The following is a 57,671-nucleotide window of genomic DNA, read 5'->3' as shown; positions in this document are numbered from 1 at the left end:
TCGACTTGGAGTGCACGGCTCGTCTACGGCGACGAGCTGGACTGTGCGGGTCGGCTCACGTCATGGTCACGCTCCCGGTGACGAAGAACGGCGCCATGTTGCCGAAGCAGAAGGACGGTCACGTTGGACCTCTTCGTGAGGCCGCCCAGTTTGCCGACGCCGGCGGTCACGGAGTGTCCGTGTGTGGCGTCCGAAGGGCGCCGAGATGTCGGATTGTCTTGTTCCTGAGCTGTCGGTTGTTCTTTGGTTCCCGTGCCGACTTCTGGTCTTCGATCTGCCGGATCAGCTCATGCTTCGCTGCGCCGAGAGCCTGAACCAGGTGGGGATCGGTGGCGGCCGCCACCAATGGCGGAAGGCCGGGGAGCGTCGTGCGTAACGTGACTCGCTGTTCTTTGCCGCCTCGGTCTTTCACCGAGATTTCCACGTCCACATCGCTCGGGTCCCAACGCCCGAGGTGCGGTGCGAGCGCCGACAACACCTCTCGCACGTGCGCGCGGTCCTTCTCTTTGAAGCCCGCGCCCATGTGGAGCGTGTGCTCGTCGAGGACGTCTCGTCGCTTGTCATCCGTTGTACTCACCGTGGCCTCATCTCTGGACTCTCACCTCGACGGTAGACCCTTTCCGTGGATAGTCGTGCGAGGTGTGAGTGCGACGTGCGACCGGAGCAACCGCAAATCGGTTTCGCCAGTGGCCGCTCCGAGCGATCCGGGCACATCCTCACCCACGCATTTCCCAAAAAGGTTAGCCACCGCATAGTTATGCATTGATCCGGCTCATCTCTCGTTCAGTCGATTCCGGGACACTGATCCGCGAGAGACCTCATGCAGGGGTTGACTTGCACTGCATCGCAATCCGGCGGCGGTGCGGATAGAGATCATTCATCCGACGGTTGGGCACTGTCCGGTAAACGTGTGTCGCCTACGGCTACGGGTACGGCGACCGTGCGGCGAGCCCCTGTGCGGCCGCCGCGGCGCGCACGGCGTCGATCACCAGTTGCAGCGGCGGTCGGTGCGCGGCCGTCCCCCGATGGGCGATGGAGATCGTTCGAGTGAGCGGTTCGGTCAGCGCGACGACGTCCATTCCTGGCGGGCGCAGCGTCAGTCCGAGATCGGAGACAAGGGTGACTCCCAGGCCTGCGGCAACCATCGCGAGTGCCGTCGCCTGCTCGCCGACCTCATGGTTGATCCTGGGTTCGAATCCGCAACGCTGACAGGCCAAGCGCACCGCGCGGCCGAAATGCGACTTGGGTCCCGCAAGGATCCAGGGATGCTCAGCGAGATCCGCCAGCGCTATGGTTCTGGCGGACACCGTTCCCGGAGGCAGTGCTGCGTGCAGTCGTTCCACCGCGATCACCACTCTGGTCAACTCCGGGTCCCACTGCATCGGGTAGTCGGAATAGTCGATCACGAACGAGAAGTCCAGCGAGCCGTCCTGCACTGCCACTGCGGTATCTTCCGGCGCGAGCTCCCTCGTTCGCACCTCGATGCCGGGATGCTCGGCGGCCAGCAACGTCAGCGCACTCGGCACCAGGCTCGACGCGACGGACGCCCACACTCCAACGGTCAATCGGGCGGTGACCCCTTCCTGCGTTTGCTCGAGAGCGGTCGTCGCGCGGTCCACCGATCGCATGATCTCCTCAGCGTGCTCGGCGAGGAGCAGGCCGATCTCGGTGAGCTGTACCCGCCGACCGCGCCGCTCGAATAGCTTTGCGCCGACGTCGCGTTCGAGCTGGGTGAGCTGTTGCGATACCGCGGATGTGGTGTAGTGCAAGGCCAGCGCCGCGGCTGTCACGGTGCCTCGGCGGTGCAACTCCCGAAGCATCCGCAACCGGCGCAATGACAGCTCCATGCCGCCAGCCTAGGCATCCATTCCCAACCGTCCAACCGGACCACGCGTTGCGCTGTGTAGAAAGCGTGAACGCAATCATCCAAGATTCGTAACTGGACGCCTGGTCACCAGCGCGCGCACTCTGGCGTCATCGGCTGAGTGGTCGTGGTGACGAAGATTTTCTGAGGACGATTGGGGTAAATCGAGGTGACTACGACGACGGAATGCGGGTTCGGGCGCACCACCGAGCACCTGGAGTATGACCACCGTGCGAACACTGCGACGCAGCGCCACATCGATGTGGCGACCGTGCACCGCGGTGAGCCCCTGTTACGTGTGACGTGGTCTGATCCGGTCACCGGAGCTCATGGTTACCTCGTCGTTCACACGTTGGTGTCCGACCTGGCGACCGGGGGCACCCGGATGCGGGCAGGCTGCACGATGTCGGAGGTCGAGGATCTGGCCAGAGGCATGGCTGCCAAGACCGCGGTTTTCGACTTGCCTGTCGGCGGCGCTAAGGGTGGCATCGACTTCGACCGGAAGGACCCCCGCGCCGTCGGTGTTCTGGAGCGGTTCTGTCAGGCGATGCGCCCGTGGCTGGCCGCGCACTGGGTGACCGCGGAGGATCTGGGGGTGCCGCAGCATCTGCTCGACGACGTCTTCGCGCGACTCGGCCTTCAACAGTCCTACCATGCGGCGATCAGCCGTGCGGAGGATCCGCAGGGGACTCTGCGCCGGGTACGGGCCGCGTTGAACGCCCCGGTGCCCAGCGGTTTTCTGCTGGGCGATGTGATCGGCGGTTACGGAGTCGCGCAGGCCTGCATCGGCACGGTGCAAGCATGTGGGTGGCCTCAGGCCGAAACGACGGTGGCCATCCAGGGCATCGGGACCATGGGGGGCGGCGCGGCCTGGTATCTGTACGAGGCCGGTATGCGCGTGATTGCTGTCGCCGACGCCCTCGGCACGCTGTACTGCCCTGACGGCCTGGACGTTCCCGCGCTGCTCGACCTGCGGGACGGCTACGGCGAGATCGACCGCTCCCGCGTCCCCTCGCATGTTCAGCGGTTGCCGAGCGCGGCTGTGATCGCCACTGAGGCAGACATCCTCGTCCCGGCCGCGATCTCATATGCGATCACGACGGACAACGTCGACCAGGTCGCCGCGAAAGTCGTGATCGAAGCTGCGAATGCGGCGACGACCCCGCGCGCCGAGGCGGTGCTCACCGGCCGGGGCATTCCGGTGGTCCCCGACTTCGTCGCCAACGCCGGAGCAGTCGCCTGGGCCTGGTGGGTGCTACTCAGTCAGGTCGGCACCGATCCGGAGGACTCGTTCCTGCGGTTGCGTACCGAGATGCTGGCCAAGGTCGCGTTGCTGCTCGGCAAATGGATCCTGGACGGCGTGGCGCCACGGCAGACCGCGTGGGACCTCGTCGCGGCCAACCGCAGTGCGCCGGCTCCCGCCGATCCTCCGGCAGTGCCGGCGCTCACTATCCCGTGAACGGTGGGCGGTGCGGTCCCGTTGGCTTCCCGGACCATCCCTCCCGGTGGGCTCGCCGCGCGTGACGGATCGGCTTCCTGCGGCGGTGGTGCAGTAGGCGGCGACGAGTCTTCGATTTCCTGAAAGTCATTGTCCAGGATCGGGTCGTGCCTGCAGCGCCGGCGCGGCGGCGGCCAGCAGCGCGTCGCGGTCTCGGTTCAACGGGGGATAGATGCGTTCGGTGTTGATGGTGACCTTGGTGGCTTTGGCCTGCGCGCCGCGCGACACCACCTGGCGGTCCCACCCCTCGGTGTACACCGCGCCCGCCGGTCCCAGGTCGAGAACGGTGGCGTACCAGGGGATCCGGAGCGGGAGCATCGGCTCCCCGAGCAGGTCGCCGATGACGTTGTAACCCGCGTAGCGGCCCATCGGGCGCCCGTGCTGGCACGACATCACCGACAGGTGGTCGTCGTCCACCCGCGCCGCGGCGACGTCACCGGCGGCGAATACTCCGGGCGAACCGATCACCCGCAGGTAGTCGTCGACCGGCAGGCGACCGAGCCGGTCGCGCTCGCCACCGAGCTGTGCGGTCAGCGGATTCGCCCGCATGCCCGCACACCAGACGACGGTGCCCGCGGCCAGCACCTCTCCGGAGGAGAGCGTCACGCCGTGCTCGTCGACAGATGCGACGCCGACACCGGTCAACGTCTCGACGCCGTTGTCGGACAGCGCCGCTTCGATCACCGGTCGCGCCGATGAGCCCATGTCGGAACCGACGTAGTGGTTGTGGTCGATCAGCACCACCCGCGGTTCGACGTTGCGTCCCGCGCACACCTTTGCCAGCCTTCCGGGCAGCTCGGACGCAGTTTCGATGCCCGTGAGGCCGGCGCCGACCACCACCGCGGTCGCCGCGTTCACGTCCGCTCGGCCGTCGGACAGCGCGGCCAGGTGGCGCTGTAGCTTCATCGCGCCGTCGTACGTGTCCACGTCGAAGCCGAATTCCCGCAAACCGGGGATATCGGGCGTCGCCACCCGACTGCCCAGAGCCATGACCAGACGGTCGTACCTCTGCGTGCGCTGTGCCCCGCGGCCCGAGACGGTGACGGTGCGCGCCGCGGTGTCGATCGCAGTCACCTCGGCGGCGATGTGCCCGACGTCGACCGGGTCCAGCACATCGCTCAGCGGGATACGGCACGCGCTCAGGTCTGCCTCGTAGTTGCGGACCCGGATGTCGTGGAACGGCTGCGCACTGATCACCGTGACATCGACGGTGCCCGTCGCCTGGAGTTCGTCGAGCCGCCGCGCCGCCCCCAGCGCGGCCCATAAGCCGGCGAATCCCGAGCCGAGGACGAGGACGCGGTTGGGTTCAGTCACCCTGCCATCGTGCCAGGTCTAGGGCGGGTGGCGGGCCGGCTCGAATCTGTCCGTGGCTGAAATCTATGCCGCACCACACCAGGAAGATCAGCATGGTCCACAGTGGGGGCTATGGCGGGGGTGGGGGTTTGTCAGGCGTGCGCAAAGTCCAGGATCTTCCTTGCCCGTTCCGCGACGGGGAGATCGACGAATTCGCCCGTGGCCAGTCGCACCGCGGCTCCGCCGGCGTTCTCGAATGCCTCGATGACTTGTCGAGCCCAGTCGATGTCGTTCTGTCGCGGACTGAAGGTGGTGTGGATGGCCGGAAGCTGAGCGGGGTGGATGGCGGACTTGCCGAACAGGCCGAGGTCACGGCTGTGGGTGGCCTGGCGGACGAGTCCGTCGGTGTCGTCGATGTGCGGGTAGACGCTGTCGATCGGTGGGGCGATGCCGGCGGCGCGGGCGGCGACGACGAGGTGGGAGCGCACGTACTGCATAGGTGCGTCCCCCTTCCCGGTGCCGAGGTCCTTCTGCAGGTCGATACCGCCGAGGGCGATATGGGTGACCGCGGGGTGCTCGGCGATCGCAAAGGCGTTGGCGACGCCTTTCGCGGTTTCGATAGCACAGATCAGGGGTCTTCCGGGGGCGCGGTCCGCGACCCAGTGGATGTCGTCGAGTGTTTCGACCTTGGGGATGCGGATGCCGTGAGCCGATGAAGCGACAGCATCGAGGTCGGCTCCGGCGAGTTCGGTGCCGGGCGCGTTGATCCGCACCCATGCGGTGTGGGTGGTGAGGACGAATGCGACATTGTCCCGCGCCGTCGACTTCTCGGCGGGCGGCACCGCGTCTTCGAGGTCGAGGATGACGGCGTCTGCGCCGGCGTCGAACACCTTGCCGAGGAGTTTTCGGTTGTGGCCCGGGGCGAACAGGTAGCTGCGGTCCATCAGAGGACCCCCTTCTCGGCGAGTTCGGACAGTCGGTACGGGTCGATGTCGAGGGCTTCCCTGTAGAACTGTTGGTTGTCCTGGCCGAGTCGGCGGCCGGCGAAGTTGATCGCACCGGGTGTTCCGAGCATGCGGATCATGAGGTTCTGCATCTTGATCGGGCCGAGGTCGTCGTCGTCGACGGTGGTGATGCAGTCGCGGTCGAGGACGTGCGGATCGTTCATCAGTTGCGCGACGTCGTAGATCGGTGCCAGCGCGGCGCCCACGCGTTCGAATTCGGCCGTGACTTCGTCCAGCGGCCTGTCTGCGATCCATTTCGCGACGGCCTCGTCGAGAAGGTCGCCGTTTCGGCTGCGTTCGCCGGCGGAGTCGAACCAGGGTTGTTCGACGACGTCAGGGCGGCCGACGAGGCGCATGACGCGCGCGGCGACGGAGGTGGCGCTCGCGGAGATGGCGACCCACCGCCCATCCTTGGTGAGATAGGTGTTGCGTGGGGCGTTGTTGGGGGAGCGGTTGCCGTTGCGACCGGCGATGGTGCCGAGCTGGTGGTACGCGGTGGGGCCGGGGCCAAGGATCCCCAGCAGCGGTTCGAGCAGAGACAGGTCGATGACCTGCCCCTTTCCGTCGCTGTCCGGGCCGTTGCGGTGCAGCAGCGCGGTCACCACACCGAATGCGCCGGCGAGTCCGGCGACACCGTCGGCGAGACCGAAGGGCGGCAACGTCGGCGGACCGTCCTCGCAACCCGTTTGGTGTGCGAATCCACTCATGGCCTCGGCGAGGGTCCCGAATGCTCGGCGCTCGGCGTAGGGACCGGATTGGCCGAAGCCGGTGACCCGCAGCATGATCAACCCGGGGTTGAGGTCGTGGAGCCGGTCCGGTCCCAATCCCCACTTCTCGAGGACACCGGGGCGGAAGTTTTCCACCAGAACGTCGGCATCGACGACGAGGTCGCGGAGCATCTGCTGACCCTCGGCGGTGCCGAGATTGAGGGTGATGCATCTCTTGTTGCGCGAGATCACCTTCCACCACAGACCGTGGCCGTCCTTGCGTGCTCCGTGTGAGCGGGCGGGATCGCCTGTGGGGTGCTCGATCTTGATGACGTCGGCGCCGTAGTCGCCGAGCATCATGGCAGTGATCGGTGCGGCGTAGACGGTACTGATGTCGAGGACGCGAATGCCGTGCAGGGGGGCACGCGTCGGAGAATGGCGGGTGCCTGTGCTGGCGTCGGCCTGGTCGTCAGGCGAATGGACGTCACTCGGGTGTGCAGTCATAGGCTGTCCTCACGCGTGGGGAGTGGATACGGTGGGCGGCACTCGACATCCGTCGCCGTGGGCGAGCAACGTCCGACGGTGCCTGTGCGAGCCGGTGTCACGGGGCGGCCGGAGAGTGTTGAGCTGCCACTGCCGCCATCTCAGACTGACACTCGCACGGTTCAACTACAATCACGGATGTATCGACAGGTGTTAACTTTCTCTAAAGCCACAGGAGGTGGGTGGGTGCTGGACACGACCAGGATGTTCACGCTGCGCGCGGTCGCCGAGCACGGATCGATCACCGCGGCAGCGTCGGCGCTCGGGTACACCACTTCGGCTGTCTCCCAACAAATCGCCAAGCTGGAGAAGGAGGCCGGGCAACCGCTCCTCGAGCGGCACGCGCGCGGCATCGTGTTGACCGAGGCGGGGCGGTCGGTGGTCAAGCACACCGAACGCATCCTGATCGAACTCGAGGCCGCCGATGCCGAACTCGCGGAGATCAAAGGGCTGCGTGCAGGTGTGCTGGCGCTCGGCACCTTCCCCACGGCTGGGTCGTCACTGCTGCCACTCGTGGTCAAGGAGTTCAAGACCCGGCACCCGGGGGTCGAGCTGAAGGTGCTCAGTGGCCGGTTCGCGTACTTGGTCGATGCGCTTCGCCGCCGGGAGACCGAACTGTCGTTGCTGTGGGACTACGAGTGGAACCGGGTCGATGACCCCACGCTGACGTACCACCACGTGATGAACGATCCGACCGTGCTGCTGGTGTCGGAACGGCACCGTCTGGCCGATCGCGACTCGATCCGGATCGCCGAATTGCGCGACGAATCGTGGGTGGTTCGCGCCGACGATCATCCGGTCGCGCAGACCCTCGAAAAACTCTGTCAGCAAGGTGGTTTCACGCCGCGCACGAGTGTCTTCGCGCACGACTACGGTGAGGTGCAGGCGATGGTGGCTGTCGAGCTCGGCGTGGCTATTGCTCCGCGACTGGCCGTACTCAACCTTCGGCCCGACGTCCGGTCGATTCCCCTCGCCACCCGTCCGCCGCAGCGCCGGATCCTGGTCGCGCATCTGACCGAGCGGCGGCTGAGCCCGGCCGCGCAGGAAGGGATCGCGGTGTGCACTGCCGCCGCCCACCAGTTGCAGGAGGGATTCGAAACCGGATAGGACCGGTCAGCTCCGGCAGATTCCGAACGCGTCGGCGAGGCGGGTGATCTTCTCGGCCCGACCGAGCCGGGGCGGGTCGCTGCCGTCGCGAACAACGCGGCCGCGGGCTTCGAAATCGGCGAGAAACTCCCGCGCCCAGGTCACGTCCGAGGGCGTGGGGCTGATCGACTCGTTGATTACCGGCAGTTGTTCGGTGTCCAGGCACAGCTTCCCGGTCAACCCGAGGGACACGGACACCGCCGACTGCTCACGCAGAACGGTGTGACTGTTGCTGACGGTGGGACCGTCGATCGGTCCGGGCAGGTTGCCGATTCGGCTGGCGACCACCAGTCTGGAGCGGGGATAGGCCATGGCGAGGTCGTCTGCGCTGGTGCCGGTGTCGCGGCGATAGTCGCCGCTGCCGAAGGCGAGTCGGAAGACGCCGCGGGCGCGGGCGATATCACCGGCCTGGTCGATTCCGAGGGCGGATTCGACCAACGCGAGTACCGGGGTGGCTGCGCCGAGTCGGTCGAAGGTTTCGGTGATATGTTCTGCGGCTTCGGTTTTCGCAAGCGTCACGCCCGCCAGTCCGGGAAGCCCGGCGAGGCGATCGACGTCATCGCTCCAGTACGACGAGGACCGGTCGTTGATCCGCACCCAGGCCGAGGTGTTCTCGAGCCAGGCGGCGACCTCCTCCCGCGCGGTGGATTTGAGTTGGGGGTCGACGGCGTCCTCGATGTCGAGGACGATCTGGTCTGTGCAGGAGCGGTCGGCCTGGTCGAACAGGTCGGTTCGGGTGCCGTTGACCAGAAGCCAGGATCGGGCGATCCGCGTGTCGATCGGTCTGGGCGCGATCGCGATCTTCTCGGGCATCAGGATTCCTGTCGCATCGCGGGGGCGGGGCTGTGCGGAGTCCTCACCGCGCGGAGCCGACCAGTGCCGGAGCCGGCGCCGGGGCGGTGACGAACAGTTCCGCCGATGCGATACGGCGGGCCGCCCGGTGCAGGGTGACCGATTCGAGTACCCCGTCGAGGGAAACGGAGAGGTCGACATCGAGTACCCCGGCGGGTGTTCCCACCCGAAGCGATCCCGGCCACCGGACCTGTGTGTTGTCGGTGACGACACCTCCGGTCACGGTGGAGGCCGCGGCGACGGCGACCGCGGAGGTGAGCCCGATCGCCGGGTGCGGGGCGAGCATCGACAGCATCCGGACCGAGATGTCGTAGTCGTCACCGCGGATGTCGACGCCGGCGCTGGTGCGGTAGTCCGCCGGCGGACCCACGACACCGACTTTCGGAATCGCATGGGAGACGGGATCTCCCGGCTTGCTCAGTCCCATCCGCAACGACGCTTCCTGTCGCAGCCGGAGAAGCAACGGCAGGTGTTCGGCGATCGTCTGGTTGTCCTCCGCACCGGTCAGCCCGAGGTCGGCAGCGTTGAACAACGCAGCCGGGGCGCCGGCGACGACCATCGTGGCGCGGTACGTGTGGTCGGCAATCGAGATCTGATCGGCGGCGGCGCCGGTGGGCAGCAGTGTGGCCGCACCGGCGGCGAGACCGGTGAAGGTGAGCCCCACCGGGACACCCAACGCGCTGGTACCGGGCACGGCCGCGTCGCCTTCGGTGGGGATCATCCCGCCCGGAGTGGCGATCTGGGCGTCCAGGATCGCGCCGGTGTTCTGGTTCCGCATCCGCACGGTCGTCGTCGCGGAGTCCACCGGAACGAACCCGGACTGCAGCGCGTACAGCCCGATCGCCGTGGCGCAGTTTCCGCAGTTGCTGCCCCATTCGACCTGGCGGTCACCAATCGCGACCTGAGCGAACAGGTAGTCGACGTCGATTCCGGGCTCGCTGGAGCGGCGCACGATCGCCGCCTTCGATGTGGTCGAGCTGCCGCCGCCGACACCGTCGAGCTGACGCGGATCACCCGAGCCGAATGCCGACGTCAAGATGGCATCCAGGCCGCCGGCCTGAGCAATGAGCGGATCGACGTCGAATGCGTTGAACAGCCAGCACTTGCTGGTTCCCCCCCGCATCCAGGTTCCATGAAGTGTGAACACGGTCCGGCCCACCTTTCGGGTTCGAAGAGTTTGTGAGGCACCGCTGGAGGCTCTGATCGGATGGGGAGCGTGCTTCCCAGCGGTGTCCCACTGCCCACCCTGACCTACATCAGGGTGGAGAACAATGGCGAATAAATCGATGAGGGTTAACTTCAGTTAAACCCTCGCGGGTGTTGTCTGCGCGTCAGACCAGAGTCGGGACGGCCACCAGCACCAGCCAGCACAGGGCCGGCGCGATCGCGACCACGATGCCCGCGTTGAGGAGCAGTTGCCGGTAGAACCGGGGACGCTCGATGTTCTGGGCGTTGGCGAGGACGAGTGCGCCGTTGGTCGAGAACGGGGAGACGTCGACGACGGTGGCGGAGATGGCGAGTGCTGCCACGACTCCGACGACCGGCAGCGCCCCGGTCTGCAGCAGAGGAAGCGCGAGCGGGATGACGGCGGTGAGAAGCGCCGTCGACGATGCGAACGCCGAGGTGACGCCGATGACGTAGCAGAGGACGACGGCGACCAGCAGCGGTGCGCCGATGGTGATCGCCATCTCGGCGAGATGGTCGATCGTGCCGATCTCTTCCATGAGCGAGATGTAGGTGACCATGCCGGCGACGAGCAGGACCGTGGACCAGCTGATACCGGCGATGGCCTCACTCTGCTTGGACAGGTCGGTGAAGGCGAGGATCGCACCGGCCGCGATGGCGACGAAGCTGATCGGCATATGCAGGACCAGGACCAGCACCAACACCCCGGCGATCAGGACGAGCGTGAGTTTCTGGACCCCGGTGACCGGCTGCACATCGTGGTCGGTGCCGACCTCGGTGCGCGGCGTCCGGATGAGTACCTGGGTGCCGCCCCGGCCGGACGATCCGCCGGCCGGGATTCCACCGGGTCCCGCAGTGGGGGTGCGTAGTGCGCTCCCGACGCCGTCGGAGTCGATGCCGGCGCTGGAGCCGGTAGCGGTGAACTCGAGGTTCCGTACCCGGGCGAGGACGGCGTAGCCGACCACTGTGAGGACCGAGAGCAGCAGATTGATGCCGTAGCTGGCGAAGAACAGGGTCCAGGGCGCGATCGTCAGGCCGCTCGACTCGACGATGTCACGGACCAGCACACCCGAGACCGAGATCGGCGAGAACGCTCCGGCGTGCGCACCGTTGATCGTCATGATGCCCATCACCAGCGGACTCATCCGAGTCCGCGCGGCGAAGGACATCGCCGCCGGCGAGATCAAGGCAACGGCAGCCGGGCTGAACGTGCCCAGGGCTGTGAGCACCGAGGCGCAGAAGAAGAACACCCACGGGACGATCGTCACCCGTCCACGAACACCACGTATACAGGCATTGACGAGGAGGTCGATCGTCCCGTTCTTCTTCGCCATACCGAAGAAGTAAGTGACGCCGATGATCGTCAGCACGATCGAACTGGGGAACTCGGCGAGGATTTCCTTGTCGTCGTAGCCGAGGATGAAGGCGCCCACGACGAATGCGCCGATGAACCCCAAGATGCCGATGTTGATGGGGAAGAAGGTGGCTATCACGAACATTGCCACCAACGCGATCAGTGGCAGTATCTCGATGGAAGTCATGGGCGTACTTTCGGTTCGCTGCGGGGCGGATCGAACGGCTCCTGGGTGGCAGCCGGTCGCGACGGACGGACGTGAATAGAATTGGGAGACAATAGGCGTGGGGCGGGGGTTGTCTCTTCCGCCACCTCGCCGATGCCGGCCGGCGCGACGAGCAGTGAGCGCACTGCGTGATCGGCGGCGTCGTCGGGGCGATTCCGTGCCGTGATCCCGTGCGGGGGAGTACTCATCGTCTGCATGTCACATCCTTCACTTGATCATTACGCAGATCACACTATGAGCGGGTTATGTTTATGACAATGTCGTATTTCTACGCCGGGGTTTAGCAGGATTAAAGGCTTGTTGGAGGTATCGATGCGCAACTCGTTCGACGTGGTGACCCTGTTCCTGCTCCTCGACATCGACGAGGCCGGATCGCTCACCGGCGGCGCCGAACGCGCCAACGTCACGCCCTCCGCCGCGTCGCAGCGCATCGCCAAACTGGAACAGGAGATCCGGCAGCCGGTACTGACCCGCCTGCCTCGTGGCGTCCGGTTGACGGAAGCCGGCGAAATTCTCGTCACGCGCGCGCGGCTGTTCCGTCAGGAAATGCGTGCCGCCCACGGCGACCTGGAAGCTCTGCTGGGACTCGAGCGCGGCACCGTCCGACTCGGCTCCTTCCCCACCGTCAGCGCCTCACTGCTCTCGGACGCGCTGAAGAACTATCACGCCCACTGGCCGGGCATCGACGTGCGCGTCCAATCCGCGGTCCGCCCGCGACTACTGGAGATGCTCCATTCGAGCGAGGTCGAGATGGCGTTGCTCTGGAGTTACGACTGGACCGAGGAGACCGAGAAATCCCTCGCCCTCGTGCCGCTGATGGAGGACGAAACAGTCCTGCTCGTCCCGTTCGACGCGCCGTACGCCGACGATGTCACGGTGGCATCGCTGCGATCGGCGAAGTGGATCATCCGCAACGCCGACCACCCGGCGGCCGAAGTGCTTTACCGCAGCTGCGACACGGCCGGATTCACCCCGAACGTCGTCTACGAGGCCCATGACTACCAAGAGATCGAAGCGATGGTCGCAGCGGGAGTCGGCATCGCCATGGTCCCGCGGCTGGCCGTCGCACATCATCGCCCCGACGTCTACGCAGTCCGATTTCGTCCCACCGACCGGGTCCCGACACGCTCGATCTACATCGCCTCGCTCGCCCGCCGGCAGTACACCCCCGGCATGCACGCCGTCTCCCGCGCGCTGCACGACGCCGCCGACGCCATCGCCACACAGGCGTAGAACCGGCCTACCGCTGATCGACCACCCCTTCGGAACAAGGGGTGCGAACGCGGCGCTGGTGACCCGATGCCGTATGTATCGCTCATTCGCGCGGGGACGGTGCGATCGCGCGGGCAGGGTTCGAGGAACGCCCTGTCGGGGGCGGCGTCACGCCGGTCAGCGGCCGGTCCCTCGCAACTGAGCGGCATACGGATAAGACGCGCGCAATCAGGATAGCCGCCGCCTCCTTGGGTCACTAATGTCGTCGCTCACACTCGAAAGGAGATGTGATGCACAACGAAGTCGATGCCGTCATCGTCGGGTCCGGAATCAACGGACTCGTCGCCGCAGCCACGCTGGCTCGATCAGGCTGGAAAGTGGTGCTGCTGGAGAGCAATCCGGAGATCGGCGGCTTTGTTGGGAGCGGTGAGCGTACGGTGCCCGGCTACGTGCACGACACGTTCTCATCGTGGTATCCGCTGTTCGTGTCGGGCCCGGCGCACACGGCGCTCGGCGACGACCTGGCCCGTCACGGGCTGCGGTTCTGCAACACCGACGAGGCCGTGACCGCGAGCATTGCCGACAGCGGCCGTGTCACCCTGGCGTACCGCGATCCGGAGCTGACGGCAGCGGGCTTCGGCGACGAAGAAGACGGGAATACGTATCTGGAGGCGTTGCAACGGTTCGGCCGCAACGCACCGGTGATCGGCGGGATGATGGGCAGCGAAATCCGCAGCGCCGGAGTCGTTCCACTGCTGGCGCGTTTCTTCAAAACCAACGGACGGCGCGGCTCCGAGCAGTGGCTCCGAGACCTCGCTGCGTCGGGCCGCGCCTACTGTTCTCGGGAGTACGTCGGTCCCGAAGTGGATCACCTGTGGGTGCCGTGGCTACTGCACGCAGGTCTGTCGCCGGACAATGCCTCCGGCGGCTTCATGATTCCGGTGCTGGCGGCAACCGTCCACGGTTTCGGTCTGCCTGTGGTCGAGGGAGGCTCGGCACGACTGCTGGAGGCCTTTCGAGGACTACTCGACGAATTGGGCGTGCAGGTGCATACCGGATCCCGCGTCGACCGCATCATTGTCGAGGGGGGCCGTGCGACCGGTGTGGAGGCGGCAGGGCGGCGTTACCGGGCCCGGCGTGCGGTGCTGGCGTCGGTAACACCGACTGCCTTGTACGGGTCGCTGCTGCCTCCGGACGCCAGTCCTGCTCCGCTGCGTGCCCAGGCACGGCGGTACCGGTACGGGCGCGGTGAGATGCAGATCCACATCGCCTTGTCCGAACGACCCCAGTGGCGCGATGCCCGCCTCAACGAGGTTCCGCTGGTGCATATCTCGGATGGATCGGCGAGCACCGGCATTGCCCGTGCGGAAGCGGAAGCCGGTCTTCTTCCCAGGAAACCGACAGTCGTGGTCGGGCAACAATCCCTCTTGGATCCCTCGCGTGTTCCGGCCGGTGCCGCTTCGCTCTGGTTGCAACTGCAGGAGGTTCCGTACGAACCGCTCGGCGACGCCGCCGGCGAGCTGAAGACCACGGACGGTTGGACCCCGGAACTGGCCAGGGCCTACGCCCAGCGGGTCATCGATCGCTTGGACGCGCACACCCATGGTCTGAAAATTCTCGGAACGGATGTGATCTCGCCGGCCGATCTCGCGGCATACAACGAGAATGCCGTCGGCGGGGACCCCTACGGCGGCAGTTCGGAGCTGGATCAGAGCTTTCTGTGGCGCCCACTGCCCGAAGCGGGGCGGCATCGCACCTGCGTGGACGGTCTCTGGCACATCGGTGCATCCACTCATCCCGGGGCCGGACTCGGCGCGGGTTCCGGCCACCTCGTTGCCACCAAACTTGCCGCGCAGCGGCACCGTAAATCCAATTAGGAGTTGACATGTCAGTAATCACCGACCTGCTCGCGTCCATCGCCGACGAACGCATCGAATTGATCGACCTCACCGCGCCACTGACCGACAAGACCCCGGTGCTGGCGTTGCCGGAACCGTTCAAGAACACCCTGCCCTTCCAGCTCGAGTTGATCAGCCGATTCGACGAGGACGGGCCGGGTTGGTACTGGAACAACATCCACACCGGCGAACACACCGGCACCCACCTCGATGCACCGAACCACTGGATCACCGGCAAGGACGGACTCGACGTGTCACAGGTGCCGTTGCGTTCACTGCTCGCCCCCGCGGTCGTCCTCGATGTCACTGACCGGGTGGCCGACAACCCGGACTTCCTCCTCGATGTCGCCGACATCGAAGAATGGCAACGCACGCACGGTGCACTCCCTGCCGGTGGGTGGCTCCTCTACCGCACCGGGTGGTCGAGCCGGTCGGAGAACAGCGACGATTTCCACAACGCCGACGAGACCGGACCGCACACGCCAGGATTCACCGCCGAGTGCGCACGCTGGCTCGCCGAAGAGACCGAGGTGGTCGGGGTGGGCGTGGAAACGGTCGGCACCGACGCCGGCCAGGCCACGGCACTGGACCCGGCGTTCCCCTGCCATCACCACCTGCTCGGCGCGGGCAAGTTGGGACTGACGCAGCTGCAGAAGTTGGATCAGTTGCCGGCGACCGGGTTCGCGATCACGGTCCTGCCGCTGCCCATTGTCGGGGGATCGGGTAGTCCGGCCCGCGTGGTCGCCCTGGTCGAGAAGTAAGGAAAGAGAAAATGGCTGAACGTTCGTTCGCCGCCGAGGTCAAACAACTCCGCAACGGCGCCGGCACCACGTTGCACGTCGAGGGCATCCTCGCCGTCACCAAGGCGTTGCTGCAATCCGGTGTCGCCTATGTCGGCGGCTACCAGGGCGCACCGATCTCGCATCTGATGGATGTCCTCGGTGACGCGCACGAGATCCTCGACGAACTCGGCGTCTATTTCGAAAACAGCGCGTCGGAAGCGACGGCGGCGGCGATGCTGGCAGCTTCGGTGCACTATCCGCTGCGCGGCGCGGTGACCTTCAAGTCCACCGTCGGCTTGAATGTTGCCTCGGACGCGCTTGCGAACCTGGCCAGTGGCGGCGTTACCGGCGGCGCGCTCGTCATCCTCGGCGAGGACTACGGCGAGGGCTCGAGCATCATGCAGGAGCGCTCCCACGCGTTCGCGATGAAGTCGCAGATGTGGCTGCTCGATCCCCGGCCCAATGTCTCGGCGATCGTCGACGCGGTCGAGGTCGGCTTCGAGCTGTCCGAGGCGAGCAACACCCCGGTGATGCTGGATCTGCGGCTCCGCTCGTGTCACCTGCACGGGGCCTTCGGGGCCAAGGACAACAAACGCCCGCCGATGACGGTCACCGATGCCCTCGAAAATCCGCTGCGCGACATCGACCGGATCGTGCTCCCGCCGGCCAGCTTCCTGCACGAGAAGGAGAAGATCCACGACCGGTGGCCGGCGGCGGTCAAGTTCATCAAGGACCGCGGCCTCAACGAGGTCTTCGGGAACGACAAAGCCGACATCGGCATCATCGTGCAGGGCGGTCTGTACAACACGCTGAACCGATCGATGGAGCTGCTCGGCTGTTCCGACGCATTCGGACGCACCCAGGTACCGACGTACGTCATGAACGTGACCTACCCGGTCGTCGACGACGAGATCATCGAGTTCTGCCAGGGCAAACGCGCCGTCCTCCTCCTGGAGGAGGGCCAGCCGGACTACATCGAGCAGAACCTGAACGCGATCCTGCGGCGGGCGGACATTGCCACCGCACTGCACGGCAAGGACATGCTGACACTCGCCGGCGAATACACCTCGACGGTCGTCACCCGCGGTGTCAACGAGTTCCTCCAGCGGTACCTCCCGGACGTCGTCGCACACCAGCCCGCCCTGCTGCGGGACCCCGACGACCCGACGAGCCCCACAGCCCCCCGCGTCTCGTCCGAGGTCATCTCGCCGCGCCCGCCGGGACTGTGCACCGGATGCCCCGAACGCCCGATCTTCAGCGGCCTCAAACTCGCCGAGCGGGAGACCGGCAAACACCACGTCAGCGCCGACATCGGCTGCCACCTCTTCGCCGTCAACGCACCGTTCGACCTCGGCGCCACGACGATGGGATACGGCCTCGGATCGGCAGGCGCCTCCGCACTGAACTCCAAGGACACCGACCGGCGCAGCATCGCGATCATGGGCGACGGCGGATTCTGGCACAACGGCCTCACCAGCGGCGTCGGCAACGCTGTCTTCAACAAGAGCGATCAGGTCCACCTCATCGTCGACAACGCCTACGCCGCCGCGACCGGCGGCCAGGACGTGCTGTCCTCCCAGGCAGACCTCCCCACCCGGTCGACCCAGCACCCGATCGAGAAGGCCGTCCGCGGTATCGGCGTCAAATGGGCGCGCACGATCAAGAACACCTACGACGTCGGCAAAGTCCGTGACACGTTTGTCGAGGCACTCACCACCGACGAGGCCGGGCCCAAGGTGCTCGTCATGCAAAGCGAGTGCCAGCTCAACGCCCAGCGCCGCGTCAAACGCGACCGAACCAAAGCGCTCGCGGCCGGCAAGCGGGTGGTGCGCGAGCGGTTCGGGGTGGATCCCGAGACCTGTACCGGCGACCACGCCTGCATCCGGATCTCCGGCTGCCCGTCGTTGACGATCGCACCCAACCCGGATCCCATGCGTACCGACCCGATCGCTGAGGTCCTCGACAGCTGCGTCGGCTGCGGAGTGTGCGGGGCGAATGCACACGCCGCGGTGCTGTGCCCGTCGTTCTACCGCACCGACGTAGTCGACAACCCCACCCGACGCGAACAGCTTCTTGCAAACGTCCGCTCGTGGTGGATCAAGATCGCATCCCGCGGCATCGAGCGCCGCGCCGCACAATTCGAGGCTGCATGATGTTCAACTGGTACAACGGTCAACGTCCGATCACTCTGGCGATCGTCGCCCTCGGCGGCGAAGGCGGCGGCGTGCTCGCCGACTGGATCGTCGCCGTCGCCGAGAACGCCGGCCACTACGCGCAGAACACCTCCGTCGCCGGCGTCGCCCAGCGCACCGGGGCGACGGTCTACTACGTCGAGATCTTCCCACCTGGCGATGAACCTCCGTCCTCGGCGACCGACGCCCGGATCGAGCCGGTCCTCAGCGTGTTCCCGAGCCCCGGCGAGGTCGATGTCCTCATCGCCTCCGAACTGATGGAATGTGGCCGAGCTGTCCAGCGCGGATTCGTCACCCCCGATCGAACGACACTGATCACCTCCACCAATCGGGTGTACTCCATCGACGAAAAGATGGCCCTCGGCGACGGTCGCGCCGACAGCTCCGAACTCGTCGCGGGAGCGCAACGCGCCTCGAAGCGGTTGGTCGCCGCAGACTTCATGGAAATGGCCGAACAGAGTCGCAGCGTCATCAGTGCCGCGTTGTTCGGTGCCCTTGCCGGATCCGGGACCCTTCCCTTCAGCAGGGAACAGTTCGAGGCCCCGATTCACGCGTTCGGAAAGGGTGTCGAATCCTCACTACGGGCCTTCTCCGCCGGGTTTGACGCCGCCGCACAGCAGAAACCACGCCCCGCGCGGAAGCCGAATCCGATACCGATCTCCATCGGACCGCGCCCGGTGACGCCGGAGGACCGAAAAGCCGAGGAAGAGACTCGACGCACGACGGTCGCAGCGACCGCCCCCTCCACCCTCGTCGGGCCGGCGCTGCAGCCGCTCGCCGACCGCGTCCTGAACCTCCCGCCGGCGGCGCGGTCGATGATCCTCCACGGTCTCGTGCGGACCGCGGTTTATCAGAACCTGGACTACGCCGAGCGGTACCTGTTCCGGGTGACCCGCTTCGCCGAGATAGATCCGGACGCCGCGGGAGCAGCCCGGTTGACCGTCGAGGCGGCCCGCCACATCGGGCTGTGGATGTGCTACCAGGACACGATCCAGGTGGCAATGCAGAAGACCCGACAGGGGCGGATGGACCGAATCCGCAAGGAAGCGCGGGCGGAACGGCACCAACTGATGCAGGTTCGTGAGTATCTCCACCCACAGATCGACGAGATCACCGACACGATGCCCTCCAGGCTGGGGGCCCGCATGCACCGTTCGAAGTGGTTCCAGCGTCTGGTCGGCGCGATCACCCACAAGGGGATGATCCTGAACACGAGTTCGGTGACCGGTTACACGATGCTGAGCACGATGGCGCGAACGCGTCCCCTCCGCCCGCGCTCACTGCGGTTCGTCCGGGAGCAGGCGGCGATCGAGGAGTGGATCGAACAGGCTCTCCGGGCTGCAGCAACCGATGCCGACCTCGGACGTGAGATCGTCGAGTGCCAGCGTGTCCTCAAGGGTTACGGTGCCACCTACGAGCACGGCGGCGACAGTTTCGGCAAGTTGATGTCCGCGGCCCACGCACTGGTCGGCTCACCCGGCGCGGTCACTTCGCTGGCAGGGCTTCGTGATGCCGCGCTCGCCGACGAAGACGGAGCCCGACTGGACGCCAAACTGGCCGCAATGGAGCTGGGGGACAGCCTTGTCAAGGCCCTGGAGACAACTTCGAAGTGATGTGCTCGACCCAGACTGATTCCTGTGCAATAACGTTCGCTCACTCTGTGGTGTAACGGCCACCCATGTGAAAAGTCTCTTACGACAGATGGTGTGGCGTTCCCGTGTGAAGGCGCGGTGCCCAGAAGAGCGATGCCGAGGTGGGGCGCACGAGGGCGTATCCCATGGATTTGCGTGGAGGCTCGCGACCCTCTCGGCCGCGGGTAGTGGTCAGGGCTGGTGAATGATCCGCATTGCGTGTTCTCGGGCGGGTCCGCTGAGGGCGGCGTTCAGTTCGTCGAAGAGCCGGCCGGCGGTGACACCGTTCCATCCAGGTGGAAGTAGGGGAAGGGGGAGGCCGGGGTCGAGGTACGGTAGCCGCCGCCACTCGGTGAGCATGGGCACGTATTCGGCGAAAGCGTCTTGGGGGGTGAGTGTTCCTGCCGTCGACCGTTCGAGTACCGGACGATACTTGTCGAGGAACGCGGCGTAGAGGGTGGTGAGTGCGTCGAGATCCCACCAGGTGCGGACCTTCGTGCGGAGGTCGCCGAAGCCGAGGTGTTCCGCGCTGTACATGTCGACGTATTCGCTGAGTCCCCGGCGTTCCAGCGTTTCCCTGGTCTCGCGAACGAGGCTTCCCGGCGCGATCCACACCCCTGGCGCGGTTGTGCCGAAGCCGAGACGGGTCAGGAATGTTCGGAGAACGTGCCGTTTGTCCCGTTCGGATTCGGGGATGGAGAAGACCACCATCAGCCAGCCGTCTTCGATCTCGGCGCGCTTGCGATCAAAGATCCTGACATCGCCCTCGGCGAGAGCATCCAGAGTCGGCTTGGACAGCGAATAGCCTGCGGAGCCGTCGTGACGATGGGCTTCCAGCGTTTCGCGCCGTTTGAGCCGGGAAATCGACGAGCGAACCGCGGATCCGTCCACACCGAGATGAGACATGAGTCGGACGACGGAAGCGACCGACAACCAGTTCGACTCGGCCCGCGCGTAGAGGCCGAAGATCGTCACGATCAACTCGCGCGGTTGCAGCTCGCTTGATCGTTCGATCGCCAAGTCATCGGCAAAAGTCCCCGTCGTCATGGATACACCATAACCGTTGCCACGGCCACGGTGCGTCAGATAGCCCGCGGGCAGGGAACTGTATTTCGTATCATTGACGGGCGTAACAAGAAGTGCATACGATTGGGCCCTTCATATCTATAGTGGAAGGTCAACTATGACGCTGTCTCCGTCGGCGCACTTGGACTCGTTCTGCCGCGACAACCTCCCGCCGGAGAACCTGTGGCCGAACTTCGATTTCACCCTCCCGGAGTTGCGGTATCCGGACCGCCTGAACTGCGCATCCCCGCTTCTCGACGACCAGGTCGCGGCGCTGGGCGGCGGTCGCCCGGCGCTGCTCTCGTCGTCCGAAAGCTGGACGTACGGGGAGCTTTTGCACCGCGCCAACCAGATCGCCCAGATACTCACCGAAGACTTCGGACTGGTGCCGGGCAACCGCGTTCTGCTCCGCGGGCCGAACAACCCCTGGATGGTGGCCTGCTGGTTCGGGGTGGTCAAGGCCGGCGGTGTCGCCGTGACGACCATGCCGCAGCTCCGCAGCGGTGAACTGAGCAAGATCATCGATCTCACCACACCATCACTCGCGCTGTGCGATCACCGGTTCGCTGCCGATCTGATCGAGACCGACCAGATCGCGGCGCTGCTCTACGGTGGCACCGAACCCACCGACCTCATCGCCCGCACATCCGCCAAGTCCGGGGAATTCACCAACGTCGCCACCGCGGCGGACGATGTCGTTCTACTGGCCACCACGTCCGGAACCACCGGTACTCCGAAAGCGACGATGCACTTTCACCGCGACATCCTTGCCGTTGCGGACACCTTCTCGGCACGGGTTCTCCGGCCGAATCAATCGGATGTCTTCACGGGTACGCCGCCATTGGCATTCACCTTCGGGCTGTGCGGTCTGGTGGTCTTCCCCCTGCGGGTGGGGGCCGCGACGTTGCTGCTCGAGAAGGCAACTCCGAGGGAGCTGGCCGATGCGGTACGAGAACACGCAGTATCGGTACTGTTCACCGCCCCGACCGCGTACCGGGCAATTCTCCGCGAGAACAAGGCGCAGAGCCTCGCCTCGGTTCGCCGCTGCGTGTCTGCAGGAGAGCATTTGCCCGAAGCGGTGTGGGAAGAGTTCTACGAGGAGACCGGAACGCGCATCATCAACGGCATCGGTGCCACCGAAATGCTGCATGTCTTCATCGCGGCCAGCGACGATGACATCCGATCGGGGGCAACCGGGAAGGCCGTACCTGGTTATACGGCAGCGGTACTCGACGACGATGGTCACCCCGTTCCCGACGGCACACCGGGACGGTTGGCGGTGACCGGTCCGACAGGCTGCCGGTATCTTGCCGACGACCGCCAGCGCCAGTACGTCCAGAACGGATGGAACATCACCGGCGACACGTATATTCGCGATTCCGACGGCTACTTCTGGTACCAGTCACGCAGTGACGACATGATCGTCTCGTCCGGCTACAACATCGCCGGCCCGGAGGTCGAGGAAGCGCTGGGCCGGCACCCCGATGTCAAGGAATGCGCGGTCGTGGGCCTGCCCGACCCCGATCGGGGAATGATCGTCCACGCGGCAGTCGTTCTGATCTCGGACGCTGTCGGCAGCGACACCAAGGTCCGCGAACTCCAGGACTTCGTCAAAAACGAGTTGGCACCGTACAAGTACCCTCGCAGTATCGAATTCCTCGCCGAGTTGCCGCGCACCCCGAACGGCAAGATTCAGCGTTATCGGCTACGGGAATCCCGACAGGCACTGCGCTAGCCGCGCGCCCGCCCACAGCCGCCTGGTGGTGCTGGTTGCTTGGGCGGGTCGATCCGACATCGAGGGGCAACCGACCCCGGCGGTCGGATACCTCTCGCCCAGTGCTCCCGCAGCTTTCAGGAACTTTCCAGTCGGCAAATGCTCGGCAGGATCGAAAGTGAGCGCAATCTGCACAGTCGACGCGTCCAGCGGATAGATCACTGACCGGAATGTTCCTAGTGTTGCAGATCACATCGTGACGAAGTCAGGAGATTTGCACATGAGCGACTATCTCGGCATCGGCGGCAAGACCGCCATCATCACCGGCGGTGCCACCAAGATCGGGCGCGGCGTCGTCGACCGCCTCCACGAAAACGGTGTCAACGTCGTTGTCGCCGACATCGATCGGGACGGTGGCAAGCAGGCGGTCGACGGCAAGGACCACGCTCTGTTCAGCGAAACCGACATCACTGACGACGACGCGATCAATACGTGCGTGGCCGCTGCACTCGAGTCGTTCGGGGCCATCGACATTCTGGTGAATCTGGCCTGCACCTACATCGACGACGGCGCCGAGTCCAGCCGGGCGCAGTGGTCAACGGCACTGGACGTGAACCTGGTGAGCGCCGCTATGTTCGCCAAAGCGGTGCGCCCGCACATGGCAGCACAGGGCGGCGGTGCCATCGTGAACTTCGGTTCCATCTCCTCGAAGGTCGCACAAACCGGACGGTGGCTGTATCCCGTCTCCAAGGCCGCGGTCGTGCAACTGACACGAAACATGGCGATGGACCTCGCCGGGGACAACATCCGCGTCAACTCGGTGAGCCCGGGCTGGATCTGGTCGAAGGTGATGGACGAGCTCTCGGGATCGGACCGAGCCAAAACCGACCGGGTAGCCGGAAAATTCCACCTCGCCGGCCGAGTCGGAGACCCCACCGAGGTCGGCGACATCATCGCTTACCTGTGTTCGCCGCGCGCCGCATTCGTCACCGGAGCCGACTGGGCCATCGACGGAGGCTATTCCGCGATGGGGCCTGAACAATCCTCCCCGGCAATCCCGCTGCTCGCCCAATAACTTCGACCGAAGGATCCTCTCCCCATGCGCAAGATCACCATCGTTGGAGCCGGACAAGCCGGACTTCAGCTCGCCATAGGACTCGTCGACGCCGGATACGACGTGACCGTCGTGTCCAACCGAACTCCGGAGCAGATCCGTGAGGGCAAGGTCATGTCCAGCCAGTGCATGTTCGGCGGGGCCCTCGCACGTGAGCGCGCCGTCGGACTGGACCTCTGGAGCGATGAATGCCCATCAGTCGAGGGCATCTCGTTCACCGTCGCCGACAACGGAAACCAGGCGTTCTCCTGGGCATCGCGCCTCGACCTCCCCGCCCAGTCGGTCGATCAGCGCGTGAAAATGCCCGCGTGGCTCAAGGAATTCGAATCACGCGGCGGCACGCTGGTACTCCAGGATGCCGGGATCGGCGACCTCGAAGAGTTCGCTGTCGACTCCGATCTGGTCATCCTCGCCGCAGGCAAGGGCGAGATCGCGAAGATGTTCGAGCGCGACACCACGCGGTCCGTCTTCGATCGCCCCCAGCGCGCCCTCGCGCTGACCTACGTCAACGGGATGCTGCCACGTGAGGAACATTCCGCGGTGGCATTCAACATGATTCCCGGTGTCGGTGAATATTTTGCGTTTCCCGCGCTCACCACCAGCGGGCCCTGCGAGATCATGGTGATGGAGGGCATTCCGGGCGGGCCGATGGACTGCTGGGCGGACGTGACGACTCCCGAAGAGCATCTGGCAAAGACCAAGTGGGTCGTCGAGACGTTTGTCCCCTGGGAGGCCGGGCGCTGCGCCGACATCACCCTCACCGATGACAACGGGATCCTCGCCGGACGGTTCCCACCCACCGTTCGCAAGCCGATCGGAGTCCTGCCCTCGGGGGCGAATATCCTCGGACTGGCCGACGTGGTGGTCCTCAACGATCCGATCACCGGCCAGGGCTCGAACAACGCCAGCAAGTGCGCGGCCTCCTACCTCGCCAGCATCCTCGAGCACGGGGACCGGCCCTTCGACGCCGCATTCATGACCGCCACCTTCGAACGGTACTGGGACTACGCACAATACGTCGCGACCTGGACGAACGCACTGCTCACCCCGCCGCCGGAGCATGTGCTGAACCTGCTCGGCGCCGCCGCCGCCGAGCCGCGCATTGCTCGTCGGTTTGCCAACGGCTTCGACGATCCGCGTGACTTCTTCCACTGGTTCATGACACCAGAAGCCGCCGAACAGTACCTCACCGACGTCGCGAACTAACCGTCGCCCGAATCATCGATTGGAGCCGTCAGTCATGCGCAGCATCGCTATCGTCGGAGCCGGACCATCGGGGGCACTGCTAGCCCTCGCCCTACTCAAACGTGACTTCGAGGTCACCCTGGTGACCGACCGAACGCCCGACGAGGTCCGGGTCGGTCCCGTCATGTCCAGCCAGTGCATGTTCGACTCGGCACTGCAGATCGAGCGGGATCTCGGGCTCGACCGCTGGGAGGAGCGGTGCCCGCGCATCGACACGATGGCGTTGACTGTGGCGAAAACGCACAGCAGCAACGAGATCGCCGTGACAACCCCCTTGATCGGCTTCGCGCAATCGGTCGATCAGCGAGTCAAATGCGCGGACTGGGTCGACGAGTTCACAGAACTCGGTGGCAATCTGATCATCAAGGCGGCGAGCCCCATGGACATCGAAAACCTCGCCCAGAGCCACGACCTCGTCATCATCTCCAGCGGCAAGGGCGACCTCGGTCGACTCTTCCCTCCGGATCCGGTGAAATCGCCCTACAACCGACCGCAGCGGGCCCTGGCCTTGGCCTACGTGAACGGTCTCGCGCCGCACCCCGACGGCGCGGACCTCTCACTGAACATCGTCCCCGGGGTCGGCGAGTACTTCGTCCTGCCGGCGCTGACCACCACCGGGCCCTGTCATGTGATGGTGTTCGAAGGCGTCCCCGGTGGACCGATGGATTGTTGGGACGATGTCCACACCCCGCGAGAACATCTCGAGCGCGCCAAGGAAGTGCTGGCCGAGCACTTCCCGGCAGAGTTCGCCAGGACTGGTGACATCTCTCTGACCGACGAAGCCGGGGTACTGCGCGGCCGCCTGACGCCGACGGTCCGCCGCCCGGTGGCCGAACTCGCATCGGGCAGCGTCGTGTTGGGCATGGCGGACGCGGTGGTCCTCAACGATCCGCTTACCGGTCAGGGCAGCAACAATGCTGCCCAAGCCGTCGCCGTGTACCTCGATGCGATCGTGGATCGGGATGACCGGCCATTCGACGCGCAATGGATGCAACGCACCTTCGACAAGTTCTGGCGCGGATGGGCTCAGTGGGCCGTGTCGTGGACCAACGACCTGCTCCGTGGACCATCCGATCCGGTCCTCGGCTTGTTCGCGGCGGCGCAGGACTCGCCGACCCTGGCGTCGGCTATCGCAACCGGGTTCGATGATCCACGCACCGTGCACAATTGGTGGTTCGACGACGCCGAATCGCAGCGTGTGATCGAGACCGCCCGGGCCGCCGAGCAGGCCCAGTTCGATCCCCGTGATCTACGGCGTGCCCTCGGCCAATACGCTACGGGGGTCACCGTGATCACCGCGCGGGCCCCAGATGGTCGGAAGATCGGTGTCACAGCGAACTCGTTCACCTCGGTGTCCATGGATCCGCCGCTCGTGTCGTGGTGCCCGGCGAGTAAGGCGCCGAGCCTCCCCGACCTCACGGCGGCGACCCATTTCGCCGTCAACGTCCTGGCGGCCAACCAACACGACCTGTCCCGGCAATTCTCGACGCCGGCCGAGGACAAGTTCGCGGGTGTGGCGACCACCGAAGGAATCGCCGGCGTTCCGCTGATCGATGACGCCATCGCGCATTTCCAGTGCCGCACAGTCCAACGAGTAAAGGCCGGCGACCACATCATCTTCCTCGGCGAGATCGAACAATACGATGCCGACCCCGGCGAGCCACTGGTCTTCCACTCGGGGTCCTACCGCCTGGTGACCAAGCATCCCGACTTCTGAACGCAGCCGTTCCGCAGTTTCTCCACCGAAAGCGACACGAATCAATGGGTAAGTACATCGATATCAGCAAGAGCTCCGGTGAGTCGTTCGCCGCGTATCTTGCCGAACCGGCCCAGGGCTCTGGCCCGGGACTGGTTCTCCTGCAAGAAATTTTCGGAATCAACGACTACATGCGGGACATGGCCGACCGTTATGCCGAGGAAGGCTACGTGGTACTGGTCCCCGACCTGTTCTGGCGCTCGGGTGCTCGGCAGGAACTCGGTTACGACCAGGCCGGATTCACGCGCGGGCTCGAGCTGCGGGACGAACTCGACGAGGACCTGGCCGTCACGGACATCGGCGACACCGTCACAGCCCTTCGTGGCCTGACCAATCACGTCGGCGGCGTCGGACTCATCGGATACTGCCTCGGCGGACTGCTCGCCTACCTGTCCGCGGTCCGGTTCGACGTCGACTGCGCCATCAGCTACTACGGTGTCGGTGTCCACGATCACCTCGATGCGGCGACTGAGCTGACAGTTCCCGTGGTCTTCCACCTCGCTGAACTCGACTCGTACTGCCCCGAGGATGCCCGAAACTCCATCCGCAAGGCGTTCGACGACAACGACCAGGTGCGCATCTACGACTACCCCGGCGTCGATCATGCATTCGCCACCCACGGCCGCGATGTCTTCGAACCCCTCTCCGCGGGGCTCGCCTACTCGCGCACCCTCGAGGTTCTGCACGCCACCATCGGACCCCGATACGATCTGTCCGCACTCTGGGACCGGCACATCTATTACGAGTTCGAGGCCCGTGACGTCCCCGCCACCATGGCGACCATGGTCGACGAACCCTACGTCAACCACATCCCGACGCTGACAGGTGGCGTCGGTCAGAAGGACCTCTCACGGTTCTACGCCCACCATTTCGTGCACAACAATCCGGCCGACACCAAGACGATCCCGATTTCTCGTACCGTCGGAGCCGATCGGATCGTCGACGAGCAGCTGTTCTGCTTCACACACGACCGCGAGATCGACTGGATGCTTCCCGGTGTCGCGCCGACCGGACGATACGTCGAAATCCCGCTGGTCGCTGTCGTCACCCTGCGCGGCGACAAGCTGTACAACGAGCACATCTACTGGGATCAGGCCGGAGTGCTGGTGCAGATCGGCTTGCTCGATCCGGACGGGCTCCCCGTTGCCGGCATCGCGCAGGGCAGAAAACTTCTCGACAAGGCGCTTCCCTCGAACGAACTCATGCCCAGCTGGGCGAGCAGCGAGGGCAGGCCGATCGATTAGCGACCTGCCGACGGTAGGTTCGCGCAGTAGGTCGATGCAGCCGGCGTACGGCGCCCGCCGAGCGTGGGCGCGACCGTAGGCCGGTTGCAGCCTGCTTGCATCTGACGTCCTGTGGTGCGGTCACCCCCAACCACGGCGAACCGATGCGGCCCCGTGCCGCGGCCTACGTCGTGGACACCGGCCGATCACCAGCGTCGCTGGCCCCGGAGTCGTCCACCACTTGCGTGAGAAATGAACTCGGGACGCGTTCCCATCCTCGTTGCCATCTGCCGAGCCGCAGATCGGTCTCGAGCGAGGCGACCACCTCGGCCACCGCCGACCCTGCGTCGAGCACGACGCGCGGGAGTCCGCGGTCGGCGCAGAGCGCCAAAGCCGGTACCACACACTCTTTCGCCTCCGACGTACGGCCAGCTGCGAACAGACACGTGGTGTGCAGAAGCCTCGCCCGGAGCAGCGCTTTCGATCGCGCCTGCCGGGAGATTCGCTCCACCAGCGCCTGCGATCGACGACACGCGGCCGCCGACGATTCCCGATCCGTCGGCGAGGCGGCGTGGAGCAGGAGCCGAATGTCGGAGTCTTCGTGCAGCTCCCACGTGATCAGGTCGATCCCGCTCGTGCGGGACGCCGGGCCGGCGCTGTCCCTGGGGACTGTCTGTGCCCACCGCGGATGCTCATCGAGAACCGCAGGAATGGCGAGCGCCAACCGTATCCTCTCGTTCCGAATTCGGGCGGCCAGCCGCGGCAGCGTCAGCATGTCGGCGATCTCAGCCCCTTCGTCGAGGAGTCGGCACGCGGCACCGAGATCTCCGCGCAGAGTCTTGATACGAGATCCGGTGCCGTAGGTCGCGAGCATGAAATCGACGATGCCGCCCTCGGACCGAAGGCTATGACTGGCGTCGAGAAGTTCTTCGGCGTCGGGCACATGACCCTGCTCGTACAGCAAGTCTCCCAAGATCGCGCCGGCCACGCGGGATGCATACGATTGCCCGCCGCCGGATTGTTTCGCCAGCCGTAGCGCCATCCGGAAGTATCTCTCGGCCGCGGTGATGTCAAGCTGTTCGTGTGCGGCGATCCCGGCGAAGCAGTATCCGTATAGAACGCTGAACGGTCCCGATGTCTGCTGGTTGTAGGGGGTCGCCCATTCCTGCCATCGGCGGGCCGCGGCGAAGTCGAACCGGTAGATCGCCTCGAAGGACGCGACATTCGCCGCCCCCGACACGACGAACGGCCGCACAGCCTCGGGCCGTTCGAGGCAGTCCGAGATCCGCTCGCTGAGCGTGTCGGAACGATCGGCGAAGAGTTCGACAACGCCCCTGACCAACGAAGCCTCGATCAACAGGGCCGTCGTGTCCTCGTCTGCGCGAGTGCGCTGGGTCAGCGATGATTCCGCGCGGTCCAGTGCCCGAAGCGCCGAGGGCGCCGGGTGATGCAGCAGTACATGCGACCAGGCCAATGCGATCTGTAACACCGGGTGTGCGATCACCTGTCGGGATGGGAGCTTGTCGATCAGTCCGATCAGCGTCGCCATCTGGGACTGTTCGACCAATCGCATTCCCTCGCGTTCGACCCACGTCACCGCCAGGTCGGGATCACCCGATGCCAAGGCGTGATCGACGGCCTCACTGAGCAGGTGGTGCTCACCGAACCAGTGGGACGCACGGTGATGAAGTTCGCCGACCATGTCCGGTTGGTCCCGTTCGAGCCGGCGCCGCAAGAACTCTGCGAACAAGTGGTGATAACGGAACCACTCACCGTCCTCGTCGAGTCGTCGCAGGAACAGGTCCCGGTTCTCGATCTCCTCGAGCCGAGCCTGACCGTGACTGCTACCGGTCAGCGCCGACGCGAGTCCACCACTGATGCGTTCAGTCGCCGACGTCGCGAGCAGAAAGTTGAGAAGATCGGGTTCGAGCGATGTCAGGACATTCTCGGCGAGATACTCGCCGATCGCGTGGTGGCGGCCGGAGAGTTGACCGATCAGCGTGGTCGGATCGGTGTGTCCCCGTAGCGAGAGCGAGACCAGTTGCAGGGCCGCCACCCATCCGTCCGTGGATTCGCGAAGATCGGCTATGTCGGCGGCGGTGAGGGCGAGCCCCCCTTGGTCGGCCAGGAACGATTCCGCCTCCGGCAGGTCGAAACGTAGCGCAGTGGAATCGATTTCGACCAACTCGTCGCGTACCCGCAACCGGCTGAGCGGAAGCCCGGCCTGGGTTCTGCTGGTCACGGTAAATCGCAGGTGGTGACAGTCGCTGTCGAGCAGCGCCGCCATCGCGGAGATCGTCGCCGTATCGGAAACTCGGTGCCAGTCGTCGATGACGACCGTGATCACCTCGCCCGTGTCATGAATCTCATCGACCAGTGTGGAAAGGACGTACCGTGCGGCTTGCTCACCCTGCTCTTGCAGCACCTGTGGCAGGTCGCGTGCAAGTGACGGTCGTACCCGCGTAATCGCTTCGAGGAGGTGCGCCAGGAACCAGGCGACATTGTTGTCGTCGTTGTCGACACTGAGCCAGGCGACGGGCGTTCCCGAGTTGGTCAACAAGTCGCGCCACTGGGCGGCGAGGGTGCTCTTGCCGAATCCTGCCGGTGCATGAATCAGCGCGAGCCGCCGATCCCCGCCGGCGTGCAGGGCCTCGATCAGGCGGCGCCGCTGCACTGGGGCACGGGGCTGGGTACGTGGCCGGTACTTCGTCGAGAAGCGTGGCGGCGTCACCGAGGGCGGCCCGGCGTGTTCTTCCGAACTACGCGTCAGGTCTGGGTGCCCGCGTTGCGTGATCTCCGCGTCTGGCGGGACCAGATCCGGGGATCCGGCGCTGGTGCGTCGTAGGGCTGTGCGGAGGTCCTGTTCGAATGCCTCTGCGGACTCCTGGCGGCGCGCGACCTCCTCCGACATCGCGCGCTCGATGACGCTGCACACCTGCGCGGGGATGCCGGTCCGGCGGAGATCGGGCACCGGTTCGGACGTTATTCGAAGAAATTGCGCGACCAGTTGTTCGCCGTCTCGGCGCTGGAAGGCGGCGTGGCCGGTGATGAGGCAGAAGAGAGTCGCGGCCAAGCTGTAGAGATCGGACTGCACGGTCGGTGCTCGTCCGGTGAGTACTTCCGGTGCGGTGAAGGCAGGCGAACCCAACACCACGCCGGTCCCGGTCTGGAAACCACCGTGGATGCGGGCGATGCCGAAGTCTGTGAGCTGGGGTTCGCCGTAGTCGGTGAGCAAGATGTTGGAGGGTTTGACATCTCGATGAAGGATCCCGGCCTGGTGCGCTCTGCCCAAGGCCAGGGCGATTTTGATGCCGAAACCGAGCGCCTTCTCCCAGCCGAGCGGTCCGTCGCGGCGGATGATCGCTTCCAGAGAGCCGTGGCGGTGGTACTCCATCACGATGTACGGCCGCCCTTGGGGCGTGGTACTGGCGTGGTAGATGGTCACGATGTTCGGATGTCCGGAGAGCCGGCCCATGGCCTGTTGCTCGCGGAGGAAGCGATTCCGGTCTTCTTCATCCACACCGGAGGAGAGCACCTTGATGGCGACCGTCCGATCGAGCGCAGTTTCCATGCACCGGTAGACGACTCCGAATCCGCCGCGCCCGATCTCGACGGGGTCGTCGAAGCCGTCGAGAATCAACTCGCCGGCGATCGCGGGGTGGACGTCGGCTTGCGTTGCGAAGGGGTCGAGGTCATCCACCAGTTCGCACCTTCAGTGACGTCGATCCGGGCGCTCTGGCTCCAGCTGCGCCGACCATCGGCGGGCCGTCCAATTGCCGATACGTAGCGGACGGCGATCTCGTGGGCTCGCACATATCTTCACCTCTGCCCCAGTATCACACCAGCGTGGCGGCGGTGGCACCCCGTTTTGATCGGTGTGGGCCGGCATGCGACTGAATGAGCGGTCCACGGCTCCGTGTGGGCCCCGGCGGATTGCGTCGAGGCCCACACGGTCACATAGCGCCCAAGGCCGGAAGGATCACGTCGCGGCGATCGGCAGGCTCGGGGTGTAGGGAGCGTGGGCGTATTTTCCGGACAGCAGCGACCCGGCGCCGGGAGCGATCGCGGGCAGATCCAGCGCCCGCATCAGTTGATGCGCGGTGGAGACTGCGGCAGAGATCACCGGCTTGCCGAGTTCGTTCTCGACGATCTCGATCGATTGCAGTGACGGCATCTGGACACAGGCCGAGAGCACGATGACGTCGGCGTCCTGGTAGTCGAGTTGCTTGGCGATACCCACGAGATTGCGCGGATCGTGGGCGGCCACGTCGAGATTGTTCGGAATTTCCAGTGCCCGATAGTCGCCCACGTCGATGCCCTGGTCCTTGATGTACTCGACCACGAGCTTGGTGAGCGGCTTCATGTAGGGCGCCACCAGGGCGATCTTCTTCGCTTCCAGGACCTCGAGGGCCGTCACCAGTGCGCCGGCGCTGGTAACCACGGGTGCCGGGGCGCCGTTATCGAGGGTGATCTGAGCCAGCTTCTGTTCGGAGACGCAGTGGTACCCCTTGCCCATGCTCATGATGGCCACCAAGCAGGCGTAGCCGAGGACATCGACTCTCGCATCGGAGAGTTCGGCGGCGCATCGGGTCGAGTCGGCGTCCATCGCCTCGAGCTCTTCCTTGGTCACCTCCTTCATCCGCATGCGGCTGGAGTGGAAGGTGAATCGCTCGGGGGCGACCGTTTCCCGTGCGCGGAAGAGGGCGGGGATTTCCGTTTCCATCGTCACATTGGAACTCGGCACGATCTGGCCGATGCGGTAGGAGAGGGTGCTCATCGGGCTTCCTTTCTGATCGGACAGGTGTCAGCGAGCATCGATAACCGGGTTGCTCAACGTCCCGATCGATTCGACGGTGCACTCGACCACGTCACCCGGGGTGAGGAACTGCTGGGGCACGAAGCTGGCGCCGACGCCGGCGGGGGAGCCGGTAGCGATCACGTCTCCGGGCTCGAGGGTCATTCCGGAGGTGATGTCCTCGATCAGCTCGGGGATCTTGAACAGCATGTAGCGGCTGTTCGACTTCTGCTTGACTTCGCCGTTCACGCGCAGAGACAGGTCCAGGCCGTGCGGGTCGGTGAGATCGTCCGCGGTGCGGATGACCGGCCCGAAGGGCGCGTAGGAGTCCTGGCCCTTGGAGAAGAACCACTGGCCGCCGCGGCGCTGGTCCCGGGCGCTGATGTCGTTGATGATGCTGTAACCGAAGACGTAGTCGAGGGCGTCGGCTGCCGACACGTTCTTCGCGGTGCGACCAATGACCACGGCCACCTCGCATTCCCAGTCGAGCTGGTTGGTCAGGTTCGCGTTGTGGCGGATCGGCTCGCCGGGGCCGACGACGGCGGTGCCGGGCTTGCTGAACAACACCGGGCGCTGGGGCAGATCCTTGTCGGTGTCGAGGGTCCGAGCCGACTCGGCGACGTGTTCGGTGTAATTGAGGCCGACACCGATGATCTTGCCCGGGCGCAGCGGGGCGTGCACGGTGACATCGGCGATCGGGAGGCTGAACTGCGGGGCCTGGTCACTGGCCACCAGCGCGGTCAGCGCGGCGAGACCCGCACTGCCCTGGTTGATCAGAGTCGACAGATCGGCCGGCACTTCGGCGCCGGTGCTCCGTGCCAGTGCGGTGACGTCGATGACCGTGTCGTCGCGCTGGACGCCGAGCCGGGGGGTGTTGTCACGAGTGGAGAAGGTCAGAAGAATCATGAACGGTCCTTGTTCTGAGGGTTGGTGATAGTGGTGTGCGAGGCGAGTTACTGAATCGGCTGGTGACCGTCGTTCTCCAGGTACGCCTCCTCGCGCCAGAAGGACAACGAGCGCATGACAGGGAAGTCGTTGAAGGAGAACAGGACCGCGTCATCGCTGGTGCTGAGGTTGGCATGCTCGTGCCACGCCCAGGAGGGCACGACGAAGATGTCGCCCTGCTTCCAGTCGAATCGTCGGCCCGCGATGACCGAGTAGCCTTCGCCCTTGGCCACGTTGTAGACGACCGATCCGGTGTGCCGGTGGGCGCGGGTGTGCTGGTCGGCCCGGAGCAACTGGATGTGAGCGCTCAGCGTCGGCATCACCGACCCGCCGGTCCGCGGGTTCGAGTATTCGAGCAGGATTCCGTCGTAGGGCGATCCCTCCGACGCTTTCGCGGCGTTCTGCAAGGCGGCGTAGGTGGGTTCCCAGGGGTAGGCGAATAGCGGCGAGTAGGGCTTGGTCCAACCGTCCTCGAAGCCCACGGGACGAAGTTGGCCCGCGCCATAGGTGAGCAGCGAGGAGTTGACCACCGCGCCCCGCTCTTGGTAATGGTTCGGGTGGACCTCGTAGAACCCGGCGTCGAGGGCATTGACCAGGGGGATGTCGAGTCCGTCCTGCCAGATGACCGGCTCGTCCGAGTCCTCGTTGCCGTGCTCGTGCCAGGTGAAACTGGGTGTGATGGCGAAGTCGCGGGGGCCGACCTTCAGTTTCTGTCCGTCCACCACCGTCCAGGCGCCCTGTCCTTCGACGACGAAGCGCAGTGCGGCCGCCATGTGGCGATGTGCGGTCATCGACTCTCCGGGGCCCATTCCCTGCAGGCCGGTGTACAGCAGGCCGACGGCCGCGGTGACGTCCTTGCGCTCGGGATTGACCAGGGCCACCACCCGTCGACCGGCGTCTTCCGGTTTGACCAGGTCGAGCGAGTCGATGACGAATGGGCGGATGTCCTCATAGCGCCAGAGAATGGGCACGGACGCCGGCTGAGGGAACCACGGTTCGATCTTGTTGGCCACGGTCCATAGCGCCACAGTGTCGCGCTTGCCGAGTTCGTCATAGAACGCTTCCAAGGCTTCGGTGTCCTTGACCCGAGCCCGACCGAGAACGTCGTCACTGAGTGACATGTGTGTTCCTCCCTTTCGTCGGCGACGCATGTGTATGGCATTGGGCGCGTGCGGCCGACCTCACCTGCGTGGATTTCGATCGAACTGCGTAAGCCGTCACCGCCTGCCGCAAAATCGAATATACACCTGCCTTGACGATCGTCACAAGAGCGCTATAAAGTTCGGTCATCGGCTTTGATGAAAGGTGGTCAGTGACAGATGGCGAAAGTGACGATCGAGCGGACGGTGGAGTGGTACGACACCGATGCTGCTGGCCACCAACATCATTCGTGCATCGTGCGATTCGTGGAAGCCGCTGAGGCGGCGCTGCTTCGCGAGCACGATCTGGCGTGGCTGTTCGGGGAGACTCCCCGTGTCCGCCACGAGATCAACTACCGATCGCGGCTGTGGTTCGGCGAAACGGTGACCGTGACCCTCGAGGTTGTTCGCCTGGGTAACACCTCACTCCAGTACGCCTTCGAGGTGCGCGGCAAGGAGGGCGTGGCGGCGGACGGAACCCTCATCGTCGCCCACGCCATCCCGCAGTCGCCGACGTCGACGCCCTGGCCGCAACCCGTAATCGACGCATTCGGCACGATTCGTGCCCAGGAAGCAGTGGTGACCAAGTGACCAGTCAAGAAGCAACAGCGCGTTCTGCACGAGTCGACGCCGGCCTGCCGTCGTTGAAGATCGCGGTGATCGGTGGCGGACCGGGCGGCCTGTATTTCGCCGCGTTGGCCAAGCAACTGGACCCGCGACGGGAGGTCACGGTATTCGAGCGAAACGCCGCCGACATGACCTTCGGCTTCGGAGTCGTGTTCTCGGATGAGACCCTCGACGGAATCACTGCGGCGGATCCGGCGATCTTCGCGGAGATGGAAGCGCAGTTCGCCCGGTGGTCCGATATCGACATCCACTACCGGGGTCAGGTGCTGACCTCGGGAGGACACGGGTTCGCGGCTATCGAGCGACGGACCCTGCTCAACATCCTGCAGACGCGGTGCGCACAACTCGGTGTCGACGTGCGATACGAAACCATCGCCCCCGCGGCAGAAGAGCTCGCCCGCACGCACGACCTGGTGGTGGCCGCCGACGGAGTCAATTCGGTCACCCGCAAGGCGCGTCCCGAAGCGTACGGGCCCGACCTCGACGTGCGGAACTGCCGCTACATGTGGCTGGCGACCGACAAGATCTTCGACGCGTTCACCTTTATCGTCGCGGAGACAGCATTCGGGCCGATCCAGGTGCATGCCTATCCGTTCAGCAGTGAACGCAGCACCTTCATCGTCGAGATGAGCGAGAAGACTTGGTGTAACGCGGGATTTGACACCTTCGCCGCCGAGGAGCTGACCGTCGGGCAGAGCGATACGAAAAGCGTCGAGTTGTGCGCCGGTCTGCTCGGCGAGCATCTCGAGGGGCACCAGCTACTGACCAACAATTCCCGTTGGATCCAGTTCTCGACGGTCCGCAACACGTCGTGGCGCGACGGCAACATCGTCCTCCTCGGCGATGCCGCGCACACCGCGCACTTCTCCATCGGCTCGGGAACCAAGCTCGCCATGGAGGACTCCCTCGCTCTCGCAGCGAGCCTGACAGTCGACGACCGGGACGTCGCGCAGGCCCTGCTCCGCTACGAGCAGGAACGGCGACCCGTCGTCGAATCCACGCAACGTGCGGCGCAGGCGAGCCTGGAGTGGTTCGAGTCGATCGAGCACTCCGTCGGGCAGGAACCGCCACAGTTCGGCTTCAACCTGCTCACCCGCAGCCGCCGCGTCACCTACAACAACCTGCGCGACCGCGATCCGGAATACATCGACACCCTCAACGACTGGTACCACCGTGCCCAGCCGGCGGACTCCACCGAACAGCCGCCCCGTCCGATGTTCGAGCCCTATCGGATCGCGAACACGCGGCTGAAGAACCGCATCGTCGCCGCACCCGTGGCCACCTACTCCGCCACGGACGGGATAGTCGGCGACGCGGAACTCGCACGCCTGGCCGGCGCGGCACTCGGCGGCGCCGGCCTGGTGATGACCGGCATGACCGCCGTCAGCGCTGCCGGACGGGTCACACCCGCGTGCGCCGGCCTGTACGCCCCCGAACAAATCTTCGCCTACCGCCGGATCGCCAATCTGGTCCACAACAACACCACCGCGGCCATCGGTGTCCAGCTCAACCATTCCGGACGCAAGGGTGCGACCACCGTTCCCACCGCCGGAACCGTCGGTACCTCCCTCGGTGACAAGGGCTGGGAGACCGTCGGCCCGTCCCCGATCGCTTTCGGTGACCTCCCCGCGCCCCGCGAACTCGACGCTTCCGAGCTGGAGGGCATCGCCGAGGACTTCGCCCGGGCCGCCCGGGCCGCCGACACCGCCGGATTCGATGTCCTCGAAATCCAGGCCGGGCACGGATTCTTGCTCTCGACCTTCCTCTCGCCGCTGACGAACCAGCGCACCGACGACTTCGGTGGAAGCTTGCGTAACCGTCTCCGATTCCCGCTGCAGGTCATAGACGCGGTCCGGGTGGCCTGGCCGAAAGGCAAGGCGCTCCTCGTGCGGATTTCGGCGGTCGACTGGCACCCGGGCGGCACCACCATCGACGACGCCGTCGCCATCGCGCGGGCCTTCGCCGAACACGGAGTCGACGCCATCGACGTCTCCAGCGGTGAGGTCGTGGCCGACGAGCGCCCCGAGTACGGGCGCGGTTACCAGACCCCCTTCGCCGAGCGCATCCGCGCTGACGTGGGCATCACCACCATCGCCGTCGGCGCCATTTCCTCCGACGACGACGCCAACTCGATCCTGCTTGCAGGGCGTGCCGACCTCATCGCGATCGGCCGCGCGCACCTGCACAACCCCGCCTGGACCCTGCACGCCGCCGCTGAGATCGGATACCGCGGAGCTGGTGGACAATGGCCGACTCTCTACGCTGCCGGATCGGCGAAGCCGCCCACAGCCGGACGGGCGCGGCCCCAGTTGGCCTTGTTCGGGGAGACGGAACACGACATCCACCAACGCTGGCGCCCAGGCGCAAGCGCCGTCACCGAGGCGGCACGCTGATGGACACCTTCCCGCGTTTCACCGCGGCCGCCGTGCAGGCCTCCCCGGTGTATCTCGACCCCGACGCCACCGTAGAGAAAGCGGTCGGGCTCATCCACGAGGCCGCCGCGGCCGGCGCCACGCTGATCGCCTTTCCCGAGGTGTTCGTCCCCGGGTACCCGTACTGGAACTGGACGATGAACCCGGTCAAGGGAGGGGAGTGGTTCGAACGGCTGTATCGGGCCGCCATCGACATTCCCGGTCCACATCTGGACACCCTTCGTGCCGCTGCGGCAGCCACCAAGACCACGGTTGTGATCGGTGTCAACGAACGCGGCCGACACAGCCTGGGAGTGCTGTACAACAGTGTCCTCACGATCGGGCCGGACGGCTCCCTGATCGCTGTTCACCGGAAACTGGTACCGACCTGGGCTGAGAAGCTGACCTGGACCAACGGCGACGGGTCGACGCTCCGGGTGCATCACACCGAAGTCGGTCCGCTCGGCGTCCTCGCGTGTGGGGAGAACACGAACACCCTCGCCCGCTTCGCGCTGCTGGCGCAGGGAGAGCTCGTGCACGTCGCCAACTACATCTCCCTCCCGGTGGCGCCGAAGGACTACGACATGGCCGACGCCATCGCCATTCGGACAGCGGCGCACGCTTTCGAAGGCAAATTGTTCTCCGTCGTCTCGTGCTCGACTGTGTCCGAGGAAATTATCGACATCGTCGCCGGGGACGACGAGGAAGCGGCGCAGATGCTACGGCGCGAGCGCAGCGCCCTGTCAGGGATTTTCGGACCCGACGGGCGCCCGGTGTCCGAACCTCTAGTGGACAAGGAAGGGATCGTCTACGGCGAGATCGACTTGGCACGATGCATCGCGCCGAAGCAGATGCACGACATCATCGGTCACTACAATCGCTTCGACATCTTCTCTCTCAACGTCAACACCGCCCCATTGCAGCCCATCACCTTCAACGGGGCGGGAGGACCACCGCCGGAGCCGGAAGGCGCACTGATCGGCCCCTGGCGTGAGGACGAGATCCCGGCGAGATAGACACCCGGCGGCACCCGCCCGCACAGCTCGGATCTGCGGAGGCAGTGGTTCCCAGGGTTAACCCAAGAAATCACGTGATGGCGACGGGTGCCGCACTGGGTAGGTGCCCCGATACCACATGCTTCCCTCCCTGCCTTGCCGTGAGCCGAATCGGCTGTCGTCGGGGTAGTGCAGCTGGGGAAATCGCGCTTCCTGAGAAAACCCAGGCAGGTACGATGGCGTACGTAGAGATTGTGACGATCGTTCTGATGTCGCTATTTCGAACGCGCTGGAAGGCTAGGATGGCGATGGACCCGAGATCAACTGCGGACGGGGCGACTGCGTTGCCCATTGCCCGGTTCGAACAGGTTCACACAATCGATCTGGACGAGGTCAGGTCGGCGGTGGGTTCCGCCTTCTGCCCGCACACGCTCGAACCCATCGGCACCGGTGGCGCCTCGCCCGTCAGGTTTCACTCGGCCACCGCCGGAACTGTCGGTCTGCACTACCTGGATTACGGCACCGGGATGTGCATTCGCCCGAGTGATCTCGACGATTTCTATCTCATTCAGATTCCCCTCTCCGGAGTGGCGGAAATAACTTGGGGTTCAGAAACGTTCGAGTCGACGCCCGCCGTCGCATCGATCCTGCAACCGGGCGGGTCGGTGACCATGCAATGGCACCGAGGGAACCGGCAGCTGATCGTTCGCCTCGATCGCCAGAGCATGGAGAGGCAGTTGCAAGAGGCACTCGGGGCGCCGCTCCGCGAGCCCCTGCGGTTCGACCCCCACATGGAACTGGACCGACCGGGTATCCGATCGTGGCGCGGCATGCTCACGCTCTTGCGTGCCGAGATGGAGAACGGTGGATCTCTCCCTACCGAGCCGATCGTCATGAAAGAGTTCGAACGACTGCTGCTGAGTCAGCTCATCGTGGCCCAACCCCATAACTACACCGAAGTGTTGCAGCGGCCAGTGCCGGTGGCGCCTCGAACTATTCGCCGCGCAGTCGAAATCCTCGAGCACCACGCTGACGAACTGCTCACCGTCGAGGATGTCGCATCTGCCACGGGAATCAGCGTGCGGGCACTTCAAGACGGTTTCAAGAAGTATTTCGGCACCACCCCGATGGGATACCTGCGCGAGGTCCGAATGAAGGCGGTCCGCACGTGGCTCCTCGGCGCCGATCCGTCGACGACGACGGTGTCCGATGCGGCTACCAGGTGTGGATTCCTCCATCTCGGACGATTCTCGGTGCAGTACCGCGAAAAGTTCGGCGAGTCGCCCTCGGAAACCCTCCGCCGATGACGGTCGGTCTGTCCTGGACCGCCGACCCGTCTTCGCCCTCTGTGCCTCGAGGTCCCGCCTTGACACGCCCGTCTCGATGCGCGCGCTGCACAGCCTGCCGACGACGTCCTGCGCACCGGGCACGCCCTGCGCGTGCGGGCGCACGTCGGCTTGCGGCGACAAGAATTCGGCTCTCGTATGGGTCGATCGGGCAGCACGGGACCGGAACTTCCGAACTCAGCCCTGCGTGAGCCTGGCTACCAGGTCGACGTAGCCCTGCTTGGCGTCGGCGCTGCTCGTACCCGCCAACTTGGCCCAGGCGTCGTACTTGGCGCGGTTGACCATGTCCAACCGACCGGGCCGCTTGCCCTCGACATCACCCTTCGACCCCTGCTTGAACAGCGCGTACAGCCGCAGTAGCTCATCGTTGGCAGGCCGCGAGGTGAGCTTCTTGACGTTCTCCTGTGCATCGGTAAACGCCTGATCCAGATCCGACATGGGCACCCCTGGCTCTCGGACGGACTCGTCGACGCCATCGTACCGCCGGAGCCGAGGGCGCCTGATCCGTTCGCTCCGAGTTGGCTGTGCGTCATCGCGGTCGGCGCGTGAAGCCGAGCGGCGTTCAGAGGCAGGGTTATGCCGAGCGGGAATCGGTGTGAAGGTGTGCGGCAACGGGGGTTTCATCGATATGGTCGACGAGGTGGGTTTGCGGGACGTTGGTGCGGGTCGACAGTCCTGTGCGCTGGTCGGACCCCGAACTTCGACGGAGGTGTGTATGACGGTCGCTGACACGGTGGCGCCGCTGGTTCGTGCGGTGGTGGGTGCGCAGGTCCCGGTGGGGATCAGGTGTTGGGACGGTAGTCGCAGTGGGCCTTCGGACGCGCCGTGGCAGGTGCACATCGTCAATCGGCGTGGTCTGCGGCGGTTGCTGTGGGCGCCCAACGATCTCGGTTTCGCTCGGGCCTACGTGTCCGGCGACATCGACATCGAGGGAGACCTGCTGGCCGGGCTGGACGTATTGGAGCAGGTGTCGGACCCGAGCAGGGGTCCCGGTGTGCGGATCGACAAGCAAACGAAGAAGGCACTGGCGACAGCGGCGCTGCGTCTGGGGATCATCGGCCTGCCACCGAAGCCGCCGGCGGAGGAGATGAAACCGGCGCGCGGGCACCGGCACGACAAGGATCGTGACGCCGCCGCGATCAGCCACCACTACGACGTCGGTAACGGCTTCTATCGACTGGTGCTCGGTGAGTCGATGACCTACTCGTGCGCATATTGGGCGGAGCCGAGCGCTGATCTGGACGCGGCCCAGTACGCCAAATGTGATCTGGTGGCCCGCAAACTCGGCCTGACCGCGGGGATGCGGGTCCTCGACGTCGGCTGCGGGTGGGGGACCTTCGCGCTGCACGCGGCGCGCAACTACGGCGTGCACGTCGTCGGTGTCACCCTGTCCCACGAGCAGGCGGAGTACGCCGGCAAACGGATGGTCGACGCGGGTGTGGGGGACTTGGTGCAGATCCGAGTCCAGGACTACCGCGACGTCACAGACGGTCCCTACGACGCGATCTCGAGCATCGGCATGGCCGAGCACGTCGGTGCCGCGATGCTGGCGACCTACGCCGCGGACCTGTTCGCGCTGCTGCGCCCGCGGGGGCGGTTGCTCAACCACGCGATCTCGCGACGACCAGGCAAACCCGCTGCCAAGTTCTCCAAAACGTCCTTCATCGATCGCTATGTGTTCCCCGACGGAGAAATCGAACCGATCGCACCGATGATCGAGGCGCTCGAAGGGGCCGGGTTCGAGGTGCGCGACGTCGAGTCCCTGCGCGAGCACTACGCGCTGACCCTGCGGGCCTGGGTGGGGAACCTGGAGGCGAACTGGGACGAAGCGGTGTCCCACAGCAGCGCCGGGCGGGCACGGGTATGGCGGCTGTACATGGCCGGCGCGGCGTTGGCTTTTGCGGCGAATCGGCTCGGGATCAACCAGGTTCTGGCAGTCAAATCCTCCGAACGGGGTGAGAGCGGCATGCCCGGCACCCGCGCCGAACTCTTGCAGTCATCCGCACCGATAGCATCTTGGCCGGGTCGCGAACAGTGAAAACCGTCGGGAAGTAGACAATTCAACCGACGACGGCCGACACTCAGATTGTTCGGTATGAGCGCGCCTCACCGGATCCTTCGACTTCTCGATCCACCGGACTGCCAAGGTATCGAGTGATCGATTCGCAGCCGACGTCGACGATCAACAACGACAGACGGATACGGACACCAGACTCCGGCCGTGGCAGTGCAGCCTTTCCGCAAGCCGAACGTCTATCGGCGTACCCGATTGGCGATCGCTGACCGGCGACCTGTTGCGAGCACGTAGGGCATGATGTGTCCGCGTCGCTCGGTGCGGCAACAGCATCGTGATGAGACCCCCGAGTGTGAGGAGGACGCGTGCGGTTCGCGCTGGACGATTTGTCGGCTGACGTGCCGGCGGAGCAGGTCGATGAAGCTCGGAGCTTCTACAACTCGCGGCCAGCTGGCCGTGGCCCCGGCACTCTCGAGGAGTTGAGGGACATGCGGGCGAGGCGGTCCGGTCCTTCTCCCGCCGATCCACCGGCGATCGAAGAGATGGTCGAAGCCGCGGGAGCACGCGTCCCGGTGAGGATCTTCACTCCCACAGACGGCCGAGCGCGGGGCGTCTATCTGGACATACACGGTGGCGGCTTCTACATGGACTCCGCAGCGCGAGATGACGCGCGCAACCGTGAGCTCGCAGACGATCTCCACATCGCCGTCGTCAGCGTCGACTACCGGCTGGCACCGGAGCACCCGTGGCCGGCCGCACCCGATGACTGTGAAGCGGCGGCGCTCTGGCTCGTCGGCCACGCTGATGCCCGCTTCGGATCATCACGACTGGCGATCGGGGGGCGGTCGGCGGGAGCAACACTCGCTCTGGCAACCCTGCTCCGACTGAGGGACAGAGGGACTGTCGGCGGGTTCACCGGCGCCGCACTCCAATTCGGCACCTATGACTTGAGCGCGCAGACTCCGGCCGGACGTCGGATCGCAGACGAGTATTTCATCCAGGCCTACGTCGGCCACGTGGAAGATCGCACCACTCCGGACATCTCTCCCGTCTACGGCGACCTCCACGGCCTTCCCCCGGCGCTGCTGGTCGTCGGGTGCAATGACGTGTTGTTGGAAGACAACCTCGCGATGGCAGGTCGGCTCTCCGCCACCGGCAATGACGTCGAGCTCCGGATCTATCCCGAGTCGCCCCACGGGTTCACCGGCCACCCCACGGCAATGGCCAGGACGGCCCTCACCGGCATCGATTCATGGCTCCTCGAGCGGCTCGCCCAACCGTAGGACTACTCGACGGCCTTCTGTGCTCGGGCGGACCGCGACGGCGGGCCGACCGGCAGATATCTAGCGGTCGGGGTCCGAGCCCGGGACGTCGGTGCGGCAAGCTCGGCCAGGTGGTGCAGCGAGTTGGTGAGATGGTCAGGACCGAACGGCGGGAACTGAAGGTACTCCCGGATGGACTGCGGCACCGCCGACCAGTCGTAGGTGAGCGTGACCGCAGTCTCGGAGGGACCACGTGGCACCAGGTCGTAACGCCAGAACCAGCCGCCGAACTCCAGGTGACCGTCGTCCTTCTCCTGGCCCGTCAGCCAGGCAATGGCGCGCGGCGGATCGAGCACCTGGACCTGGTTGGCCACCTGGTAGTCGCCGTTCGGGTGGTTGGGGTGATACATGTCCATCCGGAAGATCTGCCCCACCTCGGTCAGCGGCGCCTGGTCGGCGGCTTCCTGCACCCAGCCGGTGCCGTCGATCGCAGAATGGGTCGTCGGGTCGGCGAGCACCGCGAACACCGTGGCGGCGGGCACGGCCACAGTCAGCGTGGCGCTCACGTTCTCTGGGTCCACGGTGTGCACGCTCCTTGTCACCTCAACTCGAGCCTCCCGCTGGAGCGGAAGGAGCATTCATTACATACAGACTGCGCGGCGACGCGGAATTCATCGGCCGTGGGGTAGCAGAGTTTCCCGTGCCACCAGCTCAGAGAGTTCCGCTCGAGGGCCGGCTGTCGGGACGTGCCGGCAGCGTTCGGCATCTGGGGCACGCCATCGACGATCATTGACGGCATGGCGAACACGAGCGCCCGACCAGGCGACACCGTCCGAGAGTCATACTCGGCCAGATCTCAGGAGTACGTGGACCTCTTTGGCTCCGTGACTTCGACACACCCATCGGATCGGGCCCTGGTGAGCCGCTGGGCCGCCACCCTGACTGGTCCCGTGCTCGACGCCGGCTGTGGGCCGGGGCAGTGGACAGACTTCTTGGCGGCGTGCGGACTTGCTGCGAGCGGGATCGATCTGGTTCCTGAGTTCGTCGAACGAGCCCGTACGCAGTATCCAGACCTCCCGTTCGAAGTCGGCGGCTTCGAGGCAATGGACGCCGAGACGGAATCACTGGGTGGTGTGCTTTCCTGGTACTCGCTCATTCACCACAGTCCGCAGGACATCCAGACTCCGCTCGCCGAGTTCGCACGCGTGATACGGCCGGGCGGAGGGTTGTTGGTGGGCTTCTTCGAAGGAGCAACCGTAGGGACTTTCGACCATGCCGTCACCGCTGCCTATCGTTGGCCGGTAGCGGAACTCAGCCAGAAGTTGGCCACGGCCGGCTTCGAGGTGATCGAGACACATACACGAACGGGGAGCGGTCACAGGCCTCACGGCGCAGTCACCGCACGCCGTTTGCCGTGATCGGGCCCCGGTTTCCGCTCGGCGAGCACGCCCGAACGCAGCCGAGTCGCGCAGCTCGAACGCAAGGATGGCTTCGTCGAGGCCGGTCGGGGACAACCCGAGCCCGTCCCGGTAGAAGCGGAGCGATCGGTCCAGATCGACGATGGGAAGTGAGACGACGACTGTCTTGGGTTTCACGTCTACTCGGCTTTCTCCGGCGCGGTCGAACGCTGATCGAGGTCGAGCGGGGGCGGTTGCCTGGCCGAGGTCCTCAGTTGGCCAGCCGCTCGAGGATCGCTTGTAGTGCCGCGTCACCGCTCTCGCCGTCGAAGATGTTCTGCGCGTGGGCGGAGCCCGGCAGAAGGATCATCTCGTTGTCGACGCCTGGTGAGCTGTCGGCGAGCTGCTGCGACACGTGGGCGACGGGCTCGTCCTCGCTGGCGATGAACAGCTTGGGCTCCCCGCCGAGGCCGTCGACGACCCGGTTGGGTGAGAGCAGTACCAGCTGATCAGGGAGGTCGGGCTGCTGGGAGGCAAGTTGCAGGATCGCATCGGCGCCCGCACTTCCGCCCACCAGTGCGACGTCGGCATGCCCGTCGTCGTGGAGCTTTGCGACGGCGGCCGCGATCGACTCCCGGCGCGATGTCCTCGACGGCGACGACAGTGGCACCCTGGTCGGTGATCGCTGTGGCCTGATCCTCCCAGCTGGCGGCGTCGAAGACGGCACCGTGGGCCAGCACCACGCCGTACTCGCCGTTGCCCCACTGCAACGCGCCGCCGCCGCCGATCTCGATCGTGGTGCCGACGGGGTCACCGCCCGTCGATGGTGGGTCGTCCTTGTCGTAACCCGCCCGGTGCTTCGATGACGGAACGTCTGTCGGAGCGCTTCTCTTGCCTGCTGCCCTCGGACCCTCACACACCGGCGACTCCGTCGGGGACCGCACCACTTAGTTCTGTGTGCGGAAGGAGTCTGTATCACGCAGAGAACGAAAACGGGTTGTGCCCCGACCCATCATCTTTGAATACTGGCCTGACCGACCTCGAGGAGAGTGCTTGTCGTGATTCGTGCACGTGGGCTCGTCCAAACCTTCCACACCCGCCATGGACGGGAGAAATCGGAGGTTCGCGCCGTCGACGGGGTGGATCTCGATGTCGCCGAGGGCGAGGTCGTCGGGTTCCTCGGCCCCAACGGGGCGGGGAAGACCACGACGTTGCGGATGCTGACCACCCTGCTGCGGCCGACCGCAGGCGAGGCCACAGTCGCCGGATACGACGTGGTCCGCGAATCCACGCAGGTGCGGCGGAGCATCGGCTACGTCTCGCAGAGCGGTGGGGTCTTCAGCGGCGCCCGGGCGGGGGAGGAGGTGATGGATCACGGCATGCTCTACGGCCGCTCCCGACGGGACGTCGAAACCCGCGGCAGAGAATTGTTTTCGCAATTGCAGCTGGACGGGCTGTGGGAACGGATGCCGAAGACGATGTCGGGTGGGCAGAAACGCCGACTCGACATCGTCATGGGCCTGATTCACGAGCCGAGCCTGATGTTCCTCGACGAGCCGACGACGGGCCTCGATCCTCAGGCGCGGGCGAACCTGTGGGAGCACATTTCCGAGCTGCGGACCCGCCGTGGTGCGACGGTCTTCCTCACCACCCATTACCTGGACGAGGCCGACACCCTCAGCGACCGCATCATCATCATCGACCGTGGTCGAATCGTCGCCTCGGACACGGCGGAGAACCTCAAGGCGCAGGTCGCCGGCGATCTCGTCGACCTCGAAATCGCCGACCTCGACATGGTGCCGCTGGTGAGAGACAAGCTGGGCACGATCGCCGAGGCACCGCGGCACGGTCTGGCCGGTGTGGAGGTGGACGGCCATCATGTCCGTGGTCGGGTCCAGCGTGCCGGGCGCGCGATCCCGGGACTGCTGCGCGACCTCGACCGCACCGACGTGACCCTGGCCTCGATCGAGGTGCACCGGCCGACCCTCGACGACGTGTTCTTGACGTTGACCGGACGGTCCCTGCGCGACGCCGACACCGCCGCCTCCGATACCGCCACCGGGGACCCTGAATCCGAGTCCACCCCCGCCCCCGCGCTGACCACTCCAGGAGCAGGCCAATGACGTTCGCCCGTGAGAGTTTCATCGTCTTCCGCCGCCAGCTGCGGATGAATCTGCGCAACCCCGCCTGGGTGATCATCGGCCTGTTGCAGCCGGTCATGTACCTATTGTTGTTCGGGCCGTTGCTGACTCCGCTGGTGGGTCAGTTCGGGGTGGACAACGCGTACACGTTCTTCGTGCCGGGCATGTTGGTGCAGTTGGGGATCTTCGGTGCGTTCTTCGCCGGATTCAGCCTGATCGGGGAGTGGCGGGAGGGCGTTATCGAGGCGGAGCGGGTGACTCCGGCCAGTCGCACCGCGTTACTGGTCGGGCGACTGGGTCGGGACCTGCTCCAGTTGTTCGTGCAGGCGATCATCTTGGTGTTGCTCGGCTTCGTGATGGGTATGGAGGCGTCGTTGCGGGGCATCGTGTTCGGGGTGCTGCTGACGTTGCTGCTCGGCGGGGCCTGTGCGGCGGCGTCGAATGCATTCGCCTTGACCACCAAGAGCGAAGACGTGATGGCTCCGGTGATCAACATGGTGATGATGCCGGTGTTGCTATTGTCCGGAATTTTGTTGCCGATGACGATCGGTCCTGCCTGGTTGCAGACGGCCAGCGATTTCATGCCGATCCGCCATGTCGTCGACGCCGTGCGGGATTCGTTCTTCGGTGACTTCGCGAACTCCGCGATTGTGTGGGGAACCGCGTGGGCGGTGGTGTTGTTCGTCGTCGCGGTGTGGTGGGGAACCCGTACCTTCCGCAAGGAAAACGCCTGACCGAGCGCACCCGCACTGCTGGAAGTCGATGTGCGCGTTGGGTTTGCCGGCCGACGTCGAGATCCGCGTCTCCACCCCCCGGGAGAGAGGCCCCACCGGCGCGAAACACGACTGACGCGGCCGGTGAGGCACTTGTGTTACCGCGCGGGCTCCCGCCCGCGTTACAAGGAGACAGGTGAGATCCAGCTCGCCGTCAGATGTACTCCTGTCTGCACGCTGGAGGACCACCCACCGGCCCTCCAGTCAGCGAGCGAAGCGCGGGTCGATCGGAGGCAGGGTGGTGGGGCCGAAGTTGTTCGCGATCGGCATCATCGCCGTGAACCAGGTGCGGGCCGGCTCGGTGCCGCCGAACAGGTTGCCGTCCCCACACGAGCGCAGCGGGCTGGTGCAAATCTGTCCAGGGGTCGGTGAGTCCCCGAATACGTAGACGCTGCCGGCCAGGTTGTTGGTGTATCCGATGAATGCCGACGACATGTGCGATTCGGTGGTCCCGGTCTTGCCGGACATCGGCAGCTTCCACCCGGCGGCCGCGGCCGCGGCCGACGCCGTGCCACCGGGCAGGTCGTCCTTGCTGAGCCCGTTGGACAGGGTGTCGGCCAGGCCGGGATCGATGACCTGCTCGCAGGCTTGCTGGGTGAGGGGGACCGGCCTGCCCTCGCGGTCGACGATGGAGTCGATCGGGGTCGGTGGGCACCACTTGCCGTGTGAGGCCAGGGTCGCGGCGACATTCGACAATTCGAGCGGATTGATCCACACCGGGCCCAGGGTGAACGACCCCAGATTCTGGTCCTTCTGCATGTCGGCCAGGCTCTGGTCCCCGAACCCGGAGGTTCCCGGTTCGGTGTACGACCGCATGCCGAGGCGCACCGCCATGTCCACCGTCGCATCCACGCCGGTGGCCTGGAGAAGTTTCACGAACGCGGTGTTCGGGGACTGGGCGAGGGCGTCGGTGACCGACAGCGCCCGCGGATACGGGGCGGCGTTCTGCACGCAATAGGTCGCCGCAGGGCACCCGGGGGCACCGCCGTCGCCCATCCCGCGGGCGTCGAACCGCCCGGGCACGTCGAGGATCGCGTTGAGCCGCAAACCCTTCTCCATGGCTGCTGCGGTGGTGAAGACCTTGAACACCGATCCGGCACCGTGCCCAGACAGTGAATAGGGCAACTCCTGGACCGTCTCCGCGGCGGCTGCGTCCAGGCCGTAGTTGCGGCTGCCCGCCATGGCCAGGACCCGGTGTTGGTCCTGCCCGGGCTGCACGACGTTCATCACGCTCGCGATGTCCGGGAGTTTCGGGTCGGCGTAGGTGGACACCGCCGCCTTCACCGAACCCTGCACGGCCGGATCGAGGGTGGTGCGGATCAGGTAGCCGCCCTTTTCGAGTTGCTCCCGGGACAGCCCGGCGGTCTGGAGGTACTGCAACGCATAGTCGCAGAAGAACCCGCGGTCGCCGGCGGCGATGCATCCGCGGGGCAGGTTGTTCGGTTTCGGGAGCACCCCGAGCGGCGTTTCCTTCAGGGCGCGGATCTCGGCGGCCCGATCCGGAACATTCACGACCAGGGTGTCGAGAACGACATTGCGGCGCTCGAACACCCCCTCGGGGTTGGTGTAGGGGTTGAGCGCGGAGCTGGACTGCACCATACCCGCGAGCATCGCCGACTGCGCCAGGTTCAGGTCCTTGGCGTCGATGCCGAAGTACGTGCGGGCGGCGTCCTGCACCCCGAAGGAACCGTTGCCGAACGGCACCAGGTTCAGATACCGGGTGAGAATTTCCTCTTTGGAGAGTTCCTGATCGAGGGTCATCGCCATCCGGATCTCCCGGATCTTGCGGACCGGCGTGGTCTCGATCGCGGCACGGCGTTCGGCGTCGGTCTTGGCAACCACGTGCAGCAGGTAGTTCTTCACGTACTGCTGATTGATGGTAGAGGCACCCTGTTCGATCTGACCGCTGGTGGTGTTGGTGAAGAACGCCCGCATCGTGCCCTGCCAGTCCACCCCCTGATGTTCGCCGAACCGTCTGTCCTCGATGGAGAGAATCGCCAGTTTCATCTCGTTGGAGATCTGGTCGCTGGGAACCTCGAATCGGCGCTGGTCGTACAGCCAGGCGATCGGGTTCCCGGTGATGTCGGTCATCGTCGTCACCGCCGGCACCACTCCGTCGGCCAGTTCGGCCGAGGAATTACCGACGCTGTCGGCGGCACGGTTGGATGCGTACCCCAGCCCGGCGGCTACCGGGAACATCACCCCGGCCAGCATTACCCCCGCGGCCACGGTGGCGCCGGCGAGTTTGAGAACGGTCCTGGAATGCAATTACGGCACCTCATTCCGACGGGGTGCACCGGAACGAATCTACCGGTGCTGGAACGATAATCGGGCCGCGCGGCACGGTCGGGGAGAGGTGTGGCGCGCGTACCCGTGGCGGTCACGAGAGGGTGGCTGTGGCGTCAGATCCGATGATGGGACGGTAGCCGGTGCCGGTCGGTCACACCCGCAGCACACAGGTGCTGTTCCGCACGGACATGGGCGACTCGGCCGAGGTCGATGACGGTGCCCGGGCGCGGCCCGGCAGGGACAGCCGTGTGCCGACGGCACCGCGCCCCGGGGTGCGGCGCCGCGCGAGCGTCCCGACGAGATCTGGGAGGGTCTCGAGCACATCGCCCGCCGCATTGTTGTGACCAATCCGCACGACCATCCGCTCGGCGGCGATCACCGCCAGCACGGTGAGCAGCGCCGTGCGCCGCCGCGAGGATTGCCGACCGCCACACACAGGGCTCAAGGTAACACCGATAGCGCGTTCCCCAACGGGTTCCGGGGTCAGAGCATCAAAGGCGGTGAAGCGGTGGGCGATCCGCCACCGCTAGGGGAGGGCGGATCAGCGACCACGCCGAAACGGCCGGCCGAAACGTCACCGGAACCTGCGTGCGTCGATACGCTATGGCGGACACACACCGACAGAACGGTCAGGAATCGAGAAGAGCCGGCCCTCGCGCGCACAAAGCGTGGTTGCTGCCATCGCCGACGAGGCGGTCGCCGATGACCGCCGTAGCCCGAGGAGACGAACATGAGCCCCACGATCCGCAGCCTGGTGATCCCCGTGTCCGACCTGAACGCCGCCAAGGCGGTCTACACCGCGCTGCTCGGCGCACCTCACACCGACGAGTCCTACTACGTCGGGTACAACGTGGACGGCTTCGAGGTCGCCCTGAATCCAGGTGACGAGACCGCCGGCCCGGTTGCCTTCGCCGACGTCGAGGATCTCGACGCGACACGCGAAACTCTGCTTGCCGCCGGCGCAACCGAGCGCACCGCTCCGCGTCACGTCGCACCCGAGACACGGATTTGCGTGCTCGCCGATGCCGACGGAAACCCGTTCGGGCTGCGCGGCCGATAGACGTCGGCGTTGCCGGGCGCGAGCGGCGGCGCGGTCTCCGGTGGCTAGTTCGTCGAGGAGATCGAGATGGTGGTGCTGTGACGCCGAGCAACACGCACAATGTTGAGCGTTCTACGCTCAATTCTTCGCCTTGACCTCGATCTCTCCCGGGGAGAAAATTGAGTCGATAACACTCAAGTTCGGTGGGTGTGATGCCGAACGATCGGCGGAAGCACCACACCCACCCGGTGTGGTGCTGGAGGCGGTCATGGCTCGCGCGGTGGGTATCGATTTGGGGACCACGAACTCGGTGGTGTGCGTACTCGAGGGCGGCGACCCGAAGGTGGTCGCCAACTCGGAGGGTGCGCGCACGACCCCGTCGGTGGTGGCATTCGCGAAGAACGGTGAGGTGCTGGTCGGCCAGCCCGCCAAGAACCAGGCAGTCACGAACGTGGACCGGACGGTGCGCTCGGTGAAACGGGAGATCGGCACCGACTGGCATGTGGCGATCGACGACAAGAAATACAGCGCGCAGGAGATCAGTGCCCGGGTGCTGATGAAACTGAAGAGGGACGCGGAATCGTATCTGGGTGAGGACATCACCGACGCGGTGATCACCGTCCCCGCGTACTTCGAGGACGCCCAGCGTCAGGCCACGAAGGAAGCCGGCCAGATCGCCGGTCTCAACGTCCTGCGGATCGTCAACGAGCCCACCGCGGCCGCACTGGCCTACGGCCTGGACAAGGGCGACAAGGAACAGACCATCCTGGTCTTCGACCTCGGTGGCGGCACCTTCGACGTCTCGCTGCTCGAAATCGGTGAGGGCGTCGTCGAAGTCCGGGCCACCTCCGGTGACAACCACCTCGGTGGTGACGACTGGGACGACCGGATCGTGAAGTGGCTCGTCGACAAGTTCAAGGCTCAGAACGGCATCGATCTGACCAAGGACAAGATGGCCCTGCAGCGTCTCCGTGAGGCCGCGGAGAAGGCCAAGATCGAACTGTCCTCCTCGCAGAGCACGTCGATCAACCTGCCCTACATCACCGTCGACGCGGACAAGAACCCGCTGTTCCTAGACGAGCAGCTGTCGCGCAGCGAGTTCGAGAAGATCACGTCCGATCTCCTCGACCGCACCCGGGCCCCGTTCCAATCGGTGATCAAGGACGCGAAGATCGCCGTCAAGGACATCGACCAGGTCGTGCTCGTCGGTGGTTCCACCCGTATGCCCGCCGTGACGAATCTGGTGCGCGAGCTTACCGGCGGAAAGGAACCGAACAAGGGTGTCAACCCGGACGAGGTCGTCGCCGTCGGCGCTGCCCTGCAGGCCGGTGTTCTCAAGGGCGAGGTCAAGGACGTGCTGCTCCTCGACGTCACCCCGCTGTCCCTCGGCATCGAGACCAAGGGTGGCGTGATGACCAAGCTCATCGAGCGCAACACCACCATCCCGACCAAGCGTTCGGAGACCTTCACCACCGCTGACGACAACCAGCCCTCGGTGCAGATCCAGGTGTTCCAGGGTGAGCGCGAAATCGCCTCGCACAACAAGCTGCTCGGCTCGTTCGAGCTCGCGGGGATTCCGCCGGCCCCCCGTGGGGTGCCGCAGATCGAGGTCACCTTCGACATCGACGCCAACGGCATCGTGCACGTGACCGCGAAGGACAAGGGCACCGGTAAGGAGAACACGATCAAGATCCAGGAGGGCTCGGGCCTGTCCAAGGAGGAGATCGACCGGATGATCAAGGACGCCGAGGCGCACGCCGCGGAGGACGCCCAGCGCAGGGAGGAAGCGGAGGTCCGCAACCAGGCCGAGTCGCTGGTGTACCAGACCGAGAAGTTCATCAAGGACAACGAGGACAAGGTACCCGCCGACGTCAAGGAGAAGGTCGAGTCGTCGATTGCGAATGCCCAGGAGAAGTTGAAAGGCAGCGATGTCGCGGCGATCAAAACGGCCATCGAAAAACTGGCCACCGACTCGCAAGCCCTGGGTCAGGCGATCTACGACGCGCAGGCGAAGGACTCGGCCGCTCCCGGCGGGGGGAACGGGTCCTCTGAAGGCACCGATGAAGTCTTCGACGCTGAGGTGGTGGACGAACCTGGACGGGAGGACACCCGATGAGTGGGAGCGAGCGCCGCAACGGCGACAAGCCGCCGCGGGAACCGATCTCGATCACCGACAAACGCCGCGTCGATCCGGAGACCGGCCGGGTACGTGGGCACACCCCGAGCGAGCCTGTCACCCCGACCCCACAACGGGAACCCGACCCGACCACGCCGGACGCCGAGATGCACCCTGGTGACCGGACCGATCGAACCGCGGGCGAAGACCCTGATCGAGTGACGGAGTTGACCGCCGATCTGCAGCGGGTGCAAGCCGAGTACACCAACTACCGACGCCGGATCGAACGCGACCGGCACGCGGCCGTCGAGGCCGCGACGGCGTCGGTGGCGGCGAAATTTCTCGGGATCCTCGACGACCTCGACCGCGCCCGCGAGCACGGCGACCTCGAAAACGAACCACTGCGTGCGATCGCGGCCAAGCTCGGTGCAATCCTGAGCGGCCTGGGAGTGGCCGCATTCGGCGAAGAGGGCGAGCGCTTCGATCCCACCCTGCACGAAGCGGTCCAGCACGAAGGCACCGGGGGTGATCCCGTTGTAGACCGGGTGCTGCGCCGCGGCTACACATTCGGTGACCACAAGGTGCTGCGGACCGCGACGGTCTCCGTCGTCGAGGGGGTGGCCCCGCCGGGAAATGTCACGGGCACGGCACCGGCCGGCGATTCCTGAGACGCCGACCGACAGCCTGACGGCGCCGGTCTCGGAGCGCACGGCGCTCTCGCGCAGCGGCCCCGCGAAGGAAGGAGGATGCCAAGTGTCGCAGCAGGAATGGTTCGACCGTGACTTCTACGCCGCCCTGGGTGTCCCTTCGACGGCGTCGGCCGAAGAGATCAAGAAGGCGTACCGCAAGCTGGCGCGGGAGCTGCATCCGGACGCCAACCCGGACAACACCGAGGTGGAGGAACGATTCAAGAAGGTCAGCGAGGCGCATGCGGTGCTCTCGTACCCCGCCAAACGCAAGGAATACGACCGCATGCGCAGGCTGTACCGGTCCGGGGCGTTCACCGGGACGGGTTTTCCTCCGCGCGCCGGGTCGGGCGGCTTCGACTTCGGGGACCTGTTCGGGAGCGGTTCACCCTTCATCGTGGGCGATCCTCTGGGCGGGGTCGGTGACGTGCTCGGGGATCTGTTCCGGCGCGCCGGAACCCGAACTGCGTCGGCCCGGCCGAGGCGGGGCAGTGACGTCGAGACCGAGACCCGGCTGTCGTTCCGGGAGGCGGTCGCCGGGATGGTGTTGCCGCTGCGGGTGAGTGGGCCGATGGTGTGCACCAGCTGTCACGGCTCCGGCACACGACCGGGAACCCGGGGCACGGGATCGATCGTCGACGCCCCGTGCCCGGACTGCCAGGGCGCCGGGATCGGGGACCGCACCCGCACCGTCTCCGTCCATGTTCCGCCCGGGGTGAGCGACTGGCAACGCATCCGGCTACCGGCGCAGGGCGAACCTGGTCTCGGCGGGGCGCCGTCGGGGGACCTGTACGTCACCGTGCGCGTGGACCCGGACCCGGTGTTCGCCCGCAGCGGCAATGACCTCACCGTCACCGTTCCCGTGTCGTTCGCCGAACTAGCCTTGGGGACAATGCTGTCCGTGCCCACCCTCGAAGGTCAGGTCAGTGTGAAGATCCCGCCAGGCACCCAGTCCGGGAGAACGTTCCGACTGCGCGGACGCGGGGTGCCCCACCGCGGCGACGCGGCGGGCGATCTGCTGGTCACCGTGGAGGTCGCGGTCCCGCCCGATCTCGGCCACGAAGCCGCTGAGGCGCTGCGGGCGTACGCCCGGGCAGAGGAAACAGGAGGATTCGACCCCCGCGCCGGCTGGGCCGACGGTAAGTGATGTCGGGAACGATCCCGAACATGCCCCGGTCCTCAGCGGTGTCACCTCGACACTCATTCAGTCGAGGGTGAGCTGGTGGCGGTGGAAGTCGAAGTGCAGGCCAGGGTAGCGGTAGAGCTGTTCGGCGGTCATGTAGTCGTCGAAGAACGGATCCCAGCGGACTGGAAAGTACATGCCACGGTGCAGGTTCGCGTCCGTCTCCCGGGCCAAGGAACGTTGCAGCGACGCAATGAGGCGGTCGAAGTGGCGGCCCATCCGGCGTCGGTTGTAGACGCGCGCCGCCAGGGCGGAGCCTCGATAGTTGACCTCGTCGAAGACTGGGGTGGCGGCATCGAGCGCATGCGCGAACCGTCGGCTCGCCCCCTCAGGCAACCAGGAGAACATCCGGATCAGCAGGAGCAGCCGGCGAACCACCATGTAGCCGAAGACCATGTGGAACAGCAGCTGCTCGTTGGTCCACCGGGTACCGGACGAACGCCGCGAGAGCTCGACGGAACTCGCGGCGTCGAGCAACTCGTGCAGCACGCTGCGGGCGCGCTCGAGGTCCGCGGCGATCGCGGCACGATCGACAGGTGGCTGCTCGGACATGATGCTCCCCAACTGATTCGGAGGGCTATCCGGCGACGGGGGAGCGGCGTTCGAGGACGACGGTGTCGCGCCAGATGCCGTCGAGTTGGGCGATGCGTTCGCGGACACCGAGGGTCCGGAATCCGGCGGAGTGGTGCAGGGCGATGCTGGCACGGTTCTCCGGGAAGATCGAGGTCTGCAAGGTCCACAGCCCGGCCTCGTCGGCGGCGATCACCTGGGTGCGCAGCAGGACTTTGCCGACACCGCGCCCGCGCATCCCGTCGGCGACGTAGATCGAGTTCTCGGCCACCCCGGCGTAGCAGGCCCGCCCGGACGTCGGGGACAGGGCGGCCCAGCCGACCACGACGTCGTCGATCTCGGCGACCCACCGATGCCCGGGAAGCCATTGCGCGTCCAGGGTTTCCCGGGCGGGGACTTCGGTGGTGAAGGTGGCGTTGCGGGTGGCGATGCCCTCGCCGTAGATCCGGCGCACCGGCTGCCAATCCTCGTTGCGCATCGGGCGAACCGTGACGTCTTGGGGCAGGTCGTCCGGGCAGCAGGGGCGCGCGGTCAGCACCCCCATCACTGCGTCGGCGGCGTGCGGCAGACCGGTGCAGCAGGACGGGTTGACCCTGACCACAGTGCTGGTGCCGTTCTTGTGGACAGACACGAACCCGACATCGGCGAGCCTGCGCACGTGGTGCGAGACGGTGGGCTGGCCGATGCCCAGTGCCTCGGCCAGCGCGCCAACGGTGATCCCGGCCGGGCGGGAGGCGACCTGATGCAGCAGCCGCACCCGGGTGGGATCGGCCAGACAGGCGAACCACCCGGCGTAGGTCAGCGCGTCCTCCGGCGCCAACGCATCCACCTGATCGGCGCCGGAGGTGTGGACGGCCGGTATGTCCAGGGAAGTCATACCTCACTATATCGATATTGATCGATGGTTGCCTTCATCGACACGAATCGATACTCTCTGGGGTCAGAGGATCGATGAACATCGATGGAAGGATGATCGAGATGAGCACCTTGCCCGTAGTCGTCGTCGGCGGCGGACCGATCGGCCTCGCTGCCGCGGCGCAGCTGTGTGAGCGCGGCCTGACCCCGCTGGTCTTCGAACGCGGTCTCGCGGCCGGTGCGGCGATCTCCGAGTGGAACCACGTGCGGCTGTTCTCCAGTTGGGCTGAGCTGATCGACCCGGCCGCCCGCCGCCTGCTCGACACCACCGACTGGACCGCCCCTGACGACGACGCGTACCCGACCGGCCAGGACTGGACCGACAACTATGTGCAACCCCTCGCCGCCGCCCTCGGCGACATCGTGCAGCTGGGCACCGAGGTGATCGGCGTGGCCCGCCGCGGCCGGGACCGGGTCGTCGACGCCGGCCGCGACACCGAACCCCTGTCCGTGCACATCCGTCGCGCCGACGGCACCGAGGACCGCGTCCTCGCGCAGGCTGTCATCGACGCTTCCGGCACATGGGGCACCCCCAATCCGCTCGGTGGTGAAGGCCTGCCCGCGCTCGGCGAGCGCGCCGCCACCGAGGTCATCGAGTACCGGGTCCCGGACGTCGACGACCCCGACGTGCGGGACCGGTACGCGAGCAAGCACATCGTGATCGCCGGCAGCGGCCACTCCGCGCTCACCGCGATCGTGGCGCTGGCCGATCTGGAGCAGCAGGCCCCGGGCACCCGGATCAGCTGGGTGCTGCGCCGCGGCGACGTCGGCTCCACCTTCGGCGGCGGCGACGACGACGAGCTGCCCGCCCGCGGCGCCCTCGGCCTACGCGCCAAGCGGGCGGTCGACGAAGGACTGCTGACGGTGGTTCCCGGGTTCCGCACCGCCACCATCGAACCCGACGGCGACAGCGGCCGGGTGGCGTTGATCTCCGACACCGGCGCCCGCATCGAGGACGTCGATCAGGTGGTGGTGCTCACCGGATTCCGGCCCGACCTGTCCTGGCTCTCGGAAATCCGCCTCGGCCTGGATCCGGTGCTGCAGGCCCCGGTCGAGTTGGCGCCGCTGATCGACCCGAACGTGCACTCCTGCGGCACCGTCTACCCGCACGGGGTCGCCGAACTGTCCCATCCGGAGCCGAATGTGTTCCTGGTCGGGATGAAAAGCTACGGCCGCGCCCCGACGTTCCTGGCGATGACCGGGTACGAGCAGGTCCGCAGCATCGCCGCCGCCCTGGCCGGCGACCACGACGCCGCCGCCCGCGTCGAACTCACGTTGCCCGAGACCGGCGTCTGCGGTGGCGCCGGGGTGCCTGCCTCACCGCGCCCGGTGCCGCGGCTGATCGAACGGGGCTCCGTCCCGTCTCCGGCCGCTCACCGGGCATCCCGCAATACCGGCGCCTAGTTCTGTGGCAGGTGCGTCCAACTCGAAGTTGGTTCGTCTGAAGAAGCGGACTCTCACTCACCACCGGGTGGGAGCACACCTTCCGAGAGGAACTTCCGATGACCACCCACCCGATTACCC

At 65.9% G+C, this 57,671-nt stretch carries 46 protein-coding genes; 26 read left to right on the top strand and 20 right to left on the bottom strand.

Annotation, left to right across the window (positions count from 1 at the left end; genetic code table 11):
* Window positions 1–166 precede the first annotated feature (166 nt).
* Together G9373_RS15350 and G9373_RS15345 are read right to left on the bottom strand one after the other, a co-directional pair.
* On the bottom strand, window positions 167–577 hold the full coding sequence (locus tag G9373_RS15350; RefSeq protein ID WP_231137896.1) for a hypothetical protein: 411 nt from the start codon (window positions 575–577) through the stop codon (window positions 167–169).
* A gap of 346 nt (window positions 578–923) precedes the next feature.
* Complete coding sequence (locus G9373_RS15345) at window positions 924–1,847, bottom strand: LysR family transcriptional regulator (protein ID WP_005262508.1); 924 nt, start codon at window positions 1,845–1,847, stop codon at window positions 924–926.
* Between the two features lie 186 nt (window positions 1,848–2,033).
* Between G9373_RS15345 and G9373_RS15340 the strand changes: the two genes are divergently transcribed.
* Window positions 2,034–3,323: a glutamate dehydrogenase gene (locus G9373_RS15340; RefSeq protein WP_120659131.1), complete on the top strand. Its 1,290-nt coding sequence runs from the start codon at window positions 2,034–2,036 to the stop codon at window positions 3,321–3,323.
* 126 nt (window positions 3,324–3,449) lie between these two features.
* On the opposite strand, the gene G9373_RS15335 is transcribed toward G9373_RS15340, so the two are convergent.
* From G9373_RS15335 to G9373_RS15325, 3 genes are all read right to left on the bottom strand, one after another.
* Window positions 3,450–4,676 carry an NAD(P)/FAD-dependent oxidoreductase gene (locus G9373_RS15335; RefSeq protein ID WP_133986643.1) on the bottom strand — a complete coding sequence of 409 codons (1,227 nt, stop codon included), beginning with the start codon at window positions 4,674–4,676 and terminating at the stop codon, window positions 3,450–3,452.
* A gap of 131 nt (window positions 4,677–4,807) precedes the next feature.
* Window positions 4,808–5,599 carry a CoA ester lyase gene (locus G9373_RS15330; protein ID WP_005568864.1) on the bottom strand — a complete coding sequence of 264 codons (792 nt, stop codon included), beginning with the start codon at window positions 5,597–5,599 and terminating at the stop codon, window positions 4,808–4,810.
* Window positions 5,599–6,870 (bottom strand): CoA transferase, encoded by a 1,272-nt coding sequence (locus G9373_RS15325; protein ID WP_120659128.1) that lies wholly within the window; start codon window positions 6,868–6,870, stop codon window positions 5,599–5,601. Before G9373_RS15325 ends, G9373_RS15330 begins: the two co-directional genes overlap by 1 nt.
* A 225-nt stretch (window positions 6,871–7,095) precedes the next feature.
* Here G9373_RS15325 and G9373_RS15320 point away from each other — a divergent pair, with 225 nt between their 5' ends.
* Window positions 7,096–8,016, top strand: a complete 921-nt coding sequence (locus tag G9373_RS15320; protein ID WP_005262520.1) for a LysR family transcriptional regulator — start codon at window positions 7,096–7,098, stop codon at window positions 8,014–8,016.
* A gap of 6 nt (window positions 8,017–8,022) precedes the next feature.
* Here G9373_RS15320 and G9373_RS15315 read toward each other — a convergent pair whose 3' ends face one another.
* From G9373_RS15315 to G9373_RS15305, 3 genes are all read right to left on the bottom strand, one after another.
* On the bottom strand, window positions 8,023–8,868 hold the full coding sequence (locus tag G9373_RS15315) for a CoA ester lyase (protein WP_167115634.1): 846 nt from the start codon (window positions 8,866–8,868) through the stop codon (window positions 8,023–8,025).
* Window positions 8,869–8,911: 43 nt separating this feature from the next.
* On the bottom strand, window positions 8,912–10,030 hold the full coding sequence (locus G9373_RS15310; RefSeq protein ID WP_081276498.1) for a PrpF domain-containing protein: 1,119 nt from the start codon (window positions 10,028–10,030) through the stop codon (window positions 8,912–8,914).
* A gap of 208 nt (window positions 10,031–10,238) precedes the next feature.
* Window positions 10,239–11,633: an SLC13 family permease gene (locus tag G9373_RS15305; RefSeq protein WP_005568869.1), complete on the bottom strand. Its 1,395-nt coding sequence runs from the start codon at window positions 11,631–11,633 to the stop codon at window positions 10,239–10,241.
* 351 nt (window positions 11,634–11,984) lie between these two features.
* Between G9373_RS15305 and G9373_RS15300 the strand changes: the two genes are divergently transcribed.
* The 5 genes from G9373_RS15300 (at window position 11,985) to G9373_RS15280 (ending at window position 19,369) form a co-directional block, all read left to right on the top strand.
* Window positions 11,985–12,905 carry a LysR family transcriptional regulator gene (locus G9373_RS15300; RefSeq protein ID WP_005568870.1) on the top strand — a complete coding sequence of 307 codons (921 nt, stop codon included), beginning with the start codon at window positions 11,985–11,987 and terminating at the stop codon, window positions 12,903–12,905.
* Window positions 12,906–13,174: 269 nt separating this feature from the next.
* Entirely contained in the window at window positions 13,175–14,761 is a 1,587-nt protein-coding gene (locus tag G9373_RS15295) for an NAD(P)/FAD-dependent oxidoreductase (RefSeq protein WP_167115631.1), read from the top strand.
* 8 nt (window positions 14,762–14,769) lie between these two features.
* Window positions 14,770–15,543 carry a cyclase family protein gene (locus tag G9373_RS15290; protein WP_120659127.1) on the top strand — a complete coding sequence of 258 codons (774 nt, stop codon included), beginning with the start codon at window positions 14,770–14,772 and terminating at the stop codon, window positions 15,541–15,543.
* 11 nt (window positions 15,544–15,554) lie between these two features.
* Window positions 15,555–17,717: an indolepyruvate ferredoxin oxidoreductase subunit alpha gene (locus G9373_RS15285; RefSeq protein WP_133986644.1), complete on the top strand. Its 2,163-nt coding sequence runs from the start codon at window positions 15,555–15,557 to the stop codon at window positions 17,715–17,717.
* Window positions 17,714–19,369, top strand: coding sequence for an indolepyruvate oxidoreductase subunit beta family protein (locus tag G9373_RS15280; RefSeq protein WP_167115628.1), 1,656 nt, complete (start codon window positions 17,714–17,716; stop codon window positions 19,367–19,369). The genes G9373_RS15285 and G9373_RS15280 overlap by 4 nt, the downstream gene beginning before the upstream one ends.
* A 210-nt stretch (window positions 19,370–19,579) precedes the next feature.
* On the opposite strand, the gene G9373_RS15275 is transcribed toward G9373_RS15280, so the two are convergent.
* Window positions 19,580–20,434 carry a PaaX family transcriptional regulator C-terminal domain-containing protein gene (locus tag G9373_RS15275; RefSeq protein ID WP_005262535.1) on the bottom strand — a complete coding sequence of 285 codons (855 nt, stop codon included), beginning with the start codon at window positions 20,432–20,434 and terminating at the stop codon, window positions 19,580–19,582.
* A gap of 136 nt (window positions 20,435–20,570) precedes the next feature.
* On the opposite strand from G9373_RS15275, the gene G9373_RS15270 reads away from it, so the two are divergent.
* The 5 genes from G9373_RS15270 (at window position 20,571) to G9373_RS15250 (ending at window position 27,525) form a co-directional block, all read left to right on the top strand.
* Window positions 20,571–22,187, top strand: coding sequence for an AMP-binding protein (locus G9373_RS15270; RefSeq protein ID WP_005568878.1), 1,617 nt, complete (start codon window positions 20,571–20,573; stop codon window positions 22,185–22,187).
* A 259-nt stretch (window positions 22,188–22,446) separates the two neighbouring features.
* The gene (locus tag G9373_RS15265) at window positions 22,447–23,241 is read left to right on the top strand and encodes an SDR family oxidoreductase (RefSeq protein ID WP_005568879.1); all 795 of its coding nucleotides are present in this window, start codon (window positions 22,447–22,449) and stop codon (window positions 23,239–23,241) included.
* A gap of 24 nt (window positions 23,242–23,265) precedes the next feature.
* Window positions 23,266–24,486 (top strand): styrene monooxygenase/indole monooxygenase family protein, encoded by a 1,221-nt coding sequence (locus G9373_RS15260; protein WP_005568880.1) that lies wholly within the window; start codon window positions 23,266–23,268, stop codon window positions 24,484–24,486.
* A 34-nt stretch (window positions 24,487–24,520) separates the two neighbouring features.
* Window positions 24,521–26,242: a styrene monooxygenase/indole monooxygenase family protein gene (locus G9373_RS15255; protein WP_167115625.1), complete on the top strand. Its 1,722-nt coding sequence runs from the start codon at window positions 24,521–24,523 to the stop codon at window positions 26,240–26,242.
* A 44-nt stretch (window positions 26,243–26,286) separates the two neighbouring features.
* Window positions 26,287–27,525 (top strand): dienelactone hydrolase family protein, encoded by a 1,239-nt coding sequence (locus G9373_RS15250; RefSeq protein ID WP_054246340.1) that lies wholly within the window; start codon window positions 26,287–26,289, stop codon window positions 27,523–27,525.
* Window positions 27,526–27,688: 163 nt separating this feature from the next.
* Here G9373_RS15250 and G9373_RS15245 read toward each other — a convergent pair whose 3' ends face one another.
* The 4 genes from G9373_RS15245 to G9373_RS15230 form a co-directional block, all read right to left on the bottom strand.
* Complete coding sequence (locus tag G9373_RS15245) at window positions 27,689–31,204, bottom strand: serine/threonine-protein kinase (protein WP_054246339.1); 3,516 nt, start codon at window positions 31,202–31,204, stop codon at window positions 27,689–27,691.
* Between the two features lie 279 nt (window positions 31,205–31,483).
* Window positions 31,484–32,281 (bottom strand): hypothetical protein, encoded by a 798-nt coding sequence (locus G9373_RS15240; protein ID WP_005568884.1) that lies wholly within the window; start codon window positions 32,279–32,281, stop codon window positions 31,484–31,486.
* A 27-nt stretch (window positions 32,282–32,308) separates the two neighbouring features.
* The gene (locus G9373_RS15235; protein ID WP_005568885.1) at window positions 32,309–33,205 is read right to left on the bottom strand and encodes a fumarylacetoacetate hydrolase family protein; all 897 of its coding nucleotides are present in this window, start codon (window positions 33,203–33,205) and stop codon (window positions 32,309–32,311) included.
* Between the two features lie 47 nt (window positions 33,206–33,252).
* Window positions 33,253–34,365 (bottom strand): cupin domain-containing protein, encoded by a 1,113-nt coding sequence (locus G9373_RS15230; protein WP_054246337.1) that lies wholly within the window; start codon window positions 34,363–34,365, stop codon window positions 33,253–33,255.
* 198 nt (window positions 34,366–34,563) lie between these two features.
* Between G9373_RS15230 and G9373_RS15225 the strand changes: the two genes are divergently transcribed.
* The 4 genes from G9373_RS15225 (at window position 34,564) to G9373_RS15210 (ending at window position 39,723) form a co-directional block, all read left to right on the top strand.
* A complete protein-coding gene (locus G9373_RS15225) occupies window positions 34,564–34,974 on the top strand; it encodes a thioesterase family protein (protein WP_005568887.1) in 411 nt (136 codons plus the stop codon).
* Window positions 34,971–37,403: an FAD-dependent monooxygenase gene (locus G9373_RS15220; RefSeq protein WP_240482818.1), complete on the top strand. Its 2,433-nt coding sequence runs from the start codon at window positions 34,971–34,973 to the stop codon at window positions 37,401–37,403. The genes G9373_RS15225 and G9373_RS15220 overlap by 4 nt, the downstream gene beginning before the upstream one ends.
* On the top strand, window positions 37,403–38,437 hold the full coding sequence (locus G9373_RS15215) for a carbon-nitrogen hydrolase family protein (protein WP_054246336.1): 1,035 nt from the start codon (window positions 37,403–37,405) through the stop codon (window positions 38,435–38,437). Before G9373_RS15220 ends, G9373_RS15215 begins: the two co-directional genes overlap by 1 nt.
* Window positions 38,438–38,652: 215 nt before the next feature.
* Complete coding sequence (locus G9373_RS15210) at window positions 38,653–39,723, top strand: AraC family transcriptional regulator (protein ID WP_240960521.1); 1,071 nt, start codon at window positions 38,653–38,655, stop codon at window positions 39,721–39,723.
* Window positions 39,724–39,939: 216 nt separating this feature from the next.
* Here G9373_RS15210 and G9373_RS15205 read toward each other — a convergent pair whose 3' ends face one another.
* On the bottom strand, window positions 39,940–40,200 hold the full coding sequence (locus G9373_RS15205) for an acyl-CoA-binding protein (RefSeq protein WP_037206268.1): 261 nt from the start codon (window positions 40,198–40,200) through the stop codon (window positions 39,940–39,942).
* Between the two features lie 277 nt (window positions 40,201–40,477).
* Between G9373_RS15205 and G9373_RS15200 the strand changes: the two genes are divergently transcribed.
* Window positions 40,478–41,800 carry a cyclopropane-fatty-acyl-phospholipid synthase family protein gene (locus tag G9373_RS15200; protein WP_133986648.1) on the top strand — a complete coding sequence of 441 codons (1,323 nt, stop codon included), beginning with the start codon at window positions 40,478–40,480 and terminating at the stop codon, window positions 41,798–41,800.
* A gap of 341 nt (window positions 41,801–42,141) precedes the next feature.
* Window positions 42,142–43,059: an alpha/beta hydrolase fold domain-containing protein gene (locus G9373_RS15195; protein WP_043790838.1), complete on the top strand. Its 918-nt coding sequence runs from the start codon at window positions 42,142–42,144 to the stop codon at window positions 43,057–43,059.
* A gap of 2 nt (window positions 43,060–43,061) precedes the next feature.
* Here the strand turns inward: G9373_RS15195 and G9373_RS15190 are convergent, their stop codons facing one another.
* Window positions 43,062–43,619 (bottom strand): polyketide cyclase, encoded by a 558-nt coding sequence (locus tag G9373_RS15190; protein ID WP_231137900.1) that lies wholly within the window; start codon window positions 43,617–43,619, stop codon window positions 43,062–43,064.
* A 216-nt stretch (window positions 43,620–43,835) separates the two neighbouring features.
* On the opposite strand from G9373_RS15190, the gene G9373_RS15185 reads away from it, so the two are divergent.
* A complete protein-coding gene (locus G9373_RS15185; protein WP_206032218.1) occupies window positions 43,836–44,456 on the top strand; it encodes a class I SAM-dependent methyltransferase in 621 nt (206 codons plus the stop codon).
* A 250-nt stretch (window positions 44,457–44,706) separates the two neighbouring features.
* On the opposite strand, the gene G9373_RS46410 is transcribed toward G9373_RS15185, so the two are convergent.
* Window positions 44,707–45,105, bottom strand: coding sequence for an alpha/beta hydrolase (locus tag G9373_RS46410; RefSeq protein ID WP_005568897.1), 399 nt, complete (start codon window positions 45,103–45,105; stop codon window positions 44,707–44,709).
* A gap of 388 nt (window positions 45,106–45,493) precedes the next feature.
* Here G9373_RS46410 and G9373_RS15175 point away from each other — a divergent pair, with 388 nt between their 5' ends.
* Together G9373_RS15175 and G9373_RS15170 are read left to right on the top strand one after the other, a co-directional pair.
* Entirely contained in the window at window positions 45,494–46,558 is a 1,065-nt protein-coding gene (locus G9373_RS15175) for an ATP-binding cassette domain-containing protein (protein WP_054246347.1), read from the top strand.
* Window positions 46,555–47,310: an ABC transporter permease gene (locus tag G9373_RS15170; RefSeq protein WP_054246334.1), complete on the top strand. Its 756-nt coding sequence runs from the start codon at window positions 46,555–46,557 to the stop codon at window positions 47,308–47,310. Before G9373_RS15175 ends, G9373_RS15170 begins: the two co-directional genes overlap by 4 nt.
* Window positions 47,311–47,553: 243 nt before the next feature.
* Here the strand turns inward: G9373_RS15170 and G9373_RS15165 are convergent, their stop codons facing one another.
* Both G9373_RS15165 and G9373_RS15160 read right to left on the bottom strand, forming a co-directional pair.
* A complete protein-coding gene (locus tag G9373_RS15165) occupies window positions 47,554–49,617 on the bottom strand; it encodes a transglycosylase domain-containing protein (protein ID WP_005262572.1) in 2,064 nt (687 codons plus the stop codon).
* 172 nt (window positions 49,618–49,789) lie between these two features.
* A complete protein-coding gene (locus tag G9373_RS15160) occupies window positions 49,790–50,074 on the bottom strand; it encodes a hypothetical protein (protein ID WP_005568900.1) in 285 nt (94 codons plus the stop codon).
* 294 nt (window positions 50,075–50,368) lie between these two features.
* Between G9373_RS15160 and G9373_RS15155 the strand changes: the two genes are divergently transcribed.
* The 4 genes from G9373_RS15155 (at window position 50,369) to G9373_RS15140 (ending at window position 54,626) form a co-directional block, all read left to right on the top strand.
* A complete protein-coding gene (locus G9373_RS15155; RefSeq protein ID WP_005568901.1) occupies window positions 50,369–50,698 on the top strand; it encodes a VOC family protein in 330 nt (109 codons plus the stop codon).
* Between the two features lie 247 nt (window positions 50,699–50,945).
* Window positions 50,946–52,793, top strand: coding sequence for a molecular chaperone DnaK (gene dnaK, locus G9373_RS15150; protein ID WP_005568902.1), 1,848 nt, complete (start codon window positions 50,946–50,948; stop codon window positions 52,791–52,793).
* Window positions 52,790–53,461 carry a nucleotide exchange factor GrpE gene (gene grpE, locus G9373_RS15145; protein ID WP_005568903.1) on the top strand — a complete coding sequence of 224 codons (672 nt, stop codon included), beginning with the start codon at window positions 52,790–52,792 and terminating at the stop codon, window positions 53,459–53,461. The genes dnaK and grpE overlap by 4 nt, the downstream gene beginning before the upstream one ends.
* 85 nt (window positions 53,462–53,546) lie before the next feature.
* Complete coding sequence (locus G9373_RS15140; RefSeq protein ID WP_133986649.1) at window positions 53,547–54,626, top strand: DnaJ C-terminal domain-containing protein; 1,080 nt, start codon at window positions 53,547–53,549, stop codon at window positions 54,624–54,626.
* 57 nt (window positions 54,627–54,683) lie between these two features.
* Here the strand turns inward: G9373_RS15140 and G9373_RS15135 are convergent, their stop codons facing one another.
* Both G9373_RS15135 and G9373_RS15130 read right to left on the bottom strand, forming a co-directional pair.
* Window positions 54,684–55,214 (bottom strand): DinB family protein, encoded by a 531-nt coding sequence (locus G9373_RS15135; RefSeq protein ID WP_005568905.1) that lies wholly within the window; start codon window positions 55,212–55,214, stop codon window positions 54,684–54,686.
* A gap of 25 nt (window positions 55,215–55,239) precedes the next feature.
* The gene (locus G9373_RS15130) at window positions 55,240–56,109 is read right to left on the bottom strand and encodes a metalloregulator ArsR/SmtB family transcription factor (protein ID WP_120659119.1); all 870 of its coding nucleotides are present in this window, start codon (window positions 56,107–56,109) and stop codon (window positions 55,240–55,242) included.
* Window positions 56,110–56,210: 101 nt separating this feature from the next.
* Between G9373_RS15130 and G9373_RS15125 the strand changes: the two genes are divergently transcribed.
* Entirely contained in the window at window positions 56,211–57,551 is a 1,341-nt protein-coding gene (locus G9373_RS15125) for an NAD(P)-binding domain-containing protein (RefSeq protein WP_167115622.1), read from the top strand.
* The last annotated feature ends 120 nt before the right edge of the window (window positions 57,552–57,671 follow it).

This window comes from Rhodococcus sp. A14 (genome assembly GCF_011603105.1).
Taxonomy (GTDB): domain Bacteria; phylum Actinomycetota; class Actinomycetes; order Mycobacteriales; family Mycobacteriaceae; genus Rhodococcus_F; species Rhodococcus_F opacus.
This window is presented reverse-complemented; position numbering and strand designations above follow the sequence as displayed.

What these genes read in the sequence shown, in the direction of transcription:
- G9373_RS15275 (WP_005262535.1), bottom strand. Translation starts at nt 20,434, where the DNA reads ATGACGACGGGGACTTTTGCCGATGACTTGGCGATCGAACGATCAAGC.
- G9373_RS15225 (WP_005568887.1), top strand. Translation starts at nt 34,564, where the DNA reads ATGGCGAAAGTGACGATCGAGCGGACGGTGGAGTGGTACGACACCGAT.
- G9373_RS15305 (WP_005568869.1), bottom strand. Translation starts at nt 11,633, where the DNA reads ATGACTTCCATCGAGATACTGCCACTGATCGCGTTGGTGGCAATGTTC.
- G9373_RS15300 (WP_005568870.1), top strand. Translation starts at nt 11,985, where the DNA reads ATGCGCAACTCGTTCGACGTGGTGACCCTGTTCCTGCTCCTCGACATC.
- G9373_RS15270 (WP_005568878.1), top strand. Translation starts at nt 20,571, where the DNA reads ATGACGCTGTCTCCGTCGGCGCACTTGGACTCGTTCTGCCGCGACAAC.
- G9373_RS15310 (WP_081276498.1), bottom strand. Translation starts at nt 10,030, where the DNA reads ATGCGGGGGGGAACCAGCAAGTGCTGGCTGTTCAACGCATTCGACGTC.
- G9373_RS15235 (WP_005568885.1), bottom strand. Translation starts at nt 33,205, where the DNA reads ATGATTCTTCTGACCTTCTCCACTCGTGACAACACCCCCCGGCTCGGC.
- G9373_RS15325 (WP_120659128.1), bottom strand. Translation starts at nt 6,870, where the DNA reads ATGACTGCACACCCGAGTGACGTCCATTCGCCTGACGACCAGGCCGAC.
- G9373_RS15285 (WP_133986644.1), top strand. Translation starts at nt 15,555, where the DNA reads ATGGCTGAACGTTCGTTCGCCGCCGAGGTCAAACAACTCCGCAACGGC.
- G9373_RS15135 (WP_005568905.1), bottom strand. Translation starts at nt 55,214, where the DNA reads ATGTCCGAGCAGCCACCTGTCGATCGTGCCGCGATCGCCGCGGACCTC.
- G9373_RS15155 (WP_005568901.1), top strand. Translation starts at nt 50,369, where the DNA reads ATGAGCCCCACGATCCGCAGCCTGGTGATCCCCGTGTCCGACCTGAAC.
- G9373_RS15125 (WP_167115622.1), top strand. Translation starts at nt 56,211, where the DNA reads ATGAGCACCTTGCCCGTAGTCGTCGTCGGCGGCGGACCGATCGGCCTC.
- G9373_RS15315 (WP_167115634.1), bottom strand. Translation starts at nt 8,868, where the DNA reads ATGCCCGAGAAGATCGCGATCGCGCCCAGACCGATCGACACGCGGATC.
- G9373_RS15230 (WP_054246337.1), bottom strand. Translation starts at nt 34,365, where the DNA reads ATGTCACTCAGTGACGACGTTCTCGGTCGGGCTCGGGTCAAGGACACC.
- G9373_RS15215 (WP_054246336.1), top strand. Translation starts at nt 37,403, where the DNA reads ATGGACACCTTCCCGCGTTTCACCGCGGCCGCCGTGCAGGCCTCCCCG.
- G9373_RS15185 (WP_206032218.1), top strand. Translation starts at nt 43,836, where the DNA reads ATGGCGAACACGAGCGCCCGACCAGGCGACACCGTCCGAGAGTCATAC.
- G9373_RS15280 (WP_167115628.1), top strand. Translation starts at nt 17,714, where the DNA reads ATGATGTTCAACTGGTACAACGGTCAACGTCCGATCACTCTGGCGATC.
- grpE (WP_005568903.1), top strand. Translation starts at nt 52,790, where the DNA reads ATGAGTGGGAGCGAGCGCCGCAACGGCGACAAGCCGCCGCGGGAACCG.
- G9373_RS15330 (WP_005568864.1), bottom strand. Translation starts at nt 5,599, where the DNA reads ATGGACCGCAGCTACCTGTTCGCCCCGGGCCACAACCGAAAACTCCTC.
- G9373_RS15210 (WP_240960521.1), top strand. Translation starts at nt 38,653, where the DNA reads ATGGCGTACGTAGAGATTGTGACGATCGTTCTGATGTCGCTATTTCGA.
- G9373_RS15240 (WP_005568884.1), bottom strand. Translation starts at nt 32,281, where the DNA reads ATGAGCACCCTCTCCTACCGCATCGGCCAGATCGTGCCGAGTTCCAAT.
- G9373_RS15170 (WP_054246334.1), top strand. Translation starts at nt 46,555, where the DNA reads ATGACGTTCGCCCGTGAGAGTTTCATCGTCTTCCGCCGCCAGCTGCGG.
- G9373_RS15130 (WP_120659119.1), bottom strand. Translation starts at nt 56,109, where the DNA reads ATGACTTCCCTGGACATACCGGCCGTCCACACCTCCGGCGCCGATCAG.
- G9373_RS15260 (WP_005568880.1), top strand. Translation starts at nt 23,266, where the DNA reads ATGCGCAAGATCACCATCGTTGGAGCCGGACAAGCCGGACTTCAGCTC.
- G9373_RS15295 (WP_167115631.1), top strand. Translation starts at nt 13,175, where the DNA reads ATGCACAACGAAGTCGATGCCGTCATCGTCGGGTCCGGAATCAACGGA.
- G9373_RS15200 (WP_133986648.1), top strand. Translation starts at nt 40,478, where the DNA reads ATGACGGTCGCTGACACGGTGGCGCCGCTGGTTCGTGCGGTGGTGGGT.
- G9373_RS15205 (WP_037206268.1), bottom strand. Translation starts at nt 40,200, where the DNA reads ATGTCGGATCTGGATCAGGCGTTTACCGATGCACAGGAGAACGTCAAG.
- G9373_RS15345 (WP_005262508.1), bottom strand. Translation starts at nt 1,847, where the DNA reads ATGGAGCTGTCATTGCGCCGGTTGCGGATGCTTCGGGAGTTGCACCGC.
- dnaK (WP_005568902.1), top strand. Translation starts at nt 50,946, where the DNA reads ATGGCTCGCGCGGTGGGTATCGATTTGGGGACCACGAACTCGGTGGTG.
- G9373_RS15265 (WP_005568879.1), top strand. Translation starts at nt 22,447, where the DNA reads ATGAGCGACTATCTCGGCATCGGCGGCAAGACCGCCATCATCACCGGC.
- G9373_RS15250 (WP_054246340.1), top strand. Translation starts at nt 26,287, where the DNA reads ATGGGTAAGTACATCGATATCAGCAAGAGCTCCGGTGAGTCGTTCGCC.
- G9373_RS15255 (WP_167115625.1), top strand. Translation starts at nt 24,521, where the DNA reads ATGCGCAGCATCGCTATCGTCGGAGCCGGACCATCGGGGGCACTGCTA.
- G9373_RS15290 (WP_120659127.1), top strand. Translation starts at nt 14,770, where the DNA reads ATGTCAGTAATCACCGACCTGCTCGCGTCCATCGCCGACGAACGCATC.